Genomic DNA, 54704 nt, shown 5'->3' on the forward strand with positions numbered 1-54704 from the left:
GCGAAGGCCAGCAGCGCCCAGTCCCAGCCTGGCGGCGTGAAGAACAGCACCAGCATGAATGCCACGATCTCGTCCCACACGATACCTTCGTAATCGTCGATCCCCAGCGTCTTGCCAGTAATGTCGCACACCCGCACGCCGACAGCGAATGCAACAACCATCGCCGCAAGGAACAGCCAGCCCGTCAGGCGCGGCTCGAGGTACCAGTACATCGGGAAGGCGACCAGCGTGCCGAATGTCCCGGGCGCCTTGCGCGCCAGCCCGCTGCCGAAGCCGAACGACAGCAGGTGCGCCGGATGGCTCAGCAAAAATTGCCAGCTCGGTTTGACGAACAGTTCACCGGAAGTGGTCATAGCCGCCAGCCTCGACGTTGAGTGGATTGCCTGCCGCATCGTGCAGGGTGCAGTCGCGCCCCGCAACAATTTTTCCGATGCGGGTCAGCGGCAGGTTAAGCCGTTCGGCAAGCTCCGTCAATTCCGCATGTCGCGTTGCGGGAGCGGTGAAGCACAGCTCGTAATCGTCGCCGCCGGCCAGTGCACATTGCCTCGCCAGCGGCCGCGACAGATGGGCATGCAGGGCAGGCGAGAGCGGCAGCGCAGGGAAATAGAGCTGCGCGCCCAGCTGCGAGGCCTCCAGGATATGCCCGAGATCGGCGAGCAGCCCGTCGGAAACATCGATCGCGCTGCTGGCGATGCCGCGCAGCGCCAGCCCCAGCGTCACGCGCGGCTGCGGCCGGTGCAGCGCAGGCGCGCAGGCCGCAAATTCCGCATCGGACAGGGCGATGCGTCCCTGCAGATGCGCCAGGGCCAGCGCCGCATCGCCGAGCGTACCCGAGACCCAGATTTCATCGCCCGCCTGCGCGCCGCTGCGGCGCAACGCGCGTTCCGCCGGCACTTCGCCGAAGATGGTCACGCACAGGTTGAGTGGCCCGCGCGTGGTGTCGCCGCCGACCAGTTCCACGCCGTATTGATCCGCCAGCGCGAAGAAACCCGCGCTGAATTGCGCGAGCCACGCCTCGTCTGCCCCGGGCAGTGCGACGGCCAGCGTCGCCCAGCGCGGCGCGGCGCCCATCGCCGCCAGATCGGACAGGTTCACCGCCAGCGCCTTGTGTCCGAGCAGGAAGGGATCGGCGTCGGGCAGGAAATGCGTGCCGCTCACCAGCATGTCCGTGGACACCGCGAGCACATTGCCCTCATTCACCTGCAGCAATGCAGCGTCGTCGCCCACGCCGAGCAGCGCGCCGGGCGTGGCACGGGTGAAGAAACGCCCGATGAGATCGAACTCGGATATGCTCATCTGCTGCTCCGGAAAAATTCTAATCCGCAGTCTGTAGGTCGGGTTAAGCGCAGTTTTTTGCGCTGTAACCCGACATTCACTGCGCATCGTCGGGTTACGCGGCAAAGCCGCTAACCCGACCTACCCCGCTGAAAACAGGAAACCCTATCTCGCACTGACCTCGACCGCACGCACCTGCGGCGCGAGCTTGTCGAGCACGCCGTTGACGTACTTGTGGCCGTCGGTGCCGCCGAAGGTCTTGGCCAGCTCCACCGCTTCGTTGATGACGACCTTGTAGGGCACTTCGAGGTGCTGCGACAGTTCGAACGCCCCCAGCAGCAGCACGGAAAACTCCACCGGGCTGAGTTCGGCGAGCGGCCGGTCGAGATGCGGCGCGAGCAACGCCTCGAGGCCGGCGTGCTGATCCAGCGTGCCGCACAGCAATCTGGAAAACAATTCCTTGTCGAAACGGCCGAGATTTTTTTCCGCCAGAATTTGCTTTTCGATCTGCGCCTTGTCGCCCGCGGTAACGCGCCACTGATAGACGCCCTGCAGCGCAAGTTCGCGCGCACGGTGGCGCGGGCTCTTGCCCGGCGCCTTCTTCGTCTCCAGACCGGCGGCCGTGCTCATGCCAAGTCACGCAGCAGGTTGGCCATCTCGATGGCGACCAGCGCGGCCTCGCCGCCCTTGACGCGCATGCGCTCGATCGCCTGCTCGTCGTTGTCGGTAGTGAGGATCGCGTTGGCGACCGGCACGCCGCAGGCCAGCTGGACCTCGTTTACGCAGCGCGCCGACTCGTTCGACACCACCTCGAAGTGGTAGGTGTCGCCGCGGATCACCGCGCCCAGCGCGATCAGCGCATCGAACTTTTCGCTCTCCGCCATGTGTAGCAGCACCAGCGCGATCTCCAGCGCACCCGGCACCGTCGCCAGCGTGATATCTGCATCCGCAACCCCCTGCTGCACCAGCTGCGCGCGACATGCGCCCAGCAAACCTTCGCATATCTCGGGATTGAAGCGGCTCTGCACGATGCCGATACGCAGGCCCTTGCCGTCCAGTTTTTTCTCGATTTCCCTCATTTGTTTTCCTTGCCTTTAGACTGACACTGACAATAACTCACCACTTCCAGACCGAAGCCGGTCATGCTCGGCAGCTTGCGCGGCGTGCCCAGCAGGCACATCTTGCCCACGCCGAGGTCGCGCAAAATCTGTGCGCCGATGCCGTAGCTGCGCGGATCCCAGCGCAGCACCGGGTGTGCATCCTGCGTCGCGGCGGCGCGCGCCAGCAGGTCATGCGAAGTCTCTCCGTGGTGCATCAGGATCAACACGCCGCGTGGCGACTGGCTGATTCTGGTCAGCGCATCATGCACGCTGGTGGAATGCGAATGATCGACCTGCTCGAGGAAATCCATCACCGACAGCGGCTCGTGCACGCGCACCAGCGTCTCGGCATCGCGGCGAATCTCGCCCTTGCACAGCGCCAGGTGGGCGCGCTGCGTGGTCTTGTCCAGGTAGGTAACCAGCTCCAGTGTGCCGTAGGCCGTCTGCACGCTGCGCTGCGCGACGCGCTCGACCAGCTTCTCGTTCTGACTGCGGTACTCGATCAGGCTCGCGATCGTGCCGATCTTGAGGCCGTGCTGTTTGGCGAACCCGATCAGGTCAGGCAGCCGCGCCATCTCGCCGTCGTCCTTGAGGATTTCGCAGATCACCGACGCCGGCGTCAGCCCCGCCAGTTGCGCAAGATCGCAGCCCGCCTCGGTGTGCCCGGCGCGCACCAGCACCCCGCCGTTTTGCGCCATCAGCGGGAAGATATGGCCGGGCTGCACGATGTCGGCAGGCTTGGCATTCTTGCTCGCCGCCGCCTCGATGGTGCGCGCACGGTCGGCCGCCGAGATGCCGGTGGTCACGCCGGACGCCGCCTCGATGGACAGGGTGAAATTGGTGCCGAGCGGCGAACCGTTCTTGCGCACCATGAGCGGCAGATCGAGCTGCTTGCAATGCGCCTCGGTCAGCGTCAGGCAGATCAGGCCGCGGCCATGCTTGGCCATGAAGTTGATCTTCTCCGGCGTGACGAATTCGGCGGCGAACACCAGATCGCCCTCGTTCTCGCGATCCTCCTCGTCCACCAGCACGACCATGCGCCCGGCGCGGATTTCGGCGATGATGTCCTGAATTGGTGCTATGTCTGTCATGCGTAACCTCGAAAAACCGGCAGGCCCGCGCAGGAAGCGCAGCTGCCGAAGATGTGCAATTCTACCATTTTCGGCACGGCGACTCGCTTGTTCTACAGGGAGAACGGCAGGAAATGACCCGAAAAACGACACCCCGCAACTGGTCAGCGAAGGTGACCCGCGAGAGCTTCGCACTCGACCTCGAAGAAGGCGTCTTCACCTGGCAGGACCCGAAACGCATCGCCGAATCGCTGAGGCGCTCGGCGGAATCCAGCACACGCCGCAAAGCCCCGCCCTTCCGCTCCGCCATGTCCATGCTGGTGTTCTACGTCAACCGCGCGGGCAAAAATCTCGACGAGAACCAGAAGCGCATCATCGAACAAGCCAAGGATGAGCTGCGCGCGCTGTATGGAAAACGATAAAAATGCATAGATATTTCGGCATATTGTTTTCGGTGCAAAGGTCGGGTAGGGTGCGAACCGAATTCTCTCTACACCGGAACGCCATGTTTGACGCACAGTTTCGTCGTGTTTGATTGAATGACAACGATTTAAACAAACGGGTAAATACTAATGTTCCAGCTTATACGGCAGCCACAGCCAGAATATTCGGCGTTTTTGCCATCTACTTTACGTTGGGAGTAAGCACGGTGCATGCGTCTCGGGGCTTTGTGGAGTTTGTGTCGTTGCTCAGATCTGCGACCACATCATCAGACGTCCGGAACGCGTGGAACGTTTTGGATGCACCGCATGACTCGTTACGAGTAGTCACCGTGCTTTCTGACTATTCAAAAAACGTAACATTTCCAGGGATTGAGATTCGCAATTTGTCCGGCAAGCGAATAGTCACGCCGTATTTCTTAGGAGATTCACTTTATTTCAGCAGCCGAAAGATCATTGCACAAACCATCGTAGACGGCGAAATAAAGATTCCCCTCGATGGTTCAATAATGTTGGACACAAACATTGCGAGCTATATATCGACATATGTTTACCGCCGATCTTTCGGGAATAATCAAGCGGAGATCGTTAATGTCATACATCAACTTCTCGAAAATAATCCGAATTATGACTATCTCTACTACCTCGTGGAGAACTCAAAAAAACTAATTGACAGGTATGACTTCGACGACGCACCCGATGTCGATCAACTATGGTCAGACTTGGATATCGGATTCAAAGATAATCTCATTGCCCTTAGGCTGTTCTTAAGTATTGACAATAAAAGATATCGCGCCTGCAATAATGACAGCCCAACTATATCCACTACGGAAGCAGAAGATGTAGCTAAACGCTTCACTCATGACTTCTATTTTGGGGCAGAAGGCGCGTCAAATTTTGTAGAAATTAAGAAGCGTCTTACGCTAGCCAGAATCCTCCTGTACAAAATTGTTTCCATTCATTTTGGCTCAAATGAAGGCGTGAAGAAAAAGGCAACGAAGCTACTTACGTTCATGATCGACAGGCTGAATACGTACTTCGATCGTGAGATGCAGATTGCTATTAAGTACTTTGAAGAGGGGAAGAAATTTTCGTTCTTCGAAAAGATTGATAAAGGAAAGCATATCTCTGCCAATTCCATCAGAACCAAAATTGGCAATATGGCATGGGACCTAATGATCCCGCGTTTCATCGAGTCATTGTCTGCTGTTGCCGGCAACGGGCGGTTCTTCATTCCTCATTATTTAACGTGGGACGAAGGTCTAAAAATGTCTTTGAACCTATATAAGGCAAAAGCATGCATCTTCGATGATGAAACTGGCCGGGTAGTCACAATATCCGAAGTGGATACAGAGCGCTTACTTCGCGAGACGGTTGGTGATGCTCTTACTGAGATGTATTTCAACGCTGAGACGGCTAGCAAGCGGTACAAAACCCCACCTCTGCCCGATTCCCAGTTAGTGGCAATACTTGCTGAGGTAGAGTCCGAGCTTTACTCAGTTGCTCATGCGTAGCTCACTCCCAACCCATCAATCCACCGGACGCTGCGCGATAAAGCCGCGCAGCGCCGGTGATTTAAAACGTTAGGCAATTACAGTAATGTACACACTAAGAAAAAGACTGATCGCTAATGTTTGCTTAATCGCTAGCCTAGTATTGTTGTTTTCAACATTACGCGGGAAAAGCCAGTTGTTCATAGCCGTAGCACTAGTTATATTTTTCGTGCCTTGCGTAGTGGGCTATGCACTCTATCTGCTATCTCTAAAATGTCCAAAGTGCGGCAACACGTTCGGTGAAACTACGGTTTTTACTGATTTGCCGTTCTTTAAGTCTTTGAAATTTGCACCACTACGGGTACCCCGCCATTGTTACAGTTGTGGGGCGAAAGCAACTTGGAACTAATGGGGTCAGGGAACTAATGGGGTCAGCATCGCATTAAGTGAATACATGGCGAGCGATAGCTCGCCATGTTGCTTTTGGGTTTTGCTTTTCCTCCCCTGTGCGCCGCCGAGTAGCGGAAACTGGTCAGGGGATTTCGGCGAGGACTGTCTGAGCGCGTAGCGCGAGTTCCGCAGCCGCCTGACCAGTTGAGCAACGCAGGGAACCGCGCAGCGGCGGCAAACCGGGGGCGCCTTTTCTTCGGTTACCTTCTTTTGGCGACACAAAAGAAGGTGACTTGCTGCCGGGCAACCCCCGGCGGTTTTGATTTTAACGTGGTCGGGTTAAAACCCGACCTACACCTACTCCGCCGTAATCATCCTCTCGACATACCGCGCGATCAGGTCGATCTCCAGATTCACCTTCGCCCCCGCCTTCAGCTCGTTCAGCGTCGTCGCGTCCAGCGTATGCGGGATCAGGTTCACCTCAAACTCCGTGCCCGCGACATGGTTCACGGTGAGGCTCACGCCGTTGATAGCGATGGAGCCCTTGGTCGCGATGTATTTCGCCAGAGCCTGCGGGGCACGCACCACCAGCCGCCAGCTCTCGCCGATGTCGTTGAACGCGACAACCTCGCCGACGCCATCCACATGGCCGCTCACCAGATGCCCGCCCAGCCGGTCCGACAGGCGCAAGGCCTTTTCCAGGTTGACATGGCCGCCCTGCCGCTCCAGCCCGATGGTGCAGTTCAGCGTCTCGCGCGACACGTCCACGGTGAAGGCGCGGCCGTCGTGCTCCACCACGGTGAGGCACACGCCATTCACCGCGATGCTGTCGCCGATCTGCACGTCCTCCATGCCGAGCGACTCGGTCGCGACACTCAGGCGCAGGCCGCCGTCGCGGTCTTTCACACTGGTGATGAGGCCCACATCGGCAATGATTCCACTAAACATTCGGATACCTCTATAAAATTGTTTTGCGGGCAAATCGCGGCGTCGCGTGCTCGCTCATTCCTCGTCTATCCAACCTGATATGCCTCGTCATTCGCTGTGCGGCTCCTTGCGCTTCCTCCCGCAAAACAACTTTCTAGAGGCATCCTTCCACTCTTGCAGTAATTCGTAAATCATTTCCGACCTGCCGCACATCGCGCCACTTGAGGCCGATGCGCTGTTCGAGGCCGGTCAGTTCGCCGAGTTGCGCCATGCCGCGCGCCGCATCGCCCAGCAATTGCGGCGCGACGTACAGCAGCAATTCATCCACCAGCCCGGCGCGCAGCAAGGCGCCGTTCAGGATGCGGCCCGCCTCCGCCAGCACCTCGTTGCAACCGCGTTGCGCGAGGTCGCGCAGCATGGCCGGCAAATCGACCTGCCCCCTGCCGTCCGGCATCGTTACCACGGTCGCACCCACCTGCTCCAGCGCGGCGCGCTTTTCCGCATCCCGTGCGGCGGTGTAAATCAGCACTCCGCCACCGTGCAGCACGCGCGCTGATAGCGGCATCTGCAACCCGCTGTCCAGCACCACCCGCAACGGCTGGCGTGCAGTTTCCGGTTCGCGCACGTTGAGCCGCGCATCGTCCGCGAGCACCGTGTTGATGCCGGTCAGCACCGCGCAGGAGCGCGCGCGCCAGCGCTGCACGTCCTGCCTCGCCGCCTCGCCGGTGATCCACTGGCTGGTGCCGTTGGCCAGCGCGGTGCGCCCGTCGAGGCTCATCGCGATCTTGCTGCGCAGCCACGGCGTGCCGCGCGTCATGCGCGCGAAGAAGCCGGTATTCAGTTCGCGCGCCTCGCTCTCCATGAGCCCGCATTCGACCGCGATGCCGGCCGCGCGCAGCTTCGCGATGCCCTCGCCCGCCACCCTGTGGTTCGGGTCCTGCACCGCGACCGCCACGCGCGCCACGCCTGCCTCGACCAAGGCGCCGGCGCAGGGCGGCGTGCGGCCGTGGTGGCTGCATGGTTCCAGCGTGACATAGGCCGTCGCTCCGCGCGCCGCTTCGCCCGCTTCGCGCAGCGCATGCACCTCTGCATGCGGTTCGCCGGCGCGCTCGTGCCAGCCTGTGCCGACGATGTCGCCGTCCTTCACCAGCACGCAGCCGACGCGCGGATTCGGGCTGGTGGAATACAGGCCGCGCTCCGCGAGCCGCAGCGCCTGCGCCATCCATGCGCTGTCCTGTGCGGAGAACATGCTAGCCTGTCCGCTTCGCGGCGCGCCCCGTGCCCTTGCGCACCGGCGTCTTGCTCACCGCCTCGACCTCCTCGGCGAAATCGCCGACATCCTGGAAGCTCTTGTACACCGAGGCGAAACGGATATAGGCGACCTTGTCGAGCTTGAGCAATTCCTTCATCACCATCTCGCCGATCTGGCGCGAGCCGACTTCACGCTCGCCCAGGGCGAAAACTTTCTGGATCACGTGATCGATCGCCGCATCCACCAGCTCGGTCGGCACCGGGCGCTTGTGCAGCGCGCGGCTAAAACTGGTGCGCAGCTTCGCCTCGTCGAATTCGCTGCGCATGCCGTTCTGCTTGACCACCTGCGGCATGCGCAGCTCCACCATCTCGTAAGTGGTGAAGCGCTTGTCGCACGACTGGCAACGGCGACGGCGGCGGATGCTGTCGCCCTCCTCGCTCTCGCGGGTGTCCACCACCTGGGTGTTGTCACCTTTGCAGAATGGGCATTTCATGGCGTGAAATGTGAAACGTGAAACGTGAAACGATGCATCCATTCTCCCGGCAGGGAGGATCGCGCCTTAGGTGCGAGGTGGGCATCACCTTTCACTTTTCACCTTTCACGGCTTTAAGCGCCATACACCGGAAACTTTTCGCACAACTGCTTCACCTCGCCTGCCACGCGTGCGATCACCGCGTCGTCGTTCGGCGCTTCGAGCACATCGGCGATCAGGTGCGCGAGCTGCTCCGCTTCCAGTTCCTTGAAGCCGCGTGTGGTCATCGCCGGGCTGCCGATGCGGATGCCGCTGGTCACGAAGGGCTTCTGCGGGTCGTTGGGGATGGAGTTCTTGTTCACCGTGATATGCGCGCGTCCCAGCGCGGCCTCGGCATCCTTGCCGGTGATATTCTTGGGTTGCAGGTCCACGAGGAACAGGTGGCAGTCGGTGCGCCCGGACACGATGCGCAGGCCGCGCTCCTGCAGCACCTTGGCCATTACGCGCGCATTGTCCACCACCTGCTTCTGGTAGGCCTTGAATTCCTTGCCGGCCGCTTCCTTGAACGCCACCGCCTTCGCGGCGATCACGTGCATCAGAGGGCCGCCCTGGATGCCGGGGAAGATCGCCGAGTTCAGCACCTTCTCGAATTCCGCCTTGGCGAGGATCACGCCGCCGCGCGGGCCGCGCAGGGTCTTGTGGGTGGTGGTGGTGACGAAATCCGCGATGCCGACCGGGCTCGGGTACACGCCCGCCGCGATCAGCCCGGCGTAATGCGCCATGTCCACGAACAGGTAGGCGCCGACGCTGTCGGCGATCGCGCGGAAGCGCTTCCAGTCGATCACCAGCGCGTAGGCCGAGGCGCCCGCGACGATCATCTTCGGCTTGTGCGCCAGGGCCAGTTGCTGCACCTGGTCGTAATCGATTTCCTCGTTTGCATCCAGGCCGTACTGGATCGCGTTATACAGCTTGCCGCTGGCATTGACCGATGCGCCATGCGTCAGGTGCCCGCCATGCGCCAGCGACAGGCCGAGGATGGTGTCGCCGGGCTTGAGCACCGACATGTACACCCCCTGGTTCGCCTGCGAGCCGGAATTCGGCTGCACGTTGGCGTATTCCGCGCCGAACAGTTCCTTCACGCGGTCGATGGCCAGCTGCTCGGCGATATCCACGTACTCGCAGCCGCCGTAATAGCGCTTGCCCGGATAGCCCTCGGCATACTTGTTGGTCAGCTGGCTGCCCTGCGCCTCCATCACCGCCGGGCTGGTGTAGTTTTCCGAGGCGATCAGCTCGATGTGATCTTCCTGACGGCGGTTTTCGTTCTGGATCGCGTCCCACAGTTCAGGGTCGAAAGCGGCGATGGTATTTTTTCTGGAGAACATGGCGTTAATTCCTGAAATGATGAAAGCGGGAAAGGCGCGCATTCTACCATGCAGGCAGGGCGCAAACGCACCCTGCAGAGCTTACAGAATGACGAGATAGGTGGATTCCGGGCTATCCATCAGCAACCGGATATCTTCTGCCTTGTTGCGCAGAATCAACTCGATCTGCCTGGTGGTGCAGTTGCCGCGGCGAACCCAGACAACCTTCGGGGGAGAGCCATACAACAGGCTCAACTCATGGAAATCGGAATCCTTGCTGACCAGGATGTAGCGGTGTTTCTTGGCATACTCCCACACCTCCCGATCCGATGCTGCACCCAAGCCGATCCTTGCGACATGTTCGGACTTCGGAAAAATATCCGCCAATCCCAAGACCAAGGAAGGCGCAAGATTTTCGTCGAACAGGAGTTTCAAGCATTCACCGCAAGCTGGTGGTGCTCACGGTCGGCGGCATAGGCCAAGCAGGCCTGTATGTCCTCGGGCGTCAGATAGTCGAATTCGGCAAGAATTTCAGCAGGCGTCATTCCCGACGCAAGATAGTCCAGAACGTCATAAACCGTAATGCGCAGCCCGCGAATGCAAGGCTTCCCGCCACGTTTTCCGGGCTCTATGGTAATGCGCTCCTTGTAATTCATGCCAGCCTCCAGCAAAGTTGAACTGAATTATCCGGTTTTTGGGGAGAAAAAGGCAACCCGGCATTATTTGAGGCAGGATTCACCCTACCGCCCCGCGACGGTCATGCCTTCCACGAGGATAGAGCCGCACTGGCGCGAGCCCTGCACGAGGATGTCGCTGCCGGCGGCAACAATGTTGCGGTACATGTCCTTCAGGTTGCCGGCGATGGTGATTTCCTGCACCGGGTACCGGATCTCGCCGCCCTCCACCCAGAAGCCCGCCGCGCCGCGCGAATAGTCTCCGGTGACATGGTTCACGCCCTGACCGAGCAGTTCGGTGACCAGCAGGCCGCGCCCCACCTTCTTCAGCAGCGCGGCGAAATCCAGCTCGTCCCCGCCCGACGGCTTCAGGATCAGGTTGTGGTTGCCGCCCGCGTTGCCGGTGGTGTGCAAACCGAGCTTGCGCGCCGAATAGCTGCCGAGAAAATAGCCGCGCAGCACGCCGTCTTCGATGATGCGGCGCGCCTGCACCCGCACGCCCTCGTCGTCGAACGGGCTGGAGGCCAGCCCCTTGCGGATGTCCGGGTTGTCTTCGATGTTGATGTGCGGCGCGAAGACCGGCTTGTCCAGATGGTCGAGCAGGAAGGAGGACTTGCGGTACAGGCTGCCGCCGCTCACCGCGCCGACGAAATGCCCCAGCAGGCTGGAGGCGATCGGCGCCTCGAACAGCACCGGCACCTGCATGGTGTCGAGCTGGCGCGCGTTCAGGCGGCGCACCGTGCGCTCGGCCGCGATGCGCCCGACCTGCTCCGCATCCAGCAAATCCGCGGCATCGCGCGCCACGCTGTACCAGTAGTCGCGCTCCATCGCGTCGTCCTTGCCGGCGATCACCGCACAGCTCAGGCTGTGGCGCGAAGTCGGGTAGCCGCCGATGAAGCCAAGACTGTTGGCGTGCACGAACTGCGCCTCATGCACGTTCACCGTCGCGCCTTCCGAGTTGTTGATGCGTTTATCCGCATCCAGCGCGACCCGCTCGCACTGTCTCGCCAGTTCGATCGCATCGTCCACCGGCAAATCCCACGGGTGATACAGATCCAGGTCGGGAAAGTCTCGCGCCAGCAGGTCGGCGTCGGGCAGGCCGGAGCAGTCGTCCTTTGCGGTATAGCGCGCAATCGACAGCGCGGCATCCACCGCGTCGCGCATCGCCTGCGGCGAAAAGTCCGAGGTGCTGGCGTTGCCGCGCTGCTGGCCGATATAGACGGTGACGGACATACCCTTGTCGCGGTTGTATTCGATGGTCTCCACCTCGCCCTGGCGCACCGTGACCGTCTGGCCGAAGCCTTCCGAAACATCCGCGGCCGCAGCCGATGCGCCGCGCTGCCTAGCGTACCCCAGCATGTATTGCGCGATGTTGCGCAGGCTCTCGGCGGAGTTGGAAAACCTGTCCCGGCTGTGGTCGAGGGAACAGTGAGCGGAAGACACGGGTGTGCTCATAACGGAAACGTAACCATGACGAAAGGCGGTATCATAGCAGCATCTCATAACCGCATCGCACACCATGAACCGGCGCCGCCAACACAGCCAGGACGAAGAAGAACTGGACCTACCCCCCAGCAAAACCAAGGTCAAGCAGCAGATGCTTGAATTGCAGGACATCGGGGAGGAACTGGTCGCGCTCGGCAAGGACCAGCTCGCGCAACTCGACCTGCCGGAAACCCTGCGCGACGCAATCCACGAGATGCACCGCATCAACAAGTTCGGTGCGCAGCGCCGCCAGATGCAATACATCGGCCGGCTGATGCGCGACGTGGATCCCGCACCCATCGTCGCAAAACTGGACGCCTGGAAAGGCCGCTCGCAACAGCACACCGCCCACCTGCACCAGCTGGAACGCTGGCGCGACCGCCTGCTGGAAAGCGACGACGCACTGACCGAACTGCTCGCCGACCACCCGCAGGCCGACACGCAACACCTGCGTGCGCTGATCCGCAATGCGCAGAAGGAAAAGGAGGCTGGGAAGCCTCCCAAGAATTACCGCGAAATTTTCCAGGCGCTGAAAGAGATCATTCCCGAACCGGAGTGAAGCGGGGTGCACAGACCGGAGGCTTGCTGGCCCTTCCCGCACCAGAGGGCTACGCCCCACCGTGTCCGTGCCGCCCTCCCAAGAATTACCGCGAAATTTTCCAGGCGCTGAAAGAGATCATTCCCGAACCGGAGCGAGGCTACTTCTCAGTCCGGCTTGAAGTCGTAGGGGTAGGTCGACAGCACCGGCCTCAGCAGCATGTCCTCGTTGAGGACGTGATCCCTTATCCAGTCGCTCAGGAAATGGGAATAATGTTCCGATGCGCCGTCTGACCATATGCCATTTTTGGAGATCAGCTCATCCTTCATGTGCTGAAACTCCCTCAGCACATGCTCATGCTCCGACTTGTTTTGGCCGAAGGGGAAATTGACTGCCTGCGCAATCCTCTCCTCATTGACGAAATGGACATACAGATGGTGCTCGAGCTGCTCAAGCGCCTGCGCCAAGGCGAAACTGTCCCTCGCCCTGATCATGGCCTCCACACCATTGACCATCACGATCAGTTTTTTGTGATCGGCATCAATCGATGCATTCCCGATGCTGAGATCATCTGTCCATGTTTCCATCATGCCATCCCGTGAGGTATCTCCGCCCAAAGCATCGCCGATGCGGACAGGCGCGTCACTGGGGATTCTACCCCACTAATGAATGACGGCATATATGCCCGGCAACCCTGCTAAACTGCGCGCCTCAATCAAGAAGTCCAATTTTCCATGCTGATTACCGAATACCGCCTTGACCTCGCCATCCAGGCCCTGCGCGCCATCCTGCCGCTGGCGCATCCCGCCGACACCACGCTGCGCTATTTTTTCAAGGACGAGCGCATCGGCTCGAATGAACGCGAACTGGTCGCCGAGACCGTGTTCGGCGTGCTGCGCCATCGCCTGCTGCTGGAGCATGCCTGCGGCGATAACCCCACACCGCGCCGCATGGCGCTCGCCTGGCTGATGAAGTTCGGCGGCTACAACCTGCGCGAGATCGAGCCGGTGCTGAAGCACGGCGAGAAGGAATGGCTCGCCACGGTGAAGGGCGTGAAGGCGGGCAGCCTGCCCTTGCCAGTGCAGGCCGAGCTGCCCGAGTGGCTGGTGAAAAAGATGCGCGCGTCCTATTCGGACGAAGACATCCTCGCCATCGGTCAAGCCATGCAGCAGGGCGCGCCGCTGGACATCCGCGTCAACACCCTGCTCGCCAGGCGCGACGAGGTGCTGCAACAACTGCGCGACCAGAAGATCGAAGCCGCTGCCACGCCTTACTCGCCGATCGGCATCCGCCTCAAGGAAAAAATCCCGCTGAACCGCGACGCGCTGTTCACCGAAGGCAAGGTCGAAGTGCAGGACGAGGGCAGCCAGCTGCTCGGCTTCCTGCTCGCGCCTAGGCGCAACGACATGGTGGTGGATTTCTGTGCGGGGGCGGGCGGCAAGACGCTGATGCTGTCCGCGCTGATGAATTCGCAGGGGCGTTTGTATGCGATGGATGTCTCGGAGAAACGCCTTGCCAATCTCAAGCCGCGCCTGAAACGCTCCGGTGCGAGCAACATCCAGCCGACGCTGATCGCGAATGAAAACGACCTCAAGGTAAAGCGCCTCGCGGGCAAGATCGACCGTGTGCTGGTAGACGCGCCATGCAGCGGCTTGGGCACGCTGCGCCGCAACCCCGACCTGAAATTCCGCCAGTCGCCCGGCAGCATAGAGGAACTCACGCAAAAACAGGCCGCCATCCTCACCTCCGCGAGCCGTTTGCTGAAAAAGGGCGGCCGCCTGGTGTACGCGACCTGCAGCATCCTGCCGGAAGAGAACCAGCAGATCGTACAGGCCTTCCTCGCCGCGCATCCCGACTTCGTGCTGAAACCGGCCGGCGAGGTGCTGCAACAGCAGAAGATCGCGCTGGACACGGGTGACTACCTCGAACTGCGCCCGCACTTGCACGGCACGGACGGATTTTTTGCGGCGGTGCTGGAGCGGGTCTAATCCATCTTGCCCTGTAAAGTAAAACGACCGCAGACACGGTCGTTTTGCTTTGTGGAATAAATCTTGTCCCAGTTAGAACGGGATATCGTCGTCGAAATTGTCGAAGCTGTTCTTCGCCGCCGGTGCGGCCTTGGCGGGAGCGGCGCCGGACGAAGCCGTAGCGGGCTTGTTCTCCACCACCTCGAAGCTGCCTGCACCGGAGGACTTGCCACCGAGCATGGTCATTTCGTTGACGATGATCTCGGTGGTGTAGCGGTCCTGTCCTTCCTTGGTCTGCCACTTGCGGGTCTGCAGCTTGCCCTCGACGTAAATCTGCGAGCCCTTCTTCAGGTATTCCCCGGCGATCTCGGCGAGGCGCCGGTAGAACACCAGGTTATGCCACTCAGTCTTTTCCTGCTTCTCGCCGCTCTTGTCCTTCCAGTTCTCGGAGGTCGCGAGCGTGGCGTTGGTCACCGCCTCGCCGTTGGTCATGTAGCGGGTTTCCGGGTCCTTGCCCAGGCGCCCTATCAGAATCACTTTATTCACCGACATGTCATGCTCCCTTCATCACGAGTTGTTCCACCGCCGCTTCGTCGAATCCATGCTTGTCCACCTTGAGGCAGGCCATGCGCTCCGCTGCGATCACCATTACCTCGCGCACCCCGGAGAGTTGCGCGAGACGCTGGCGCAATTCTACCGCAGCGGCATCGTCCAGTTCGGGCAAATGATAAAGTTTGGTGCGCACCGGCGCCGGGGGCTGCATGCCGAAGGCGATGGCCAGCCACAGCAGCAGCAGCACGGCGTCGAACACGAACACGGCATCGCCGCCGACGAACTGCATCAGCGCACCGCCGACCAGCGAACCGAAGAACGCGCCGAGGAACTGCACGCTGCTGTAAACCCCCATCGCCGTGCCCCTCGCGGCCAGCGGCGCGATGATGCTGATCAGCGCGGGCAGCTTGGCTTCCAGCACGTTGAACGCGGTGAAGAAGACTAGCAGCGCCGCCGTCACGCCCCACAGGCTGTGCTGCATGAACAGCAGCATGATGAGGGAAATCGCCGCCAGCGCGATCGCCAGCAGGAATACCTGCTTCACCTTGCCCTGCTTTTCCGAGACGATGATGAGCGGCAGCATCAGCACGAAAGCCGCCAGCATCACCGGCAGATAAACCTTCCAGTGCTGCGACACATCCAGATCATCGGCCTGCAGCAGGAACGGCACGCGCATGAACACCGACATCAGGATCGCGTGCACCGCGAAAATGCCGAAATCGAGGCGCAGCAGATCCCTGTTGCGCAGCACCTCGCCGAATTGTTTCTTGCTCGCCTCGGTGTCGCTGTGGAAGCGTGTGATTGCCGGCTCGGGGATCACGAAACGCACCACCAGCAGGGCCAGCAAGGCCAGCACGCCGGTCAGCTCGAAGATGCCGGGCACGCCGAGCAGGCCATTGAGCACCGGGGACAGGATCAGCGACAGCGAGAACGTGAAGCCGATGGTCATGCCGATCAGCGCCATCGCCCGCGTGCGCACCTCCTCGCGCGTGAGGTCGGCGGTCAGCGCCATCACCGCAGCATTGATCGCGCCCGCGCCCTGGATGGCGCGTCCGGCGATCACCCAATAAATGTTGTCCGCCGACGCGGCGATGAAGCTGCCCAGCGCGAACACCACCAGCCCGCCGTAAATCACCGGCTTGCGCCCGTAGCGGTCGGAAAGCCAGCCGGACGGGAGCTGCAATATCGCCTGGGTCAGCCCGTAAGCGCCAAGCGCGATGCCCATCAGCAAATGGCTCTCGCCGCCGGGCAATTGCTCGGAATACACCGCAAAAATCGGCAGAATAATGAACAAACCCAGCATGCGCAGGCCGTAAATGCTCGCCAAGCCAAAACTGGCGCGGCGCTCGACCGGGGTCATGAAATTTGAGGCAGACATGGATGATTCAGGAAAACGCAAAAGTCGCGCATTTTAACAGGTCGCCGCGCCTGCCGTCAGATATGCGCAAGAGCGGCGTATGGGATGGCAATGGCGCGGATTTGATACCGGCGCAACTGGCGGTTTGAGGAATTAATTGCGCCGCCAAAAGTCTTATAACTTCAGCAGCGGATGATCCTTGGGCAATTGTTTGGAATACCAGATGGCAAGTTTGTGCCGCAAGGATTTTTCGGCGACCTGATCTTCCGGCAAAGGCTGGAGGCTTTGTCATGAACCAGCAGCCGGTAGATGTATAACAGCTTCTCGCTCGCCGAATCAGTCGGTTCAAATTCGACCACACCCCGCCCCTCCGCATACGTCACCCCTGCGAGCAACGCCTCTTTAAACAATGCCGCTTCATTCTTCAGTTTCTTCATGGCGACCTCCGTCATTTGCCTGCCGAAATTGATGTGGCGTGCGCTATGCGCGCGTAATGTTTATTGCTGCGAGCGGTGTTTGAGCTGACCCCGTTAATTCGCGTTAATTCGGTAGAGTTGGGCGAACTAACTCTCTACCAGTTTCCTCAATTCTCCATACAACCATTCCCCATCATCTTTACCGATTTTTATGTCTGGCCGAGCAAAAATCCGGAGTCGCTGCAAGTCATTAATAAAATTCTTATTAACTCCCTCTATAACCGGAGAGATTTTCTCTAATGTTCGAAGATCCATAGGATTTGATGAGGACTGAACTCGCACAAAGATGTCACTGCCGAGCTTTACATTACCAGGCTCAAAGGGTACATCCAGCAAAACGAGTGGCGCCCCATCCGCCTCATGCAAACCAAGCTTCTTGGCTAAAGAATTGGCGAGTTGATTTTCAAATCTTCTCATAGTCTGATAGCTCATTGTATGAGACACAAGCGCCTCAATTACTGGCTTATCTTGCTTAAGCGGCTCAGCATCGCACAATCTAAGGTTTCTGTCGTAGACCTCTCGGTAAAGAACTTTTTCATGCTTAACTACAAAATTTAAAAGTCGCACAGTTGAGGTCAATTTTTTCTGTTCAGCATACTCATAAAAAAACATAAGCATTTCACGCTCATCAACCAAAAGTGCTTGCTCACGAAGTTTGCATTCAAAGTCGCCGCACTCCCTCAAATCCAAAAGCGCGCGACGAATAGCAGCGTTATATGCACGATTAGGCTGATTCCAATATACACGCTGAAAGAGCCAATACCTCATCAGAATAATTTGCTCTGCTACAGTAATTCCTGAAGTCTTCAAACTAACTTGACTAACATTATTTCCACTTACCCCTGGGCTAATAATGAGATGCGGCAGCAAATCATCAATCTCAAAAGAATCTCCACTAGACAACCCAAGGTGTAAAGAATCTCTGCGTACAAAATCAATCACACGCGCATCGAGTGAAGAATTCAATAAAGCATAAAGAATCGTTTCATCGGCCTCCTCCAAATCAGTTGTAGAACCAGCCATGAGTATTCTTTTAAGCTTACTCATATCAATTGCAGGAAAATCCTGGCAAATCAGACCCTCTAACGTAAGACCTTTATGCGATATGAAATTATTCCCAAATATTTCATTGAATAAATCGGCGCGACCGAATGAGGCGAAGATTTTATTTTCACCTGGCGGCAGTCGCTTATTTAATTCATGAATCACATTAGAAAATGGAAATCGTGAAACGTTGTATAACAACCCCGCGACCAATCCAGTTTCAATAGAATTTTTACTCAGCACACCGAGAAATGAGGGTTCATCGATTAGTGAGCTTAACATGCGACGAACATTCTCCATCACACCCAAAGCATGCTCATAACGTGTGTGCGTCCCACCCGGCGAGGCTGACCTGACAATCGTAAGTTGTGGCACTCCTTGAAGACGAATAACCGCAGGATGACGAACTAAGCCGTCTACTCTCTTGGTAAGTGCCAGCGCCTCTATTGGCATCATTCTTTTTCTTGCAACTACGGCACTTGGCTCTAATTCTGGCACCCCACCACGCTCACGATGAACCGGTAGACAGTATTCAATTTGCTCCGCAACTTCTTCTACTGTTTTAAATTGCCCAATGGCGCTAAATGTTTGTGTAGCCTTTAATACCGCAGCGTTAATCCATGGCGCATTTGATAACGTTGATAGGTATTGAAGTAACTCCAATACAGATTTGGAAAAACCATATAAGTCCCACCTCGGAAACCATTTCTTAAGCTCACTTGCATCAACCTTACTGCCAAATTGATTTGATATTTCCTCTGGAGAATATGATCTCGTACCAGCAATGAACACTTTATCACCAACCTCGCCGTCTATTTTTCTGGGCATCCCAACGTCCCCAACAATAGCCCTCAAATGTTGGCCGTCCTCAATGAAAATATTCTTCGGCGCTATGTCGCAGTGAAGAAAATTGCGATAGTGAAGATAAGAAATCCCGCGAGCCATTTGAGAAACAAACTGAATCGCCACCTCCGGATTGTTACGTAATTTTACTCTTACAAATTCCGCATTAGGGCTGTTTTCAATAACCTCTTTAAGGGTGCATCCAGTAATTAGATGTGTAACTAAAAATGGAATTTTTTTAATATTTCCATCTTCCATTTTAAGATCAACTTCACCAGCATCGACAACCTGAACAAGATTTTCATGTGAAAACTGCGAGATATTTTTTATTTCTTCCAAAAAATTTTCTTGGGCAGGCAAAAACGATGTTGACGCATCGCTTTTCAGTAAATCTTCACGCATTACGAACAATTTTAGCGCCCGAGGTACATCAATCTTGCGAGCGCCATCAAGTTCTTGAAAAACTTTATATACAACACTTGATCCTCCCACACCGAGAGGCTGAACCAAATCGCATGTTGCATCAGAACTTTCCGAACGAAGCACGTATCTGCTAATTTTTGATTCTTGCATCAACTTGAGCTTTTTTACTCTAGGGTCAATAGTTGATTTCATCATTTCTTACTTCGTCCAGTTCACGTTAGGTATCAAAATTGACATTCCGCGTACTTCTCTACATGTCGATGTAACTTTCCAATCAAAAAGGAACGAAGAGAGACGGCCTGTAATTGCCGGAATGGCACAAAGAAAATGCAGAGAGGCCTACAGTCATTGTTATTCCCCTAAATAACAAACTTGCTGTGATGATTCCCACAGGCGTGGGAACCCCTTGCGGATGAAAAACTCCACCCGTTCGCGCCAGCCTCCTGTTCTGATTATCCGCCGTGCCCGAGCCGTACTTTGCGGCGTGGTAGTGTTGCGGCGGTTGCGCAAGTGGGCTGCACTCTAAACGAGGCAGTGGGAAGTTGCAACGGCAGGGTGGCTACCCGTTACGCCGCCATCCTTTCGACTTCGCGCTCGATCCTGTCCTTCAATTCCGCTTCGGCGATCTTCAGGTCGTAGTTCAGTTGCAGGTTCAGCCAGGACTGTGCATCCGTGCCGAAGTAGCGCGCAAGCCGCAATGCGGTGTCGGGCGTGATGGAGCGGCGTTCCTTCACGATTTCATGCAGCCGGGTGGCAGGTACGCGCAGTGCCTGCGCCAGCGCATGCACACTCATACCCAAAGGTGCGAGATATTCCTCCCGCAAGATTTCTCCCGGATGTACCGGGCGCATTCCATTCTTCGCCATGTTGCACTCCTCAGTGGTAATCGACGATTTCCACGTCGAATACGTCGCCATTATTGAACTTGAAACAAATACGCCACTGGTCGTTCACCCGGATGCTGTGCTGCCCCTTGCGATCTCCCTTCAACGCTTCCAGCCGGTTGCCCGGCGGTGCGCGAAGGAAGTCCAGCGTGACGGCGGCTTCCAGTTGCGCCAGTTTGCGCTCAGCCACTTCCTGAATTGCGCGGAAGCGGCGCGGACTGCTTCCTTCAAACAGCGCCTTGGTGTCCCTGCAGGAGAACGACCTGATCATAATGCGCACAGTATTACGCTACACGTTATATGTCAACAGCAACGACGGGGATGTTGGAAGGGTGAAACAGGATGACTTGCACCGGATATGCGGCAGGGAACAAGTGGGCGGTTTGGCGGTCTATTCCTGGTCATTGCGCGGGTTGGGAAAGCCTGGGAATTCGCGTATATTGGAAGGTCGTTTTTCACTACGCACTTTGCCGGACGTACTGGGACCTTCGACGGGCTCAGGGCGAACGGGTCTGGAATTTAAAAGCATGGAACAGATACGGATACGCGGCGCACGCACCCATAACCTGAAAAACATCAGCCTCGACTTGCCGCGCCACAAGCTGGTGGTGATCACCGGATTGTCCGGGTCGGGCAAGTCCTCACTCGCCTTCGATACCTTGTATGCCGAGGGGCAGCGGCGCTATGTGGAATCGCTCTCCGCCTACGCGCGGCAGTTCCTGCAGTTGATGGAAAAGCCGGATGTGGACTTGATCGAGGGGCTTTCCCCGGCCATCGCCATCGAGCAGAAGGCCACTTCGCACAACCCGCGCTCCACGGTCGGCACGGTCACCGAGATCCACGACTACCTGCGCCTGCTGTTCGCGCGCGCGGGCGACCCGTATTGCCCGCAGCACGACCTGGTGCTGGCGGCGCAATCGGTCGGCCAGATGGTCGATCACGTGCTGCAACTGCCGGAAGGCACGAAGGTGATGATTCTTTCGCCGCTCATCGTGGAGCGCAAGGGTGAGCAACTGGATTTGTTCGATGAGCTGCGCGCGCAGGGTTTCACGCGGCTGCGCATCAACGGCAAGGTGTACGAGATTGATGCGCTGCCGAAGCTGGAGAAGAACAAGAAGCACACCGTCGAGATCGTGGTGGACCGGCTGAAGGTCAATGTGGAAGCCAAGCAGCGCCTCGCCGAATCGTTCGAGACCGCGTTGCGCCACGCCGACGGGCGCGCGCTGGCGGTGGAGATGGATACCGGGAAGGAGCACCTGTTCTCGGCAAAATTCGCCTGCCCGATCTGCAGCTATTCGCTGCCGGAGTTGGAGCCGCGCCTGTTCTCGTTCAACAACCCGATGGGCGCGTGCCCCAAGTGCGACGGCCTCGGCGTGATCAGCTTCTTCGACCCCAAGCGCATCGTCGCCTTCCCGCAGATGTCGCTGAGTTCCGGCGCGATCAAGGGCTGGGACCGGCGCAACCAGTTCTATCACCAGCTGCTCGCGAGCCTCGCGAAGCATTACAACTTCGATATCGAGCAGTCCTTCGAGAGCCTGCCGGAGAAAATCCAGCAGGTGATTCTGTACGGCAGCGGCAAGACCGAGATCGCCTTCCAGTACCTGAACGAGCGCGGCAAGCCGGTCTTGCGCGAACACGCCTTCGAGGGCATCGTCAACAACCTGGAGCGCCGCTACCATGAGACCGATTCGCCCGCGGTGCGCGAGGAGCTGGCGAAATACCTGAACAGCTGCCCCTGTCCGGAATGCAAGGGCACGCGCCTGCGCCTAGAGGCGCGCCATGTGCGCGTCGCGGACAAGAACCTCTACGAGATCAGCGCGCTGCCGCTGAAGCAGGCGCTGACTTTTTTCCAGGGCCTGAAGCTGCCCGGCCACAGGCAGGCAATTGCGGAAAAGATCGTGCTGGAAATCGCCAGCCGCCTGACCTTCCTCAACAACGTCGGGCTGGATTACCTGTCGCTGGAACGCTCCGCCGAGACGCTGTCCGGCGGCGAGGCGCAGCGCATCCGCCTTGCGTCGCAGATCGGCTCGGGCCTGACCGGCGTGATGTATGTGCTGGACGAGCCTTCCATCGGCCTGCACCAGCGCGACAACGACCGCCTGCTCGCCACGCTGAAGAAGCTGCGCGACATGGGTAACAGCGTGATCGTGGTCGAGCACGACGAGGACGCGATCCGCAATGCCGATTACGTGGTGGACATGGGGCCGGGCGCGGGTGAGCACGGCGGGCTGGTCGTGGCACAGGGCACGCCGCAGGAAATCTGCGCGAGCAAGCAGTCGCTCACCGGCGATTATCTGTCCGGCAAGCGCAGCATTCCCGCGCCGGAAAAATACCGCAAGCCGGATGCGGAACGCATGCTGCAGATCGTCGGCGCTTCCGGCAACAACCTGAAGGGCATCACGCTGAACCTGCCGGTCGGCCTGCTGGTGTGCATCACCGGCGTGTCGGGCTCGGGCAAGTCCACGCTGATCAACGACACGCTGTATCCCGCCGTGGCGCAGCACCTGTACGGCAGCAGCGCCGAGCCCGCACCCCATGCGGAAATCAGCGGGCTGGAGTTTTTCGACAAGGTCATCAACGTCGACCAGAGCCCGATCGGGCGCACGCCGCGCTCCAACCCCGCCACCTACACCGGCCTGTTCACGCCGATTCGTGAGCTGTTTTCCGGGGTGCCGTCGGCGCGCGAGCGCGGCTACGGGCCGGGGCGCTTCTCGTTCAACGTCAAGGGCGGGCGCTGCGAATCCTGCCAGGGCGACGGCGTGATCAAGGTCGAGATGCACTTCCTGCCGGACGTGTATGTGCCGTGCGACGTGTGCCACGGCCAGCGCTACAACCGCGAGACGCTGGAGGTCCAGTACAAGGGCAAGAACATCCACAACGTGCTGCAGATGACCGTCGAGCAGGCATACGAATTCTTCAAGCCGGTACCGGTCGTCGCGCGCAAGCTGCAGACCCTGCTCGACGTGGGCCTCGGCTACATCACGCTGGGGCAGTCCGCGACCACGCTATCCGGCGGCGAGGCGCAGCGCGTCAAGCTGTCGCTGGAGCTGTCCAAGCGCGACACCGGGCGCACGCTGTATATCCTCGACGAGCCGACCACCGGCCTGCATTTCCACGACATCGCGCTGCTGCTCAAGGTGATCCACAAGCTGCGCGATCAGGGCAACACCGTGGTGGTGATCGAGCACAACCTCGACGTGGTCAAGACCGCCGACTGGGTGATCGACCTCGGCCCAGAAGGCGGCGAAGGCGGCGGCCGCATCATCGCCGAAGGCTCGCCGAAGGACATCGCCAGGAGCAAGAACAGCGTGACCGGGAAGTATCTGAAGCCGGCGCTGGGCAAGCAATAGCGCCGCTCGGAGCGAATCGATGTTGAAAATATCCAGACAGATTGCCATCCCCGATGCCGAGATCGAGCTGCATGCGATCCGCGCACAGGGCGCGGGCGGCCAGAACGTCAACAAGGTCTCGACCGCAATTCATCTGCGCTTCAACATCAATGCGTCGTCGTTGCCGGATGACTTCAAGGAAAAGCTCCGTCAACTGACCGACCGGCGCATCTCCGCCGACGGGGTGGTCGTCATCAAGGCGCAGCGCTATCGCAGCCAGGAGAAGAACCGTGAGGATGCGCTCACACGGCTGCAGGCTCTGATCGGCAGCGCGGCTATCGTGCAGAAGAAGCGCACCGCGACCAAGCCGACGAAGGCTTCCAAGACGAGGCGGCTGGAGAGCAAGACCCAGCGCGGGCAGCTGAAGGCGTCGCGCGGCAGGGTCGAGGAATAATTGTGATCTCCAAAGGAAAACTGAATTAGTCCGTTCGCCCTGAGCCTGTCGAAGGGCAAACTATTGATTGCCAATCGTCCTCCGCTCATGGTTCGACAAGCTCACCACGAACGGAGGACTTGCTTAGCGCTTTCCTAATTCCAGCTCACACTCAGCCTGCGTGTATTCGCACCTCGTCTAAACGGCAACACCCTTTTCGTCAAACATCCCCTCGAAGAGGATCGAGCTGAGGTAGCGTTCGCCGGAGTCGGGCAGAATGACGACGATGGTCTTGCCGGCGTTCCCGGGACGCCTGGCCTGGCGCACTGCGGCGGCGACCGCTGCGCCGCAGGAGATGCCGGAGATGATACCCTCTTCATGCGCCAGACGGCGGGCGTACAGCACCGCGTCCTCGTTGCTTACCTGCTCGACCTCGTCCACCAGCGACAGGTCGAGGGTATCCGGCACGAAGCCCGCGCCGAGTCCCTGGATTTTGTGCGGCGCGGGTTTCAAAGGCTCGCCGGCGCGTGCCTGGGTGAGGACCGGACTCGCGGAGGGCTCGACCGCCACCGAGGTGATGGCCTTGCCCTTGGTCTGCTTGATATAGCGCGACACGCCGGTGATCGTCCCACCGGTACCGACGCCGGAGACGAAGATATCGACTTTGCCGTCGGTATCATTCCAGATTTCCGGTCCGGTTGTCTGCTCGTGAATGGCGGGATTGGCCGGGTTCTTGAACTGCTGCAACAGCACGTAGCTGGGATCGGAAGCCGCGATTTCCTCGGCCTTGGCGATCGCGCCGCTCATGCCCTTGGCGCCTTCGGTCAAAACCAGGTTAGCGCCGAACGCGACCAGCAGCTTGCGCCGTTCGATGCTCATGGTTTCCGGCATGGTCAGGGTGAGCGGGATGCCGCGCGCAGCGGCGACAAAGGCCAGCGCAATGCCGGTGTTACCGCTGGTCGGTTCGACGAGCTTCTTGCCGGACCCGAGCAGGCCACGCTTCTCGGCGTCCGCGATCATCGCCGCGCCGATGCGGCATTTGACGGAATAGGCGGGATTGCGCCCCTCGATCTTGGCGAGGATGGTCGCAGGCGCGCCGTCGGTGATGCGGTTGAGGCGCACCAGCGGGGTACGGCCTATGGAAAGGGAATTGTCTGCGTACCAGTTTGCCATGAGTTTCTCCTGTTATCGTTATTGCCCTCTCCTGCAGGCGCGAGAGGGTTGCGGATCAGAAGTTTAAAATGAAAAAGCCGGACAAGTCCGGCTTTTTTTAATGCTGAAACATCCTTCGACAAGCTCAGTATGAACGAATGTGCTCGTTACTCTGCCTCGACGGCCTCGGCTTCTGCCGGGCGATCCATCAGCTCGATCAGCGCCATCGGGGCATTGTCGCCCTGGCGGAAACCGAACTTGAGGATGCGCAGGTAGCCGCCGTTGCGTGCCGCATAGCGCGGGCCGAGCTCGTCGAACAGCTTGACGACCATTTCGCGGTCGCGCAGGCGGGCAAATGCCAGACGGCGATTGGCCAAGCTCGGGTTCTTGCCCAGCGTCAGGATGGGTTCCGCGACGCGGCGCAGTTCCTTGGCCTTCGGCAGGGTGGTCTTGATGACTTCGTGGCGCAACAGTGATACGGTCATGTTGCGGAGCATCGCCAGACGATGGCTGCTGGTGCGGTTGAGTTTTCTTAAGCCTGAACGGTGACGCATGATTTGCCTCTCTTACTTCTGATTTTCTCTAACTTCTATTTTCTATTGCACCGCTTTAAGCGGAAGCCACAGGCCAGTTTTCCAGCTTCATGCCCAGCGACAAATTGTGCTCGGCAAGGACCTGCTTGATTTCGTTGAGTGACTTGCGGCCCAGATTCGGGGTACGCAGCAGGTCGTTCTCGGTGTACTGGATCAGGTCGCCAATGTAGTGGATACTTTGTGCCTTGAGGCAGTTCGAAGAACGCGGAGTCAGCTCCAGATCGTCCACCGGACGCAGCAGGATCGGGTCAACCTTGGGAGCCTGCACCTTCTCGACGACCGGCTCAGTGCCTTCCAGGGCGGCGAACACGGAGAACTGGTCGACCAGGATGCGTGCTGCGTTGCGTATCGCCTGTTCCGGATCGATGGCGCCGTTGGTTTCGATGTTCATCACCAGCTTGTCGAGGTCGGTGCGCTGCTCGACGCGCGCGCTTTCGACTGCGTAGCTGACGCGGCTGACCGGGCTGAACGATGCGTCCAGCGCGATATGCCCGACGGCACGCGATTCGCTCGATACCTGGCGAGCAGTTGCGGAAACATAACCGCGGCCTTGTTCAACCTTGATCTGCATGTCCAGCTTGCCGCCGGCAGTCAGATGCGCGATCACATGATCGGGATTGACCACTTCGACATCGGCGTTGCCGCTGATGTCGGCGGCGGTTACTACACCCGCGCCTTCTTTCTTGATGGTCAGCACGACTTCCGGCACGTTATGCAGGCGCAGCACTACACCCTTGAGGTTCAGCAGGATGTCCACGACATCTTCCTGCACGCCATCGATAGTTGCATATTCGTGCAACACACCGCTCATCTTCACCTCGGTCGGTGCAGCGCCGGGCATGGAAGACAGCAGGATGCGACGCAATGCATTGCCCAATGTGTGGCCGTAGCCGCGCTCAAAAGGCTCCATCACCACCTTGGCCTGGGTGGCGGAAATCTTTTGCACGTCAATGATGCGGGGCTTCAAAAATTCATTCTTAGGCATACGCTACTCCGCGTGGATTACTTGGAATACAACTCAACCACGAGATGCTCGTTGATGGTTGCAGGCAGTTCAGCACGTTGTGGCTTGGCTTTGTATGTTCCCTTGAGCGCTTTGGTGTCCATTTCGATCCATTCCGGGAAACCGCGCTGTTCGGCGGCAGCAAGTGCCGCCTTGATGCGCAGATGCGCCTTGGATTTTTCGGCTACTTCCACCACGTCGCCGGGGCGTACCTGATAGGAAGGGATGTTGACGCGCTTGCCGTTCACCATGACGCCGTTGTGGCGAACCACCTGGCGCGCCTCGGCACGCGATGCGCCGAAGCCCATGCGGTAGGACACGTTGTCCAGTCGCGACTCCAGATTCTGCAGCAGGTTCTCGCCGGTAATGCCGCGCTGGCTTTCAGCTTGCTTGTAGGTCAGGCGGAATTGTTTTTCCAGCACGCCATAGATGCGGCGCACTTTCTGCTTCTCGCGCAGCTGGCCGCCGTACTCGGACAAACGGGTGTTCTTTTTCTGGCCGTGCTGGCCGGGCGGATAGGCCCTGCGTTCAACGGCGCACTTGTCGGTGAAACATTTTTCGCCCTTCAGGAACAGCTTCTCGCCTTCGCGGCGGCACTGACGGCATTTTGCATCAAGATTTCTAGCCAAAATCGACTCCTAAATTAGATACGGCGCTGCAATTAAATACGGCGCTTCTTGGGCGGACGGCAGCCGTTATGCGGCACCGGTGTGATATCGGAAATGCTGGTGATCTTGAAACCGGCAGCATTCAAGGCACGCACTGCGGACTCGCGGCCGGGGCCGGGGCCCTTGATACGCACTTCAAGATTCTTCACGCCGCATTCAACAGCGGACTTGCCCACTGTCTCAGCCGCCACCTGGGCTGCGAAGGGCGTGCTCTTGCGCGAGCCCTTGAAACCCTGCGCACCACTGGTAGACCATGCCAAGGTGTTACCCTGGCGGTCGGTAATGGTGACGATGGTGTTGTTAAAGGAAGCATGAACGTGCGCAATCCCTTCGGCTACGTTCTTTTTGACTTTCTTGCGCACCTTCGTGCTTGGCTTGGCCATAATCTAATCCTCTAATGCGTTATAGCAAACTTACTTCTTGGCGCCGGCAATCGCCTTGCGCGGACCCTTGCGAGTGCGTGCATTGGTGCGGGTGCGCTGGCCACGGCACGGCAAACCGCGACGATGGCGCAAGCCGCGATAGCAGCCCAAGTCCATCAGGCGCTTGATGTTCATCGTCGTCTCGCGGCGCAGGTCACCTTCCACAGTGAACTTCGCGACTTGTTCGCGCAGTTTTTCAACTTCCGCGTCGGTCAAGTCTTTCATCTTGGTGCTGGTATTTACGCCAGCAGCCGCGCAGATATTCTGCGAGCGCGAACGCCCGATACCGTAGATTGCAGTCAAGGCAATCACAGCGTGTTGATGGTTGGGGATATTGACCCCTGCAATACGTGCCATGCAGCTACCCTATCTTTGAAAAGACGAAAATTATATCACCGAGAGCCGATTCTGTTCAATTAGCCCTGACGTTGCTTGTGCCGCGGTTCCGAGCAAATGACGCGAACCACGCGCTTGCGGATAACGATCTTGCAGTTGCGGCAGATCTTCTTTACTGATGCCTGTACTCTCATTTTTCTCTCCTTGCTCGCTCAACTATTTGGCGCGGAACACAATGCGCGCCTTGCTCAAATCATACGGCGTCAACTCCACGGTCACCTTGTCGCCAGGGAGGATGCGTATGTAGTGCATGCGCATTTTCCCCGAGATATGACCCAACACCACATGACCGTTTTCCAGTTTGATCCGGAACGTCGCGTTCGGCAACGATTCCTCGATCTCACCCTGCATCTGAATCACGTCTTCTTTGGCCATTAGCGCGTAAACCCACCCTTGAAATTAGCTTTCTTCAGCAGGTTTTCATACTGATGCGTCATCAGGTATGACTGCACTTGTGCCATAAAATCCATCGTCACCACCACCAGGATCAACAGCGATGTGCCGCCAAAGTAAAACGGCACATTCCACTTCACCACCAGAAATTCCGGCAGCAGACAAACCAGGGTGATATACACCGCGCCGATCAGGGTCAGGCGCAGCATAATCTTTTCAACATAGCGCGCAGTCTGTTCGCCGGGGCGTATACCGGGCAGAAACGCGCCGCTCTTCTTCAAATTGTCCGCCGTTTCTTTCGGGCTGAACACCAGCGCCGTGTAAAAGAAACAGAAAAATATAATCGCTGTCGCATACACCAGCACATAAACCGGCTGACCGGGAGACAGCATGGCGCTGATATCCTTCAGCCAATTCATGCCGCTGCCGCTACCAAACCAGCCCGCGATCGTCGCCGGAAACAGGATAATGCTGGAGGCGAAAATCGGCGGAATTACACCGGCCATATTCAACTTCAGCGGCAGATGGGAGCTTTGCCCGCCATATACCTTGTTGCCCACTTGCCGCTTGGCATAGTTCACCAGAATCTTGCGCTGGCCGCGCTCCACGTACACCACCAGCGCTGTGACCGCAATCGCCCCGAGAAACAGGAACAGCACCAGCGGAATGGAGAAGGCGCCAGTGCGCGTCAACTCCAGCGTGCCTCCAATCGCACTGGGCAAACCCGCCGCAATACCGGCAAAAATAATCAGCGAAATACCGTTCCCCAAGCCGCGTTCGGTGATCTGCTCGCCCAGCCACATCAGGAACATCGTCCCGGTCACCAGGGTAATCACCGAGGTCAACTGGAACATCGTGCCTGGATTCGGCACCAGCCCCGGCTGTGACTGCAATGCCACCGAGATGCCAAACGCCTGGAACAGCGCCAAAACCAATGTACCGTAGCGGGTGTACTGTGTAATCTTGCGGCGACCTGCCTCGCCTTCCTTCTTCAACTGCTCAAGATGCGGAACTGCTATCGCCGCCAGTTGCATGATGATCGACGCGGAGATGTACGGCATGATCCCCAGCGCGAAAATCGTGAAGCGCTCCAGCGCACCGCCCGAGAACATGTTAAACATTCCAAGGATGCCGTCCTTCTGCGACTTGAACAAATCCGCCAGAACCGTCGGGTCGATCCCCGGCACCGGGATATGCGCACCGATGCGGAAGACCACCATTGCGCCCAGCAGGAACCAGAGGCGTTGACCTAAATCACCGTACTTGCTCTTGCTTGCGCCCTTGATCACTGTACTCACTTACAACCTTACTCGGCGATGCTGCCGCCAGCGGCTTCAATCGCTGCGCGCGCACCCTTGGTTACCAGCAGCCCCTGCAGCTTCACCGCGCGGAAAATCTCACCGCACAGGATGATTTTCGCAGTCAGTGCATTGGCATGAACCACACCCGCCTGCTTGAGCGCAAGCAGATCGATACTGTCCACCGGCATTTTCTGGAGGTCGGACAAACGCACTTGTGCGGTGTCATTGCGCGTCAGCGAAACAAAACCGCGCTTCGGCAAACGACGTTGCAGCGGCATCTGGCCGCCCTCGAAACCGACCTTGTGGAAGCCGCCGGAACGGGATTTCTGTCCCTTGTGTCCGCGGCCGGCAGTCTTGCCCAGGCCCGAACCGATACCGCGGCCAACGCGGCGTTTGGCATGTTTGGCGCCTTGTGCAGGCTGAATATTATTGAGTTGCATCTGTTATACCTCGCACTTAACCAGGTAATAAACCTTGTTGATCATGCCGCGCACGCAGGGAGTGTCTTCCAGTTGCACGGTATGGTTGATACGGCGCAGACCCAAGCCGCGAATCGTGTCGCGATGCGACTTCTTCGTGCCGATCAGGCTCTTGATCTGCGTCACTTTGATGGTTTTGGTTTGTGCCATGTCTTACCCCAGAATATCGTCGACACTCTTGCCGCGCTTTGCGGCAATCTCGGAGGGCGAATTGATCGCTCTCAGTCCGTTCAGCGTGGCGCGCACCACGTTGTACGGATTACTGGAGCCGATACACTTGGCCAGCACGTCACGCACGCCGACCGCTTCAAACACTGCGCGCATCGCGCCGCCGGCGATAATGCCAGTACCTTCGGATGCAGGCTGCATCAGCACCTTGGCTGCGCCATGCTTGCCGATTACGGTATGATGCAAGGTGCCGTTCTTCAGGCTGATCTTGACCAGATTGCGGCGCGCCTCGTCCATCGCCTTTTGCACGGCAACCGGAACTTCCTTGGACTTGCCTTTGCCCATCGCGACGCGGCCATCGCCATCGCCAACCACCGTCAGTGCGGCGAAACCCATGATACGACCACCCTTAACCACCTTGGTGACACGGTTCACGGAGATCATTTTTTCGATCAGACCGTCATCACGCTCTTCTTGCTGCTGCATTTTTCCTTGCGGCTTAGCCATCGCTCAACTCCAATTAGAACTGCAGACCATGTTCACGCGCGGCTTCAGCCAACGCCTTGACACGGCCATGATACCGGTTGCCGGAACGGTCGAACGCCACCTGGGTAATGCCAGCCGTCTTCGCCTTTTCAGCGATACGCTTGCCCACCACGACTGCGGCAGCCTTGTTGCCGCCATTCGCCATATCCTTGCGCACATCAGCCTCGATGCTGGACGCACTCGCCAGCACTTTGCTGCCGCAGTCAGAAATTATCTGGGCATAGATATGCAAGTTGGTACGGTGAATAGCCAGACGTACCGTCTTTTTCTCAGCAATGCGAGCACGGGTTTTGCGTGCCCTGCGCTGACGCGCTTCTTTCTTGTTCAACATATCCGCCTCAGTTATTTCTTCTTGGTTTCTTTCAGAACCACCACTTCATCGCTATAGCGCACCCCCTTGCCCTTGTAAGGCTCGGGTTCGCGGAAGGCGCGAATCTCAGCGGCAACTTGTCCGACGCGCTGCTTGTCGGCGCCCTTCAACACGATTTCAGTTTGTGTCGGAGTTTCGACCTTGACACCGGCTGGCATCTTGTATGCGACCGGATGGGAAAAACCCAGGGTCAGGTTCAGCGTATCCCCGGCAGCTTGTGCACGGTAGCCCACGCCAACCAGGTTCAGCTTGCGCTCGAAACCCTTGCTCACGCCCTGCACCATGTTGGCCAGCAACGCACGGACCGTGCCGGACATCGCATTGGCCTGCATGGAGTCGTTTTGCGCCTTGCACAACAGACTATCGCCCTCGCGCACCACGCTTACGTCGCCCGACAAGGCTTGCTTGAGGGTGCCCAACGGGCCCTTCACCGAAACTTCGCCTGCAGCCAGCGTGATTTCCACACCGCTCGGTACTACAACAGGATTCTTGGCAACTCTAGACATGTTTACCTCACTACGCGACTACGCACAGCACTTCACCACCAATTCCATTGGCGCGTGCTTTGCGGTCGGTCATCAAACCCTTGGAAGTCGACACAATGGCGATCCCCAAGCCGTTCATCACCTTGGGAATGTCATTGGAACCCTTGTAAATGCGCAGGCCGGGACGGCTGACACGCTGAATCTTTTCGATTACCGGGCGGCCGCTGTAATACTTCAGGCCGATTTCCAGCGTCGCCTTGCCGCCTTCGCCCTTGATGACGCTAAAACCGTCAACATAGCCTTCATCTTTCAACACCTCGGCAATCGCCACCTTCAACTTGGAGGAAGGCATTACTACCGTGGCTTTTTCCGCAAGCTGCGCATTGCGAATGCGCGTCAGCATGTCGGAGATCGGATCACTCATACTCATTTAATTGCTCCTACCAGCTTGCCTTAACGACACCGGGAATTTCGCCGCGCATCGCGAACTCACGCACCTTGATACGCCCCAAACCAAACTTCCTGAATGTGCCACGCGGACGTCCAGTCAATGCGCAGCGGTTGCGCAGACGCACCGGACTGGCATCGCGCGGTAATGCCTGCAGCTTCAGGCGCGCAGCGGCGCGCTCTTCCTCGCTGAGCTTCATGTTGGAGATCGCTGCCAGCAATTCCGCGCGCTTGGCCGCAAACTTCTTTACGGTGTCGCGGCGTTTTTGTTCGCGGTTAATCAGTGCCATCTTAGCCATTAGTATTCCCTCATTTCTTTAATGGGAGTTTGAATGCCAACAGAAGCGCCTTGGCTTCCTCATCGGTCTTCGCGGAGGTGGTGATCGTAATGTTCATGCCACGCAACGCATCAATTTTTTCGTATTCGATTTCCGGGAAAATGATCTGCTCTTTCACGCCCATGTTGTAGTTGCCGCGGCCGTCAAAGGACTTGCCGGAGATACCGCGAAAATCGCGGATACGCGGAATCGCAACGGAAATCAGACGATCCAGGAACTCATACATGCGCTCCTTGCGCAACGTTACCTTGCAGCCGACCGGATAGCCTTCGCGAATCTTGAAACCGGCAATCGATTTTTTGGAGAGTGTGACCACCGGCTTCTGCCCGGCAATCTTCTGCATATCGCCAACTGCGAACTCCATCACTTTCTTGTCCGCCACCGCCTCGCCCACACCCATATTCAGGGTGATCTTCTCGATGCGCGGCACTTCCATGACGGACTTGTAGCCGAACTGCTTCATCAGGTCCTTGGTGACCTTGTCCTTGTAAAATTCGTACAAACGAGCCATGCTCTTACCCCTTAAGCGTCAATCATTTCGCCGCTGGACTTGAACACGCGCACCTTGCGCCCGTCTTCCAGCGTTTTGATACCGACCCGATCGCCCTTGCTGGCAGCCGCGTTGTAGATCGCCACATTCGATATGTGAATCGGCAATTCCTTCTGCACGATCCCGCCGGTTGAACCCTTCACCGGATTGGGCTTCTCGTGCTTCTTGACCTTGTTGATACCGCTCACCAGCAGGTATTCACCCAGCACGCGCAGCACATTGCCGCGGTTGCCCTTGTCTTTACCGGCGATTACGATAACGTCATCGTTTTTCTTGATCTTGCGCATGATTTTCCTCGACTCGATCCGTTGCCGCTTACAGCACTTCAGGTGCCAGCGAAACGATCTTCATGAACTTTTCGGTGCGCAACTCGCGTGTCACCGGCCCGAAGATACGTGTGCCGATAGGCTCCAGCTTGGCGTTCAGCAGCACTGCCGCATTGCCGTCAAACTTGATCAGGGAACCATCCGTGCGACGCACACCCTTGGCAGTGCGAACCACCACGGCGTTGTACACTTCACCCTTCTTTACACGGCCACGCGGGGCGGCATCCTTGATGCTGACCTTGATGACATCGCCGACGGAAGCGTAACGGCGCTTGGAGCCGCCCAACACCTTGATGCACATAACAGAGCGTGCACCGGTATTGTCAGCCACATCTAAAACAGACTGCATTTGTATCATTATTTAATCTCCAACTTTTTCCGCACACGGCGGCCAGTTTTGGAACCCGTTCGGGTTAGGTCGCCGCAAGCGGCGATGAAACGAAGCCGCGCATTATATGCAAATTCTGAAAAGGTGCAAGCTAAATTATGCTGCAGCAGCCTTTTCAACCAGCTTGGCAACGCGCCAACTCTTTGTTTTTGCCATCGGGCGGCATTCTTCAATGGTTACCACATCTCCGGTATGAAACTCGTTAGCCTCATCGTGGGCATGGTATTTCTTTGAAACGCGGATAATCTTGCCCAGCAACGGGTGTTTTACCTTGCGCTCAACCAGAACGGTTACAGTCTTGTCCATCTTGTCGCTTGTTACAGTACCGGTCAGGGTACGCTTCAGTTTGGATTCGCTCATTGCTTTAGAATCGCTCATTTCTGGGCACCCTTCTCTTTCAATACGGTCTTCACGCGGGCGATATCGCGGCGTACCTTGCGCAATTCGCTGGTATTGGTCATTTGCTGCGTCGCAACCTGCATACGCAGGCCGAATTGCGCTTTGGTCAGCGACAATACTTCCTGTTGCAGATCCGCCTCGGACTTGGTTCTAAATTCACTCGCCTTCATATCATGCACCTACCTGTCTGACCACGAAGGTGGTCGCAATCGGCAACTTCGCGGATGCCAGACGGAACGCTTCGCGCGCCAATGTTTCATCCACGCCGTCCATTTCGTACAGCATCTTGCCAGGTTGAATTTCGGCAACGTAGAACTCTGGATTACCCTTGCCGTTACCCATGCGGACTTCGGCCGGCTTCTTGGAGATCGGCTTGTCCGGGAAAATTCGGATCCAGATACGCCCACCGCGTTTGATATGACGGGTCATCGCACGGCGTGCGGCCTCGATCTGACGCGCCGTCAAGCGGCCGCGCGCAACCGCCTTCAGGCCAAACTCGCCGAAACTCACCTTGTTACCACGGGTGGCTATACCGGTATTACGGCCTTTTTGTTCCTTGCGATATTTTCTTCTAGCTGGCTGTAGCATGCTTTGCTCCCGACTTTCTTACTTTCTTTTCCGGTTCAGCGGCGACCGGTGCAGCAACTTCCTGCCCAGTGGTTTCGCCCTTGAACACCCAAACTTTCACACCGATGATGCCATAGGTGGTCTTCGCTTCCGACGTGCCGTAATCGATATCGGCGCGAAGGGTATGCAACGGCACACGACCTTCGCGATACCATTCGGTGCGGGCGATTTCAATGCCATTCAAACGACCAGAGCTCATGATCTTGATACCTTGGGCACCCAGACGCATCGCGTTCTGCATCGCGCGCTTCATGGCGCGGCGGAACATGATGCGCTTTTCCAGTTGTGCGGTGATGCTGTCGGCGATCAGTTGTGCATCCACTTCCGGCTTGCGCACTTCTTCGATCGCCAGATCAACGGACTGCAGCCCCATGCGCTTGCGCAATTCGGCGCGCAACGCCTCGATGTCCTCGCCCTTCTTGCCGATCACCATGCCGGGGCGCGCGGTGTAAATGGTCACCTTGGCGTTCTTGGCCGGGCGCTCGATAATCACCTTGGATACACCGGCGGAAGCCAGCTTCTTCTTCAAGTATGCGCGGATCTCAATGTCCTTGAGCAGCAAATCGGAGAAATTTCCGCTGTTTGCATACCACTTGGAGTCCCAGTTTTTACGAACGCACAACCGGAAACCGGTTGGATGAATTTTCTGTCCCATAATTTATCCTCAGTTCCCGACGCTGACCGTAATGTGGCAAGTTTGCTTCTCGATGCGTGCGCCACGGCCCTTGGCACGTGCCATGAAACGCTTCAGCGAAGTCGCCTTGTCGACGTAAATGGTTTTCACCTTCAATTCATCGATGTCTGCACCATCGTTATGCTCGGCATTCGCAATCGCGGATTCCAGGGCCTTCTTGATGATGCCTGCACCCTTCTTCGGGCTGAAGTTCAGAATGTTGAGCGCTTGCGCAACCGGCAAACCGCGAATCTGATCGGCAACCAGGCGGCCTTTCTGCGCGGAAAGATGAATGTTCCTTGCAACTGCAATCGTTGTTTTCATCATGCCTCCTATTTCTTGACCGCTGCTTTTTTATCGGCAGCATGGCCCTTGAAGGTGCGTGTCAGTGAAAACTCGCCCAACTTGTGACCTACCATGTTCTCGGATACGTACACCGGGATATGCTGCTTGCCGTTGTGCACCGCAATCGTCAGGCCGACGAATTCAGGCAGCACTGTGGAGCGGCGCGACCAGGTTTTCACCGGGCGCTTATCGTTGGTCGCACGCACGGCTTCAACCTTCTTGAGCAGGTGCGCGTCGACAAATGGGCCTTTTTTAATGGAACGTGCCATGTTTGCTACTCCTTAAACCTGAAAGCGACGGCGCACAATCATGCCGCTGGTGCGCTTGTTGCGGCGCGTACGGAAACCCTTGGCCGGCACGCCCCACGGGCTGACCGGATGACGGCCTGCTGCGGTCTTGCCCTCGCCGCCACCGTGCGGGTGGTCGACCGGGTTCATCGCCACACCGCGCACGGTCGGGCGGATGCCGCGCCAACGCGTTGCACCTGCCTTGCCGATGGAACGCAGGCTGTGCTCGGCATTTCCCACCTCGCCCAGCGTCGCCTTGCAATCGATGTGCACCTTGCGGATTTCACCGGAGCGCAAACGCAACTGTGCGTAGCTGCCTTCGCGCGCCAGTAGTTGCACTGCCGTGCCGGCGGAACGCGCCAGTTGCGCGCCCTTGCCAGGCAGCATTTCCACGCAATGAATGGTCGAGCCGACCGGGATATTGCGCAGCGGCAGGGCATTGCCCGGCTTGATCGGCGCTTCGGAGCCGCTCACCAGCGTGGTGCCGGCAGCAATACCCTTGGGCGCGATGATGTAGCGGCGCTCGCCATCGGCGTAGCACAGCAAAGCCAGGTTGGCACTGCGGTTCGGGTCGTATTCCAGGCGTTCAACCGTGGCTGGAATGCCATCCTTGTTGCGCTTGAAGTCGACCAGGCGATAGTGCTGCTTGTGGCCGCCGCCCATGTGACGGGTGGTGATATGGCCATTGTGGTTACGGCCCGCGGTCTTGCTTTTCTTCTCAAGCAGCGCCGCAACCGGCTTGCCCTTGTGCAGGTCAGGATTGACCACGCGCAATACCGCGCGCTGACCCGGAGTTGTTGGTTTCAGTTTAATCAATGCCATGATGATTACCCCTGCTCGCTTGCAGCAAAATTGATTTCCTGTCCGGCGGCCAGGCAGACATAGGCTTTCTTCCAGTTGTTACGGCGGCCGACAAAACGGCCGGCGCGCTTGACCTTGCCCTTGACGTTGGCCACTTGCACGGTATCCACGCTCACCTTGAACATCAGTTCAACGGCAGCCTTGATTTCCGGTTTGGTCGCATCCGGTGCGACACGGAAGATCACCTGCTCGTTCTTGTCGGCAACATAGGTTGCCTTTTCGGAGATTTGCGGAGCGAGCAACACCCTCATCAGGCGCTCCTGGCTGAATTGTTGCGTACTCATGCGAACATCTCCTCAATTTTTGCCACGGCATTGCGCGTGACGACCACGTTCGGGAAACGCACCAGACTGATCGGGTCGGCCTGATTGGCTTCCAGCACCAACACGTTGGGCAGGTTACGCGAAGACAGATACAGGTTCTCGTCCACATTGTCGGTGATAATCAACAGGCGACCATCCAGCCCCATCCCCTTGATCTTTTGTGCCAGCAACTTGGTCTTGGGGGCCTCAACCGTGAGGCTGTCGACCACCACCAGGCGGTTTTCGCTGACCAGTTTGGACAGGATCGCAGCCAAACCAGCGCGATACATCTTGCGGTTCACTTTTTGCGTGTAATTCTCTTCGCCGGTATTCGGGAATATCTTGCCACCACCACGCCACAACGGGCTGGATGCCATACCGGCGCGCGCACGGCCGGTGCCTTTTTGTGCGAACGGCTTGCGCGTGCTCTTTGCGATCTCGCTGCGGCCCTTCTGCTTGCTGTTGGCGCCGCGCGCATTGGCCATATAGGCAGTAACCAGTTGATGCACCAGATCTTCGTTGTATTCGCGGCCGAACAATTCGTCGGACGCGCTCAGATTGGCAGTCGCCTGGCCTTTATCGTTAATAACCTTGAGTTCCATTATGCACCTGCCTTCACTGCGGGACGCACGATCACGCTGCCATTCTGCGCACCGGGAACGGCGCCCTTGACCAGCAACAACTGGCGTGCCACATCGACGCGCACAACCTGCAGGTTCTGCACGGTCTTCTGCACATCACCGAGATGACCGGTCATGCGCTTGCCGGGGAACACACGGCCCGGATCTTGCGCCATACCGATGGAGCCGGGCACGTTATGCGACTTGGAGTTACCGTGCGAGGCACGGCCAGATTTGAAGTTGTAGCGTTTGATGGTACCGGCGTAACCCTTGCCCTTGGAAATACCCGTCACATCGACGAGTTGACCCACCTGAAAAATTTCCACACTGACCGTAGAGCCCGCCTGCAGGCCCGCCAGTTGTTCAGGGGATACGGTGAATTCCTTAAGTGCGCTCCCGGCTTCGACACCCGCCTTGGCGTAATGCCCGGCAGCAGCCTTGCTGACACGTCCGGGGCGGCGTGTGCCGTGCGCCAATTGCACAGCGGTATAGCCGTCGGTGCCGACGGATTTAACCTGGGCGACACGATTATTGGACACTTCCAGCACAGTTACCGGCAACGAAGAACCGTCTTCGGTAAATACGCGGGTCATGCCAATCTTGCGACCGACAAGTCCTAAGCTCATTTTATTGTCCTCTTGTTAAGGGGTTGACTACAATTGGTCAACCGATTTCCTACTGCAGATACAACACTTACCCGGCAGCGCCGGGGCAAAACAATTACTGCAACTTGATTTCCACGTCCACACCGGCTGGCAAATCCAGCTTCATCAGCGCGTCTACCGTCTTGTCGGTAGGATCGACGATGTCCATCAGGCGCAGATGGGTGCGAATTTCAAACTGATCGCGCGAAGTCTTGTTTACGTGCGGGGAACGCAGCACATCGAAACGCTCGATCTTGGTCGGCAACGGCACCGGGCCGTTCACCACAGCGCCGGTACGTTTGGCAGTCTCAACAATCTGCGCCGCCGACTGGTCGATCAAGCGATAGTCAAACGCCTTGAGGCGAATGCGAATTTTTTGACTTTGCATAATTCTCTCTTGCATTTACGCGGCAATGCCGCTAATTAAAGAACAAATCGCGTGATCCAGACCTTGCAACCCAGACCACGCGAGGGCGCGCATTGTATTCTTACTCGATAATCTTTGCAACCACGCCGGCACCAACGGTGCGGCCGCCTTCGCGGATCGCGAAGCGCAGACCTTCTTCCATCGCGATCGGGTTGATCAGGTTGACAGTGATGCTGACGTTGTCGCCAGGCATGACCATCTCAGTGCCTGCCGGCAGTTCAACCGCACCGGTCACGTCGGTGGTGCGGAAGTAGAACTGCGGGCGATAGCCTTGGAAAAACGGGGTGTGACGGCCGCCTTCATCCTTGCCCAGCACATAGATCTCAGCTGTGAACTTGGTGTGCGGCTTGATCGAGCCTGGCTTGCACAGCACTTGGCCGCGCTCGACTTCTTCACGCTTGGTGCCGCGCAGCAGGACGCCGACGTTGTCGCCTGCCTGGCCCTGGTCGAGCAGTTTGCGGAACATCTCAACGCCGGTGCAGGTGGTCTTCAGGGTGGGCTTGATACCGACGATTTCGAGCTCTTCGCCAACCTTGACCACGCCGCGCTCGACGCGGCCGGTTACGACGGTGCCGCGGCCGGAGATGGAGAATACGTCTTCGACCGGCATCAGGAAGGTACCGTCAATGGCGCGCTCAGGTGTCGGGATGTAGCTGTCGAGTGCGTCGGCCAGACGGAAGATGGCGGGTTCGCCAATGTCGCTCTGGTCGCCTTGCATGGCTTTCAATGCGGAGCCTTTGATGATCGGCACGTCGTCGCCAGGGAAGTCGTATTTGGAGAGCAGTTCGCGCACTTCCATTTCGACGAGCTCGAGCAATTCTTCGTCGTCAACCATGTCGCATTTGTTGAGGAATACGATGATGTACGGTACGCCAACCTGACGGGCCAGCAGGATGTGCTCGCGGGTCTGGGGCATCGGGCCGTCGGCGGCGGATACCACAAGGATCGCGCCGTCCATCTGAGCGGCGCCGGTAATCATGTTCTTGACGTAGTCGGCGTGGCCCGGGCAGTCCACGTGGGCGTAGTGGCGGCTGGACGTTTCGTACTCGACGTGGGCGGTATTGATGGTAATGCCGCGTGCCTTTTCTTCAGGTGCCGCGTCGATCTGGTCGTAGGCCTTGGCTTCGCCGCCAAATTTCTTGGACAGAACGGTCGTGATCGCCGCCGTCAGGGTGGTCTTGCCATGATCCACGTGGCCGATGGTGCCCACGTTCACGTGGGGCTTCGTACGTTCAAATTTGCTCTTTGCCATGATTGAGTTCTCCGACTTTAAGTTATTTCTTGCTGTTCATGATTGCTTCAGCAACGTTCTTGGGTGCTTCAGTGTAGTGCTTGAATTCCATGGTGTAAGTCGCACGCCCCTGTGTCGCAGAACGCAACGCAGTCGAATAACCGAACATCTCGGACAAGGGAACTTCAGCCTTGACAGTCTTGCCGCCACCAACCATATCATCCATGCCCTGCACCATGCCACGGCGTGATGACAAGTCACCCATCACCGTGCCGGTATAGTCTTCCGGAGTTTCCACTTCCACGGACATCATTGGCTCCAACAGCACCGGGCTGGCCTTGCGCATACCATCCTTGAACGCCATCGATGCGGCCATCTTGAACGCGTTCTCGTTTGAGTCAACGTCGTGATAGGAGCCGTCAAACAAGGTAACCTTGACATCAACCACCGGGAAGCCAGCCAGCACGCCGCTTGGCAGCGATTCGCGCAAGCCCTTTTCCACTGCGGGGATAAATTCGCGAGGAACGGTACCACCCTTGATCGCGTCAACGAACTCAAACCCTTTACCAGCCTCGTTTGGCTCCATCTTGATCCACACGTGACCGTACTGACCACGACCACCGGTCTGCTTGGCATACTTACCTTCAACCTCGACCGCTTTACGAATCGCCTCGCGATAAGCCACTTGTGGCGCACCCACGTTAGCTTCCACGCCGAATTCGCGCTTCATACGGTCAACCAGGATTTCCAGATGCAACTCGCCCATGCCAGACATGATGGTCTGACCTGATTCTTCGTCGGTACGCACACGGAATGAAGGATCTTCTGCAGCCAGACGCCCCAGCGCAATGCCCATCTTCTCTTGATCAACCTTGGTCTTTGGTTCAACGGCAACGTGAATCACCGGCTCCGGGAACACCATGCGCTCAAGAATGATTGGCTTATCCGGATCACACAGCGATTCGCCAGTAGTCACATCCTTCAGGCCGATACAGGCAGCGATATCGCCCGCCAGGATCTCATCGACCTCCTGACGCTCGTTCGCGTGCATCTGCACGATACGACCGATACGCTCTTTCTTGCCCCTGACTGAGTTATAGACCGTATCGCCCTTCTTCAATACGCCAGAATAGACGCGCACAAAGGTCAATTGCCCAACGAACGGGTCAGTCATCAGCTTGAATGCCAGCGCGGAGAACTTCTCGCTATCGTCAGCCTTGCGACTGGCCGGCTCACCCGCCTCAGTTTCACCTTTCACATCAGGAATATCGACTGGCGACGGCAAAAACATAATCACCGCATCCAGCATGCGCTGCACACCCTTGTTCTTGAAGGCGCTACCGCACAACATCGGCTGGATTTCACAGGCGATGGTACGGGTGCGGATTCCAAGAATAATTTGCTCTTCGGTCAACCCGCCATTTTCGAGGTATTGATTCATCAAATCCTCGGATGCCTCGGCAGCCGACTCGACCATCTTCTCGCGCCACTCATTGGCGGTCTCCAGCAAATCAGCCGGAATTTCTTTGTATTCGAACTTCATCCCCTGGGACGCTTCGTCCCAGATGACCGCCTTCATCTTGATCAGATCGACAACACCAACGAAACCTTCCTCCGCACCAATAGGAATTACGAGAGGGACAGGATTTGCCTTCAGGCGGGTCTGCATCTGCGTAACCACCTTGAAGAAGTTGGCACCGGTACGGTCCATCTTGTTCACGAACGCCAGGCGCGGCACACGATACTTATTGGCTTGGCGCCACACAGTCTCGGATTGCGGCTGCACACCGCCCACGGCGCAATACACCATGCACGCACCATCCAGCACTCGCATGGAACGCTCGACCTCGATGGTAAAATCCACGTGCCCCGGCGTATCGATAATATTGAAACGATGCTCAGGGTAGGAGTTATCCATACCCCTCCAGAAACAAGTGGTCGCAGCGGAAGTAATGGTGATGCCGCGCTCTTGCTCCTGTTCCATCCAGTCCATCGTGGCCGCACCATCGTGCACTTCACCGATCTTGTGACTCACACCCGTATAGAACAGGATGCGCTCGGTCGTCGTAGTCTTGCCTGCATCGATGTGCGCACTGATGCCGATATTGCGATAGCGTTCGATTGGTGTTTTGCGTGCCACGGTGTACCTAACCTTGTCTTTATACTTTTAGAAACGGAAATGCGAGAACGCCTTGTTAGCCTCGGCCATGCGATGCACCTCTTCGCGCTTCTTGACTGCGCCGCCGCGACCCTCGGATGCATCGATCAGCTCTCCGGCCAGACGCATACCCATGGATTTTTCACCGCGCTTGCGCGCAGCTTCGCGCAACCAGCGCATCGACAACGCCATGCGGCGCGATGGTCGCACCTCAACAGGCACCTGGTAATTCGCGCCACCGACACGGCGACTCTTCACTTCCACCTGCGGCTTGGCATTATTCAACGCCAGATTGAACACCTCGATTGCATCCTTGCCGGTTTTCTTGCCGATTTGCTCCAGCGCGCCGTACAGAATGCGCTCAGCAACCGACTTCTTGCCGGCTGTCATCAACACATTCACGAACTTGGACAAATCCTGATTACCGAATTTCGGATCCGGCAGGACTTCACGTTTAGGGACTTCTCTGCGTCTTGGCATAGCTACCTCAGTTTATTTTTAGCTCGAAATGAATTGCTTGAAAATTACGCCTTCTTGGCGCGTTTCGCACCGTACTTGGAACGGGCCTGCTTACGATCTTTCACACCCGCCGTATCGAGGCTGCCGCGCACCATGTGGTAACGCACACCTGGCAAGTCCTTCACACGACCACCGCGCAACAACACCACCGAGTGTTCCTGCAGGTTATGGCCCTCACCACCGATATAGCTGATCACCTCAAAGCCGTTGGTCAGGCGCACCTTGGCCACTTTGCGCAGCGCGGAGTTAGGCTTCTTCGGAGTGGTGGTGTACACGCGGGTACATACTCCACGCTTCTGCGGAGAACCACCGAGAGCGGGCACCTTGCTCTTTTCTACGATTGCAACGCGCGGCTTGCGGATCAACTGGTTAATGGTTGGCATATCTGTACACCCTAAAAAATTCTGGAATTTTGTTAAAAATCAAATCAATAAAAACATACCGTCGCAGCATGACTTGAAGAATCGTCCGCTGCGACGGAAAAAAGGTTGCGAATTCTATTGAGAAACCCCGGGGGTGTCAAGCAAATCGCCTGACACAACCGTATCTGCTTCCTGCAACTCGCGCCCTTCAGCCACATCAATACCCAAACGCTGCTTACGCCGCGTGTTGTGGTAGGCCAGACCCGTACCCGCCGGAATCAGACGCCCTACGATGACGTTCTCTTTCAAGCCGCGCAGGTCATCCCTCTTGCCCATGATGGCAGCTTCGGTCAACACGCGCGTGGTTTCCTGGAAGGAAGCCGCTGAGATGAACGAATCGGTGGACAACGAAGCCTTGGTGATACCCAGCAGCATGTAATCGAAAGTTGCCGGATTCTTGCCTTCGGCGACCACGCGCTCGTTTTCCTCCAACAAATCGGCACGTTCCACCTGTTCGCCCATGATGAAACGGGTATCGCCCACCTCGTTGATCTGCACGCGGCGCAGCATCTGGCGCACGATCACCTCGATATGCTTGTCGCTGATCTTCACGCCCTGCAGGCGGTACACATCCTGCACTTCGTCGGTGATGTAGCGGGCCAGTTCATCCACGCCCAGCAGGCGCAGGATGTCGTGCGGGTCGGCCGGGCCGTCCACGATCATTTCGCCGCGGTTCACCACCTGTCCGTCATGCGCCAGTACATGCTTTTCCTTGGAGATCAGGAACTCATTGGCAACGCCATCCACATCGGTGATCACCAGGCGCTGCTTGCCCTTGGTGTCCTTGCCGAACGAAACCGTACCAGTCACCTCGGCCAGCATGCCGGCATCCTTCGGCACGCGCGCTTCGAACAGCTCGGCCACGCGCGGCAGACCACCGGTAATGTCGCGCGTCTTGCTGCTTTCCTGCGGAATGCGCGCCAGCACATCGCCGACTCCCACGTGCTGGCCGTCCTCGACGGTGATAATGCAGCCCGTCTGGAATGTCACGCTGACCGGCGCCTCGGTACCGGCCAATTTGACTTCCTGTCCGTTGTCGTCAATCAGGCGCACCAGCGGGCGCACACCCTTGCTTTGTGCGGTAGATCGTTTCGGGTCGATTACCACCAGCGTGGACAGGCCGGTCACCTCGTCGATCTGCTTGGCAACGGTGACACCTTCCTCGACATTCTGGAAGCTTACCCTGCCAGCATACTCGGTGACGATCGGACGGGTATGCGGATCCCAGTTCGCCAGAACTATGCCCGCGCGCACTGCATCGCCCTGCTTGACCGCCAGAGTCGCGCCATAAGGAACCTTGTGGCGTTCACGTTCGCGGCCATGATCATCGACAATGATCACTTCGGCGCTGCGCGCCACCACAATCGCCTCGCCGCGCACGGTGGTCACCGCGCGCATGTTCGGACTGTATTTCAACACGCCGTTGGATTTGCTTTCCACCTGGCTGGCCACAACGGTACGCGATGCCGCGCCGCCGATATGGAAGGTACGCATGGTCAACTGGGTGCCCGGCTCGCCGATAGACTGGGCGGCAATCACACCAACCGCCTCGCCCACGTTGATCATGCCGCCGCGGCCCAGATCGCGGCCATAACACTTGGCGCACAAGCCGAAGCGCGTTTCGCAATTCAGCGGTGTGCGCACGCGCACCTCGTCGATCCCCAGCACCTCGATGCGCTCCACCGCAGCCTCGTCGAGCAGCGTGCCCGCTTCATAAAGCGTTTCGGCAGTCTCAGGATTGACCACATCGGCGCTAACCACGCGGCCGAGAATCCGCTCACGCAAGGCTTCGATGACTTCTCCACCCTCGACGATAGCCTTCATCGCGGTGCCGTTACCGGTACCGCAGTCGTCCTCGATCACCACCAGGTCCTGCGTGACGTCCACCAGGCGGCGCGTCAGGTAGCCGGAGTTCGCTGTCTTCAGCGCAGTATCCGCCAAGCCCTTGCGCGCGCCGTGCGTGGAGATGAAGTACTGCAGCATGTTCAACCCCTCGCGGAAATTCGCGGTAATCGGGGTCTCGATGATCGAACCGTCCGGCTTGGCCATCAGGCCGCGCATTCCTGCCAGCTGGCGGATTTGCGCCGCCGAACCGCGCGCGCCGGAGTCGGCCATCATGTAGATGGAGTTGAACGACTCCTGCATTACCGGCTTGCCCTTTTCCATGCGCGGTTGACCGGTCGCACGGTCGATCACCGGCTCGCTGCCCAGCTGTTCCATCATCGCCTTGGCGACCTGATCGCCGGTGCGGCCCCAGATATCCACCACCTTGTTGTAGCGTTCGCCGTCGGTCACCAGACCGGAGGTGTACTGGGTGTGGATCTCGTGCACTTCCTTTTCTGCCGCGCCGATCAGATCGTTCTTCTTCGGCGGCATCAGCATGTCGTCCACGCAGATCGAAATGCCTGCGCGGGTCGCGTAGCTGAACCCGGTATACATCAGCCGGTCCGCCATGATCACCGTGTCGCGCAGGCCGCATTGGCGGAAGCTGGCGTTGATCAGGCGCGAAATTTCCTTCTTCTTGAGCGCCTTGTTGATCAAGGCGAACGGCAAACCCGCAGGCAGCACTTCGGACAGCAGGGCGCGGCCCACCGTCGTTTCGTAACGCACCCGTTTTTCCACCGGCTGGCCGGCTTCGTCCTTGTGAATTTCCTTGAGACGCACCACTACCTTGGCCTGCAATTCGACTTCACGCGACTCGTAGGCGCGGGATACCTCGGCGATGTTGGCGAACATCGAGCCTTCGCCCAGTGCGCCAATTTTCTCGCGGGTCATGTAATACAGGCCCAGCACGATGTCCTGCGAAGGGACGATGATCGGCTCCCCGTTCGCGGGCGACAACACGTTGTTGGACGCCAGCATCAGGGTGCGCGCCTCCATCTGCGCCTCCAGCGACAGCGGCACATGCACCGCCATCTGGTCGCCGTCGAAGTCGGCGTTGAACGCGGAGCAGACCAGCGGATGCAACTGGATCGCCTTGCCTTCGATGAGCAGCGGCTCGAACGCCTGGATGCCGAGACGGTGCAGGGTCGGCGCGCGGTTCAGCAGCACCGGATGCTCGCGGATCACTTCTTCGAGGATATCCCACACGATCGGCTCTTCGGCCTCGACCATGCGCTTGGACGCCTTGATCGTGGTCGCGAGGCCCATTGCCTCGAGGCGACTGAAGATGAACGGCTTGAACAGTTCCAGCGCCATCTTCTTCGGCAGGCCGCACTGGTGCAGTTTCAGTTGCGGGCCGACCACGATCACCGAGCGGCCGGAGTAGTCCACGCGTTTGCCCAGCAGGTTCTGGCGGAAGCGGCCGCTCTTGCCCTTGATCATGTCGGCCAGGGATTTCAGCTGGCGCTTGTTCGCGCCGGTCATCGCCTTGCCGCGGCGGCCGTTGTCCAGCAGCGAATCCACCGCTTCCTGCAGCATGCGCTTCTCGTTGCGCACGATGATGTCCGGTGCCTTGAGTTCGAGCAGGCGGCGCAGACGGTTGTTGCGGTTGATCACGCGGCGGTACAAATCATTGAGGTCAGAGGTCGCGAAACGGCCACCGTCCAGAGGCACCAACGGGCGCAGTTCCGGCGGTAGCACCGGCAGCACTTCCAGCACCATCCATTGCGGCTTGATGCCGGACGCATTGAATGCTTCCAGCACTTTGAGGCGCTTGGCGTATTTCTTGATCTTGGTTTCCGAACCGGTAGCCGCCAGATCGGCGCGGATGGTTTCGATTTCACTGGTCACATCCAACCCGCTCAGCAGCGCGCGGACACCTTCCGCGCCCATCATCGCGGTGAACTCGTCGCCGTATTCCTCGGTCTTGGCGAGGTAGTCGTCCTCGGACAGCAACTGGCCGCGATTCAGCGGCGTCATGCCGGGTTCCGTGACCACATAGGCTTCGAAATACAGCACGCGCTCGATGTCGCGCAGGGTCATGTCCAGCACCATGCCGAGACGGCTGGGCAGGCTCTTCAGGAACCAGATGTGCGCAACAGGAGAGGCCAGCTCGATATGCCCCATGCGCTCACGGCGCACCTTGGACAGGGTGACTTCCACGCCGCACTTCTCGCAGATCACGCCGCGGTGCTTCAGGCGCTTGTACTTGCCGCACAGGCACTCGTAGTCCTTGACCGGCCCGAAAATCTTGGCGCAGAACAGGCCGTCGCGCTCCGGCTTGAAGGTGCGGTAATTGATGGTTTCCGGCTTCTTGACTTCGCCGTAGGACCATGAACGGATTTTTTCCGGCGAAGCAAGACCAATCTTGATCGCGTCGAATTCTTCCTTTTGTGTAACCTGCTTGAACAAATCCAGCAATGATTTCATGTGTAACTCCTAACTCTGGTTGGTAGGTCGGGCTTTAGCCCGATGCTAACGCCTGGTCGGGCAAAAGCCCGACCTACTCCCTATCTTCAGTGCCGTACCAAATCCATATCAATACCCAAGGAACGGATTTCCTTGATGACCACGTTGAAGGATTCCGGCATGCCGGCATCGATCTTGTGATCGCCCTTGACGATGTTTTCATAAACCTTGGTGCGCCCCGCCACGTCGTCGGACTTGACGGTCAGCATCTCCTGCAGGGTGTAAGCCGCACCGTAAGCTTCCAGTGCCCAGACTTCCATTTCACCGAAACGCTGGCCGCCGAACTGCGCCTTGCCACCCAGCGGCTGCTGCGTCACGAGGCTGTACGGGCCGGTCGAACGCGCATGCATCTTGTCGTCCACCAGGTGGTGCAGCTTCAGCACATGCTTGTAGCCGACCGTCACCGGGCGATCGAAAGCCTCGCCGGTGCGCCCGTCGTGCAGCGTGGTCTGGCCTGACAGCGGCAGGTCAGCCAGCTCCAGCATGTACTTGATTTCTTCTTCGCTGGCACCGTCGAATACTGGCGTCGCAAACGGCACGCCCTTCGTCAGGTTGCGGCACAGCTCGATGACTTCATCGTCGCTGAACGCATCGATATCCACCGTTTGGCCATTGTGATGGTTGTAGATCTTGCCCAGGAACTTGCGCACCTCGGTGATCTTGGCATTGGTCTGCAGCATGTCGTCGATCTTCTTGCCCAGCCCCTTGGCCGCCCAGCCCAGATGCGTCTCGAGAATCTGTCCGATGTTCATCCGCGACGGCACGCCGAGCGGATTCAGCACCACGTCCACCGGTGTACCGTCGGCCATGTACGGCATATCCTCCACCGGCACGATGCGCGACACCACGCCCTTGTTGCCGTGGCGGCCGGCCATCTTGTCGCCGGGTTGCAGGCGGCGCTTCACCGCGACATACACCTTGACCATCTTCTGCACGCCGGCCTGTAGCTCGTCGCCCTGGGTCAGCTTCTTCTTCTTCAGCTCGAAGGCGGCATCAAACTCGATGCGGTTCTGCGCCAGGCCTTCCTTGACCTGCTCCATCTGGGCTGCTACTTCGTCGTCGGCCACGCGGATGTCGAACCATTGATGGTGTTCGATGCTGTGCAGGTATTCCTTGCCGATCTTGCTGCCCTTGGCCAGCTTCTTCGGCCCGCCGTTGGCAACCTTGTTGAGCAGCAGTTTTTCCAGGCGCGCGAACACGTCGGCTTCCACGATGCGCATCTGATCCGCGAGGTCCTTCTTGTAGCGGTTCAGTTCGTCATCGATGATCTGTTGCGCACGCTTGTCGCGTTGCAACCCTTCGCGCGTGAATACCTGCACGTCGATCACCGTTCCCGAGCTGCCGGTCGGCACACGCAGGCTGGTATCTTTCACGTCCGAGGCCTTCTCGCCGAAGATCGCGCGCAGCAGTTTTTCTTCCGGGGTCAGTTGCGTTTCGCCCTTGGGCGTCACCTTGCCGACCAGCACGTCGCCCACTGCGACTTCCGCGCCGATATGCACGATGCCGCATTCGTCCAGGCGTGCGAGTTGCGCCTCCGCCAGATTCGGGATGTCGCGCGTGATTTCCTCCGGACCCAGCTTGGTGTCGCGCGCCGCGACGGTCAGCTCTTCGATGTGAATGGAAGTGAAACGGTCCTGCGCGAGGACGCGTTCGGAGATCAGGATCGAGTCCTCGTAGTTGTAGCCGTTCCACGGCATGAAAGCGACCAGCATGTTCTGGCCGAGAGCCAGTTCGCCCATATCGGTGGAAGCGCCGTCGGCAATCACATCGCCGCGCGCAATCACATCGCCCACCTTGACCAGCGGACGCTGGTTGATGTTGGTGTTCTGGTTGGAGCGGGTGTACTTGATCAGGTTGTAGATGTCCACGCCGACTTCGCCGGCTGTGATTTCATTGTCGTTGGCACGCACCACGATACGGCCGGCGTCGACGTAGTCGATGCGCCCGCCGCGCCATGCCTGCACGGTCGTGCCGGAGTCGACGGCCACGGTACGCTCGATGCCGGTACCCACCAGCGGTTTTTCTGCGCGCAGACAGGGAACGGCCTGGCGTTGCATGTTGGCACCCATCAGCGCGCGGTTCGCGTCGTCATGCTCGAGGAACGGGATCAGCGAGGCTGCGACCGACACCACCTGGGAAGGCGACACGTCCATGTACTCCAGCTTGTCCGGTTCGGCCAGCACGAATTCGTTGTGATGGCGCGCCGACACGATGTCGTTGGTGAAGTGGCCCTTCTTGTCCAACTCGGCATTCGCCTGGGCGATGGTGAACTTGCCTTCCTCGATCGCCGACAGATAATCGACCTCATCGGCCACCTTGCCCTTGCCCACCTTGCGGTACGGCGTCTCGATGAAGCCGTATTCGTTGGTGCGCGCATACAGCGCCAGCGAGTTGATCAGGCCGATGTTCGGGCCTTCCGGCGTTTCGATCGGGCACACGCGGCCATAGTGCGTCGGGTGCACGTCGCGCACTTCGAAGCCGGCGCGTTCGCGCGTCAGGCCGCCCGGACCGAGCGCGGAGATGCGGCGCTTATGGGTAATTTCGGACAGCGGATTGGTCTGGTCCATGAACTGCGACAACTGGCTGGAGCCGAAGAATTCCTTGACCGCGGCCGAGATCGGTTTCGCGTTGATCAGGTCATGCGGCATCAGGTTGTCGGTCTCGGCCTGGCCGAGGCGTTCCTTGACGGCACGCTCCACGCGCGCCAAGCCGGCGCGGAACTGGTTCTCGGCCAGCTCGCCCACGGCGCGCACGCGGCGGTTGCCGAGGTGATCGATATCGTCGATTTCGCCGCGGCCATTGCGCAGTTCGACCAGTATCTTCACCACCTCGACGATGTCCTCGTTGGACAGGATCGATGCGCCGGTCAGTTCTTCGCGACCTATGCGGCGGTTGAACTTCATGCGGCCGACTGCGGACAGATCGTAGCGCTCCTCACTGAAGAACAGCCCGTGGAACAGGCTCTCGACAGCCTCTTCGGTCGGCGGCTCGCCGGGGCGCATCATGCGATAGATCGCTACGCGCGCCGTCCATTGATCGACGGTTTCGTCGGTACGCAGGGTTTGCGAAATGAACGCGCCGTGGTCCAGGTCATTGGTGTACAGCGTCTGGATTTTAGCGACACCTGCGGCTTGCAGCTTGTGCAGCAGCGCTTCGGTAATTTCGTCGTTGGCATTGGCGATGATTTCGCCGCTTTCCTTGTCCACAATGTTGTTTGCAATCACGCGGCCGGTCAGGAACTCTTCGGTAACGGCCAGCTTGTCGATGCCGGCTTCCTGCATTTCGCGGATATGGCGCACGGTGATGCGCTTGTCCTTGGCCACGATGACCTTGCCGGATTTGCCGACGATGTCGAAGCGTGCTACGTCGCCGCGCAGGCGCTCGGCCACCACTTCAAACTGGATGCCCTTCTTGCCCAAGTGGAAGGTGTCGAAGTCGAAGAACATCTTGAGCATGTCTTCGTTGCTGTAGCCGAGTGAACGCAACAGGATAGTGACCGGCATCTTGCGGCGGCGGTCGATACGGAAGTACACGTAGTCCTTCGCGTCGAATTCGAAATCCAGCCAGGAGCCGCGATACGGAATGATACGCGCGGAGAACAGTAGCTTGCCGGACGAATGGGTCTTGCCCCGGTCATGCTCGAAGAACACGCCGGGCGAACGGTGCAGCTGCGACACGATGACGCGCTCGGTGCCGTTGATCACGAACGAGCCGGTGGGCGTCATGAGCGGCATTTCGCCCATATACACTTCCTGCTCCTTGACTTCCTTGACCGTGGGCTTGGACGCTTCCTTGTCCATGATGGTCAGGCGCACACGCGCGCGCAGCGGCGAGGCATAAGTCAGGCCGCGCTGCTGGCATTCCTTGACATCGAACGGCGGCATGCCGAGCTGGTAGCTGACAAAGTCGAGGCGCGCATTTTTGGAATGGCTCTCGATCGGGAAAATGCCGTTGAAAGCGGCCTGCAGGCCTTCATTTTTCCGCTGTTCCGGCGGAGTATAGGCCTGCAGGAATGCGGCAAAAGATTCCAATTGGGTAGACAGCAGGAATGGAACCGGTAACGCGCCGACTCGCTTGGCAAAACTTTTACGAATGCGTTTTTTTTCGGTAAAAGAGTAGCTCATATAATCTCCACGATCGAAGGAAAACGAAGTTTCAGTACAGACTAACCTAGGTTATGCCGGAACTAAAAAGACAGGGGGCAGGAAGTGATTATCGGCTTCCTGGCCGCTGGTTTCTTAAAGCGGCAAAAGGCTGACGGTAAGCCGCCAGCCTTTCTGCCACGCACAACCTTACTTGATTTCAGCAGTTGCGCCAGCTTCGGTCAGCTGCTTGGCGATTGCATCAGCATCAGCCTTGGACACACCTTCCTTGACGGGCTTCGGTGCGCCGTCCACCAGGTCCTTGGCTTCCTTCAGGCCCAGGCCGGTGATGGTACGAACCACCTTGATCGTGTTCACCTTGTTGTCGCCGGCGGACTTCAGGATCACGGTGAATTCGGTTTGCTCGGCGGCAGCAGCACCAGCGGCAGCAGCACCGCCAGCAGCCGGAGCAGCCATCGCAGCAGCGGAAACACCGAACTTCTCTTCAATCGCCTTCACCAACTCGTTGAGTTCCAGCACGGACATGTTGTCCAGTGCAGCCAAAAATGCGTCTTTATCGAATGCCATTTTGTTTTCCTATCTTTAAAAATTAATCGGATCAAGCAGCAGCAGGTTCTTTCTTCGCGGCAACCGCGCCAAGCACGCGGGCCAAGCCAGAAACCGGCGACTGCAGCAAACCGCACAGTTGTGCCAGCAGGACTTCCTTCGACGGCACGGAAGCCAGCGCATTCACGCCCGCAGCATCCAGCACCTTGCCGTTGTACGACCCCGCCTTCACTACCAGCTTGTCGTTCGTCTTGGCGAATTCATGCACCACCTTGGCGGCAGCGACGGCGTCCGCGCTGATGCTGTACACCAGCGGGCCGACCATCTTGTCGCCCAGGGATTCGAACTGGGTACCTTGCACCGCGCGGCGCGCCAGCGTGTTCTTCAACACGTGGAAATACACCCCCGACTTGCGTGCATTGGCACGCAGCCTGGTGATGTCGCCGACCTGGATGCCACGATACTCTGCCAAAACGATGGTCTGGGCCTTTGCAACTTGTGCACTGACTTCCGCGACCACTGCCTGTTTCTCTTGCAGATTGAGACTCAAGTCTTCCTCCATTATTCCGGAATGTATTTGCGCACATTCCATCGGTTACAACAGCGACCTTGAGCCAGGAAAACAACTCCTGCTCGCGGGCCACACCATCTACGTGGGCCGCCGGGTGTCCGATGATCCGAACGCTCCGTCAATTAAGTCTCCGGCCGACAACTCCTTTGACACCTACGGTCTTTGATGCTGCCAGCACGCCAGCAGTCCAAAGATCAGAGGCGACAGGATTTTCATCCTGCCGCCAAATTCAAAACACTATGCCGTCAGGCTAGCCTGCTCGACGCGGATGCCGGCTCCCATGGTGCTGGAGATGGATACCTTTTTCAGGTACACCCCCTTGGATGCCGCGGGCTTGGCCTTGTTCAGCGCGTCGACCAACGCCAGCAGGTTTTCACGCAACGCTTCCGGCGCGAACGAAGCACGGCCGATGGTGCACTGCACGATGCCGTTTTTGTCGGTGCGGTACTGCACCTGTCCGGCCTTGGCATTCTTCACCGCACCCGCCACGTCGGCGGACACCGTACCCACCTTGGGGTTAGGCATCAAACCGCGCGGACCGAGGATCTGGCCCAGTTGACCGACCAGACGCATCGCATCCGGGCTGGCGATCAGCACGTCAAAGTTCAGGTTGCCACCCTTGATGGATTCGGCCAGGTCGTCGAAACCGACGATGTCTGCACCTGCTGCCTTAGCCTCTTCGGCCTTGGCTCCCTGCGCAAATACCGCCACACGCACCACCTTGCCGGTGCCCTTGGGCAGCACCACGGAGCCGCGCACCAACTGATCGGACTTGCGGGCATCGATGCCGAGGTTCACCGCAACGTCGATGGACTCATCAAACTTCGCCACGGCGGTTTCCTTGACCAGATTCAGCGCATCGTTCAGCGGATACAGCTTGTTGCGGTCGACCTTGGCCGCAATTGCCTTATAACGTTTGGACATGTTATACGCCCTCCACAGTAATGCCCATGCTGCGCGCGCTGCCAGCGATGGTGCGCACTGCGGCATCCATATCGGCGGCCGTCAGGTCGGGCATCTTGGTTGTTGCGATTTCTTCCGCTTGCTTGCGGGTCAGCTTGCCCACCTTGTCGGTGTGCGGCGTCTTGCTGCCCTTTTGCACGCCGGCTGCCTTCTTGATCAGAATGGTCGCGGGCGGGGTCTTCATGATGAAGGTGAAGCTCTTGTCCGCGAATGCGGTGATCACCACCGGAATCGGCAGACCGGGTTCCACGCCTTGCGTCTGTGCGTTAAACGCCTTGCAGAACTCCATGATATTCAGGCCACGCTGACCCAATGCCGGGCCAATCGGTGGACTTGGATTTGCCTTGCCGGCAGGCACTTGCAGCTTGATGTAGCCGACTACTTTTTTTGCCATGATATGCTCCTGTCAAACGGGTACCAGCGAAACTTTTCGTTTCTCCCCAACGTAAGAAATGACAAACGGGAAACTGCATCTGCAATCCTTGCAGGCTGCGTTCCCCCTCCGCATTCCTCGCTCTTCAGCCTTTTTCTACCTGGCCGAAATCCAGCTCCACGGGTGTCGAGCGACCGAAAATGGTCACCGCCACGCGTATCTTGTTCTTGTCGTAATTGACATCCTCGACCGTGCCGTTGAAGTCGGTAAACGGGCCTTCCTTGACGCGCACCGCCTCACCCACCTCAAACAGCACCTTGGGCCTGGGTTTTTCGACCCCGGCCTGCATCTGCTGCATGATGTTCTGCACTTCCTTTTCACTGATCGGCGTGGGCTTCATCGCCGAGCCGCCCAGGAAACCGGTTACCTTTGGGGTGCTCTTCACCAGATGCCAAGACTCATCGGTCATTTCC

General features: G+C 58.3%; 65 protein-coding genes and 1 pseudogene (2 of these 66 cut by a window edge). 6 read left to right on the forward strand and 60 right to left on the reverse strand.

The window, feature by feature from the left end:
- The 5 genes from ACRRNM_RS06155 to ribBA all read right to left on the reverse strand — a co-directional run.
- Positions 1-353, reverse strand: partial view of a phosphatidylglycerophosphatase A family protein gene (locus ACRRNM_RS06155; protein ID WP_435627360.1) — the 5' portion only. It extends 151 nt beyond the left edge of the window; only the first 353 of its 504 coding nucleotides appear in the window; it begins with the start codon at positions 351-353; its stop codon lies off the left edge, out of view.
- Positions 337-1296: a thiamine-phosphate kinase gene (gene thiL / locus ACRRNM_RS06160; protein ID WP_435627361.1), complete on the reverse strand. Its 960-nt coding sequence runs from the start codon at positions 1294-1296 to the stop codon at positions 337-339. Before thiL ends, ACRRNM_RS06155 begins: the two co-directional genes overlap by 17 nt.
- 144 nt (positions 1297-1440) lie before the next feature.
- Positions 1441-1905, reverse strand: a complete 465-nt coding sequence (gene nusB, locus ACRRNM_RS06165) for a transcription antitermination factor NusB (RefSeq protein WP_435627362.1) — start codon at positions 1903-1905, stop codon at positions 1441-1443.
- Entirely contained in the window at positions 1902-2354 is a 453-nt protein-coding gene (ribH, locus tag ACRRNM_RS06170) for a 6,7-dimethyl-8-ribityllumazine synthase (RefSeq protein WP_435627363.1), read from the reverse strand. Before ribH ends, nusB begins: the two co-directional genes overlap by 4 nt.
- On the reverse strand, positions 2351-3466 hold the full coding sequence (gene ribBA / locus ACRRNM_RS06175) for a bifunctional 3,4-dihydroxy-2-butanone-4-phosphate synthase/GTP cyclohydrolase II (protein ID WP_435627364.1): 1116 nt from the start codon (positions 3464-3466) through the stop codon (positions 2351-2353). Before ribBA ends, ribH begins: the two co-directional genes overlap by 4 nt.
- Before the next feature lie 113 nt (positions 3467-3579).
- Between ribBA and ACRRNM_RS06180 the strand changes: the two genes are divergently transcribed.
- Positions 3580-3867: a DUF3175 domain-containing protein gene (locus ACRRNM_RS06180; RefSeq protein ID WP_435627365.1), complete on the forward strand. Its 288-nt coding sequence runs from the start codon at positions 3580-3582 to the stop codon at positions 3865-3867.
- Between the two features lie 113 nt (positions 3868-3980).
- The gene (locus ACRRNM_RS06185; RefSeq protein WP_435627366.1) at positions 3981-5399 is read left to right on the forward strand and encodes a hypothetical protein; all 1419 of its coding nucleotides are present in this window, start codon (positions 3981-3983) and stop codon (positions 5397-5399) included.
- Between the two features lie 726 nt (positions 5400-6125).
- On the opposite strand, the gene ACRRNM_RS06190 is transcribed toward ACRRNM_RS06185, so the two are convergent.
- From ACRRNM_RS06190 to pmbA, 7 genes are all read right to left on the reverse strand, one after another.
- Positions 6126-6716 carry a riboflavin synthase gene (locus tag ACRRNM_RS06190; protein WP_435627367.1) on the reverse strand — a complete coding sequence of 197 codons (591 nt, stop codon included), beginning with the start codon at positions 6714-6716 and terminating at the stop codon, positions 6126-6128.
- Between the two features lie 133 nt (positions 6717-6849).
- Positions 6850-7944 (reverse strand): bifunctional diaminohydroxyphosphoribosylaminopyrimidine deaminase/5-amino-6-(5-phosphoribosylamino)uracil reductase RibD, encoded by a 1095-nt coding sequence (ribD, locus tag ACRRNM_RS06195; protein WP_435627368.1) that lies wholly within the window; start codon positions 7942-7944, stop codon positions 6850-6852.
- 1 nt (position 7945) lies between these two features.
- Entirely contained in the window at positions 7946-8440 is a 495-nt protein-coding gene (nrdR, locus tag ACRRNM_RS06200; RefSeq protein ID WP_435627369.1) for a transcriptional regulator NrdR, read from the reverse strand.
- A 113-nt stretch (positions 8441-8553) separates the two neighbouring features.
- Positions 8554-9801, reverse strand: coding sequence for a serine hydroxymethyltransferase (glyA, locus tag ACRRNM_RS06205; protein WP_435627370.1), 1248 nt, complete (start codon positions 9799-9801; stop codon positions 8554-8556).
- An 81-nt stretch (positions 9802-9882) separates the two neighbouring features.
- Positions 9883-10215 carry a DUF5615 family PIN-like protein gene (locus ACRRNM_RS06210; RefSeq protein WP_435627371.1) on the reverse strand — a complete coding sequence of 111 codons (333 nt, stop codon included), beginning with the start codon at positions 10213-10215 and terminating at the stop codon, positions 9883-9885.
- Positions 10212-10436 carry a DUF433 domain-containing protein gene (locus tag ACRRNM_RS06215; RefSeq protein ID WP_435627372.1) on the reverse strand — a complete coding sequence of 75 codons (225 nt, stop codon included), beginning with the start codon at positions 10434-10436 and terminating at the stop codon, positions 10212-10214. The genes ACRRNM_RS06210 and ACRRNM_RS06215 overlap by 4 nt, the downstream gene beginning before the upstream one ends.
- 84 nt (positions 10437-10520) lie before the next feature.
- A complete protein-coding gene (gene pmbA, locus ACRRNM_RS06220) occupies positions 10521-11909 on the reverse strand; it encodes a metalloprotease PmbA (RefSeq protein ID WP_435627373.1) in 1389 nt (462 codons plus the stop codon).
- A 64-nt stretch (positions 11910-11973) separates the two neighbouring features.
- Here pmbA and yjgA point away from each other — a divergent pair, with 64 nt between their 5' ends.
- The gene (yjgA, locus tag ACRRNM_RS06225) at positions 11974-12498 is read left to right on the forward strand and encodes a ribosome biogenesis factor YjgA (protein ID WP_435627374.1); all 525 of its coding nucleotides are present in this window, start codon (positions 11974-11976) and stop codon (positions 12496-12498) included.
- 146 nt (positions 12499-12644) lie between these two features.
- On the opposite strand, the gene ACRRNM_RS06230 is transcribed toward yjgA, so the two are convergent.
- Complete coding sequence (locus tag ACRRNM_RS06230; protein WP_435627375.1) at positions 12645-13067, reverse strand: bacteriohemerythrin; 423 nt, start codon at positions 13065-13067, stop codon at positions 12645-12647.
- A 144-nt stretch (positions 13068-13211) separates the two neighbouring features.
- Between ACRRNM_RS06230 and ACRRNM_RS06235 the strand changes: the two genes are divergently transcribed.
- Positions 13212-14465, forward strand: a complete 1254-nt coding sequence (locus ACRRNM_RS06235; protein ID WP_435627376.1) for an RsmB/NOP family class I SAM-dependent RNA methyltransferase — start codon at positions 13212-13214, stop codon at positions 14463-14465.
- A gap of 72 nt (positions 14466-14537) precedes the next feature.
- Here ACRRNM_RS06235 and ssb read toward each other — a convergent pair whose 3' ends face one another.
- From ssb to ACRRNM_RS06265, 6 genes and pseudogenes are all read right to left on the reverse strand, one after another.
- Positions 14538-14996 carry a single-stranded DNA-binding protein gene (gene ssb, locus ACRRNM_RS06240; RefSeq protein ID WP_435627377.1) on the reverse strand — a complete coding sequence of 153 codons (459 nt, stop codon included), beginning with the start codon at positions 14994-14996 and terminating at the stop codon, positions 14538-14540.
- Between the two features lies 1 nt (position 14997).
- Positions 14998-16374, reverse strand: coding sequence for an MFS transporter (locus ACRRNM_RS06245; RefSeq protein WP_435627378.1), 1377 nt, complete (start codon positions 16372-16374; stop codon positions 14998-15000).
- Between the two features lie 153 nt (positions 16375-16527).
- Positions 16528-16805, reverse strand: a pseudogene (locus tag ACRRNM_RS06250) (DUF5062 family protein).
- A 111-nt stretch (positions 16806-16916) separates the two neighbouring features.
- Positions 16917-19334, reverse strand: coding sequence for a protein kinase domain-containing protein (locus ACRRNM_RS06255; protein ID WP_435627379.1), 2418 nt, complete (start codon positions 19332-19334; stop codon positions 16917-16919).
- 371 nt (positions 19335-19705) lie between these two features.
- Entirely contained in the window at positions 19706-20005 is a 300-nt protein-coding gene (locus ACRRNM_RS06260) for a HigA family addiction module antitoxin (RefSeq protein WP_435627380.1), read from the reverse strand.
- 10 nt (positions 20006-20015) lie between these two features.
- The gene (locus ACRRNM_RS06265; RefSeq protein ID WP_435627381.1) at positions 20016-20294 is read right to left on the reverse strand and encodes a type II toxin-antitoxin system RelE/ParE family toxin; all 279 of its coding nucleotides are present in this window, start codon (positions 20292-20294) and stop codon (positions 20016-20018) included.
- 256 nt (positions 20295-20550) lie between these two features.
- Between ACRRNM_RS06265 and uvrA the strand changes: the two genes are divergently transcribed.
- Positions 20551-23373, forward strand: coding sequence for an excinuclease ABC subunit UvrA (gene uvrA, locus ACRRNM_RS06270; RefSeq protein WP_435627382.1), 2823 nt, complete (start codon positions 20551-20553; stop codon positions 23371-23373).
- A gap of 19 nt (positions 23374-23392) precedes the next feature.
- A complete protein-coding gene (gene arfB / locus ACRRNM_RS06275; protein WP_435627383.1) occupies positions 23393-23806 on the forward strand; it encodes an alternative ribosome rescue aminoacyl-tRNA hydrolase ArfB in 414 nt (137 codons plus the stop codon).
- A gap of 177 nt (positions 23807-23983) precedes the next feature.
- Here arfB and cysK read toward each other — a convergent pair whose 3' ends face one another.
- The 41 genes from cysK to nusG all read right to left on the reverse strand — a co-directional run.
- Complete coding sequence (cysK, locus tag ACRRNM_RS06280; RefSeq protein ID WP_435627384.1) at positions 23984-24958, reverse strand: cysteine synthase A; 975 nt, start codon at positions 24956-24958, stop codon at positions 23984-23986.
- A 146-nt stretch (positions 24959-25104) separates the two neighbouring features.
- On the reverse strand, positions 25105-25491 hold the full coding sequence (gene rplQ / locus ACRRNM_RS06285; RefSeq protein WP_435627385.1) for a 50S ribosomal protein L17: 387 nt from the start codon (positions 25489-25491) through the stop codon (positions 25105-25107).
- Between the two features lie 55 nt (positions 25492-25546).
- Complete coding sequence (locus ACRRNM_RS06290) at positions 25547-26515, reverse strand: DNA-directed RNA polymerase subunit alpha (protein WP_435627386.1); 969 nt, start codon at positions 26513-26515, stop codon at positions 25547-25549.
- A 17-nt stretch (positions 26516-26532) separates the two neighbouring features.
- Positions 26533-27162 carry a 30S ribosomal protein S4 gene (rpsD, locus tag ACRRNM_RS06295; RefSeq protein WP_435627387.1) on the reverse strand — a complete coding sequence of 210 codons (630 nt, stop codon included), beginning with the start codon at positions 27160-27162 and terminating at the stop codon, positions 26533-26535.
- 32 nt (positions 27163-27194) lie between these two features.
- Complete coding sequence (gene rpsK / locus ACRRNM_RS06300; protein WP_435627388.1) at positions 27195-27584, reverse strand: 30S ribosomal protein S11; 390 nt, start codon at positions 27582-27584, stop codon at positions 27195-27197.
- Positions 27585-27614: 30 nt separating this feature from the next.
- Entirely contained in the window at positions 27615-27980 is a 366-nt protein-coding gene (gene rpsM, locus ACRRNM_RS06305) for a 30S ribosomal protein S13 (protein ID WP_435627389.1), read from the reverse strand.
- 59 nt (positions 27981-28039) lie between these two features.
- Entirely contained in the window at positions 28040-28153 is a 114-nt protein-coding gene (rpmJ, locus tag ACRRNM_RS06310; RefSeq protein WP_435627390.1) for a 50S ribosomal protein L36, read from the reverse strand.
- Positions 28154-28175: 22 nt separating this feature from the next.
- Positions 28176-28394, reverse strand: a complete 219-nt coding sequence (gene infA, locus ACRRNM_RS06315) for a translation initiation factor IF-1 (protein WP_212785400.1) — start codon at positions 28392-28394, stop codon at positions 28176-28178.
- Positions 28394-29710, reverse strand: coding sequence for a preprotein translocase subunit SecY (secY, locus tag ACRRNM_RS06320; protein ID WP_435627391.1), 1317 nt, complete (start codon positions 29708-29710; stop codon positions 28394-28396). Before secY ends, infA begins: the two co-directional genes overlap by 1 nt.
- 8 nt (positions 29711-29718) lie before the next feature.
- Positions 29719-30153, reverse strand: a complete 435-nt coding sequence (rplO, locus tag ACRRNM_RS06325) for a 50S ribosomal protein L15 (RefSeq protein ID WP_435627392.1) — start codon at positions 30151-30153, stop codon at positions 29719-29721.
- A 3-nt stretch (positions 30154-30156) separates the two neighbouring features.
- The gene (rpmD, locus tag ACRRNM_RS06330) at positions 30157-30342 is read right to left on the reverse strand and encodes a 50S ribosomal protein L30 (RefSeq protein ID WP_435627393.1); all 186 of its coding nucleotides are present in this window, start codon (positions 30340-30342) and stop codon (positions 30157-30159) included.
- Positions 30343-30345: 3 nt separating this feature from the next.
- The gene (rpsE, locus tag ACRRNM_RS06335; RefSeq protein WP_435628646.1) at positions 30346-30846 is read right to left on the reverse strand and encodes a 30S ribosomal protein S5; all 501 of its coding nucleotides are present in this window, start codon (positions 30844-30846) and stop codon (positions 30346-30348) included.
- Between the two features lie 34 nt (positions 30847-30880).
- Positions 30881-31234 (reverse strand): 50S ribosomal protein L18, encoded by a 354-nt coding sequence (gene rplR / locus ACRRNM_RS06340; RefSeq protein ID WP_435628647.1) that lies wholly within the window; start codon positions 31232-31234, stop codon positions 30881-30883.
- 14 nt (positions 31235-31248) lie between these two features.
- Entirely contained in the window at positions 31249-31782 is a 534-nt protein-coding gene (gene rplF, locus ACRRNM_RS06345) for a 50S ribosomal protein L6 (protein ID WP_435627394.1), read from the reverse strand.
- A gap of 10 nt (positions 31783-31792) precedes the next feature.
- Positions 31793-32191, reverse strand: coding sequence for a 30S ribosomal protein S8 (gene rpsH / locus ACRRNM_RS06350; RefSeq protein ID WP_435627395.1), 399 nt, complete (start codon positions 32189-32191; stop codon positions 31793-31795).
- A gap of 10 nt (positions 32192-32201) precedes the next feature.
- Positions 32202-32507 carry a 30S ribosomal protein S14 gene (rpsN, locus tag ACRRNM_RS06355; RefSeq protein WP_435627396.1) on the reverse strand — a complete coding sequence of 102 codons (306 nt, stop codon included), beginning with the start codon at positions 32505-32507 and terminating at the stop codon, positions 32202-32204.
- 10 nt (positions 32508-32517) lie between these two features.
- Positions 32518-33057 (reverse strand): 50S ribosomal protein L5, encoded by a 540-nt coding sequence (gene rplE, locus ACRRNM_RS06360; protein WP_435627397.1) that lies wholly within the window; start codon positions 33055-33057, stop codon positions 32518-32520.
- An 11-nt stretch (positions 33058-33068) separates the two neighbouring features.
- The gene (gene rplX, locus ACRRNM_RS06365) at positions 33069-33383 is read right to left on the reverse strand and encodes a 50S ribosomal protein L24 (protein WP_435627398.1); all 315 of its coding nucleotides are present in this window, start codon (positions 33381-33383) and stop codon (positions 33069-33071) included.
- 28 nt (positions 33384-33411) lie between these two features.
- The gene (rplN, locus tag ACRRNM_RS06370; RefSeq protein WP_435627399.1) at positions 33412-33780 is read right to left on the reverse strand and encodes a 50S ribosomal protein L14; all 369 of its coding nucleotides are present in this window, start codon (positions 33778-33780) and stop codon (positions 33412-33414) included.
- A 126-nt stretch (positions 33781-33906) separates the two neighbouring features.
- Positions 33907-34170: a 30S ribosomal protein S17 gene (gene rpsQ / locus ACRRNM_RS06375; RefSeq protein WP_435628648.1), complete on the reverse strand. Its 264-nt coding sequence runs from the start codon at positions 34168-34170 to the stop codon at positions 33907-33909.
- A gap of 14 nt (positions 34171-34184) precedes the next feature.
- Complete coding sequence (gene rpmC / locus ACRRNM_RS06380; RefSeq protein ID WP_435627400.1) at positions 34185-34379, reverse strand: 50S ribosomal protein L29; 195 nt, start codon at positions 34377-34379, stop codon at positions 34185-34187.
- 1 nt (position 34380) lies between these two features.
- Entirely contained in the window at positions 34381-34797 is a 417-nt protein-coding gene (gene rplP / locus ACRRNM_RS06385; protein WP_435627401.1) for a 50S ribosomal protein L16, read from the reverse strand.
- On the reverse strand, positions 34781-35491 hold the full coding sequence (gene rpsC / locus ACRRNM_RS06390; RefSeq protein ID WP_435627402.1) for a 30S ribosomal protein S3: 711 nt from the start codon (positions 35489-35491) through the stop codon (positions 34781-34783). Before rpsC ends, rplP begins: the two co-directional genes overlap by 17 nt.
- A gap of 9 nt (positions 35492-35500) precedes the next feature.
- Positions 35501-35833, reverse strand: a complete 333-nt coding sequence (gene rplV, locus ACRRNM_RS06395; protein WP_435627403.1) for a 50S ribosomal protein L22 — start codon at positions 35831-35833, stop codon at positions 35501-35503.
- Positions 35834-35841: 8 nt separating this feature from the next.
- Positions 35842-36123, reverse strand: a complete 282-nt coding sequence (gene rpsS, locus ACRRNM_RS06400; RefSeq protein ID WP_435627404.1) for a 30S ribosomal protein S19 — start codon at positions 36121-36123, stop codon at positions 35842-35844.
- A gap of 12 nt (positions 36124-36135) precedes the next feature.
- Entirely contained in the window at positions 36136-36963 is an 828-nt protein-coding gene (rplB, locus tag ACRRNM_RS06405) for a 50S ribosomal protein L2 (RefSeq protein WP_435627405.1), read from the reverse strand.
- 5 nt (positions 36964-36968) lie between these two features.
- Positions 36969-37286 carry a 50S ribosomal protein L23 gene (gene rplW, locus ACRRNM_RS06410; RefSeq protein ID WP_435627406.1) on the reverse strand — a complete coding sequence of 106 codons (318 nt, stop codon included), beginning with the start codon at positions 37284-37286 and terminating at the stop codon, positions 36969-36971.
- The gene (gene rplD / locus ACRRNM_RS06415; RefSeq protein WP_435627407.1) at positions 37283-37906 is read right to left on the reverse strand and encodes a 50S ribosomal protein L4; all 624 of its coding nucleotides are present in this window, start codon (positions 37904-37906) and stop codon (positions 37283-37285) included. The genes rplW and rplD overlap by 4 nt, the downstream gene beginning before the upstream one ends.
- Positions 37906-38550 (reverse strand): 50S ribosomal protein L3, encoded by a 645-nt coding sequence (rplC, locus tag ACRRNM_RS06420; RefSeq protein ID WP_435627408.1) that lies wholly within the window; start codon positions 38548-38550, stop codon positions 37906-37908. Before rplC ends, rplD begins: the two co-directional genes overlap by 1 nt.
- A gap of 94 nt (positions 38551-38644) precedes the next feature.
- The gene (rpsJ, locus tag ACRRNM_RS06425) at positions 38645-38956 is read right to left on the reverse strand and encodes a 30S ribosomal protein S10 (protein WP_435627409.1); all 312 of its coding nucleotides are present in this window, start codon (positions 38954-38956) and stop codon (positions 38645-38647) included.
- A 100-nt stretch (positions 38957-39056) separates the two neighbouring features.
- A complete protein-coding gene (gene tuf, locus ACRRNM_RS06430) occupies positions 39057-40247 on the reverse strand; it encodes an elongation factor Tu (RefSeq protein WP_435627410.1) in 1191 nt (396 codons plus the stop codon).
- Between the two features lie 22 nt (positions 40248-40269).
- Complete coding sequence (fusA, locus tag ACRRNM_RS06435; protein WP_435627411.1) at positions 40270-42366, reverse strand: elongation factor G; 2097 nt, start codon at positions 42364-42366, stop codon at positions 40270-40272.
- Positions 42367-42393: 27 nt separating this feature from the next.
- Positions 42394-42864, reverse strand: a complete 471-nt coding sequence (rpsG, locus tag ACRRNM_RS06440) for a 30S ribosomal protein S7 (protein WP_435627412.1) — start codon at positions 42862-42864, stop codon at positions 42394-42396.
- A gap of 44 nt (positions 42865-42908) precedes the next feature.
- Positions 42909-43286 carry a 30S ribosomal protein S12 gene (gene rpsL, locus ACRRNM_RS06445; protein ID WP_435627413.1) on the reverse strand — a complete coding sequence of 126 codons (378 nt, stop codon included), beginning with the start codon at positions 43284-43286 and terminating at the stop codon, positions 42909-42911.
- Positions 43287-43400: 114 nt separating this feature from the next.
- The gene (rpoC, locus tag ACRRNM_RS06450) at positions 43401-47636 is read right to left on the reverse strand and encodes a DNA-directed RNA polymerase subunit beta' (protein WP_435627414.1); all 4236 of its coding nucleotides are present in this window, start codon (positions 47634-47636) and stop codon (positions 43401-43403) included.
- An 86-nt stretch (positions 47637-47722) separates the two neighbouring features.
- Positions 47723-51799 (reverse strand): DNA-directed RNA polymerase subunit beta, encoded by a 4077-nt coding sequence (gene rpoB / locus ACRRNM_RS06455; RefSeq protein WP_435627415.1) that lies wholly within the window; start codon positions 51797-51799, stop codon positions 47723-47725.
- Positions 51800-51967: 168 nt separating this feature from the next.
- Positions 51968-52345, reverse strand: coding sequence for a 50S ribosomal protein L7/L12 (gene rplL / locus ACRRNM_RS06460; protein ID WP_435627416.1), 378 nt, complete (start codon positions 52343-52345; stop codon positions 51968-51970).
- A gap of 31 nt (positions 52346-52376) precedes the next feature.
- Positions 52377-52874: a 50S ribosomal protein L10 gene (gene rplJ, locus ACRRNM_RS06465; protein WP_435627417.1), complete on the reverse strand. Its 498-nt coding sequence runs from the start codon at positions 52872-52874 to the stop codon at positions 52377-52379.
- A gap of 258 nt (positions 52875-53132) precedes the next feature.
- Positions 53133-53819 (reverse strand): 50S ribosomal protein L1, encoded by a 687-nt coding sequence (gene rplA / locus ACRRNM_RS06470; protein WP_435627418.1) that lies wholly within the window; start codon positions 53817-53819, stop codon positions 53133-53135.
- 1 nt (position 53820) lies between these two features.
- Positions 53821-54252, reverse strand: coding sequence for a 50S ribosomal protein L11 (rplK, locus tag ACRRNM_RS06475; protein ID WP_435627419.1), 432 nt, complete (start codon positions 54250-54252; stop codon positions 53821-53823).
- Positions 54253-54376: 124 nt separating this feature from the next.
- Positions 54377-54704 carry the 3' portion of a transcription termination/antitermination protein NusG gene (gene nusG, locus ACRRNM_RS06480; protein WP_435627420.1) on the reverse strand. It continues 206 nt past the right edge of the window, so only the last 328 of its 534 coding nucleotides appear in the window; the start codon falls outside the window, past its right edge; its stop codon occupies positions 54377-54379.

The sequence above is a fragment of the Ferrigenium straubiae genome (assembly GCF_051257895.1).
Lineage (GTDB): Bacteria > Pseudomonadota > Gammaproteobacteria > Burkholderiales > Gallionellaceae > Gallionella > Gallionella straubiae.

What these genes read in the sequence shown, in the direction of transcription:
- thiL (WP_435627361.1), bottom strand. Translation starts at nt 1,296, where the DNA reads ATGAGCATATCCGAGTTCGATCTCATCGGGCGTTTCTTCACCCGTGCC.
- nusB (WP_435627362.1), bottom strand. Translation starts at nt 1,905, where the DNA reads ATGAGCACGGCCGCCGGTCTGGAGACGAAGAAGGCGCCGGGCAAGAGC.
- ribH (WP_435627363.1), bottom strand. Translation starts at nt 2,354, where the DNA reads ATGAGGGAAATCGAGAAAAAACTGGACGGCAAGGGCCTGCGTATCGGC.
- ribBA (WP_435627364.1), bottom strand. Translation starts at nt 3,466, where the DNA reads ATGACAGACATAGCACCAATTCAGGACATCATCGCCGAAATCCGCGCC.
- ACRRNM_RS06180 (WP_435627365.1), top strand. Translation starts at nt 3,580, where the DNA reads ATGACCCGAAAAACGACACCCCGCAACTGGTCAGCGAAGGTGACCCGC.
- ACRRNM_RS06190 (WP_435627367.1), bottom strand. Translation starts at nt 6,716, where the DNA reads ATGTTTAGTGGAATCATTGCCGATGTGGGCCTCATCACCAGTGTGAAA.
- ribD (WP_435627368.1), bottom strand. Translation starts at nt 7,944, where the DNA reads ATGTTCTCCGCACAGGACAGCGCATGGATGGCGCAGGCGCTGCGGCTC.
- nrdR (WP_435627369.1), bottom strand. Translation starts at nt 8,440, where the DNA reads ATGAAATGCCCATTCTGCAAAGGTGACAACACCCAGGTGGTGGACACC.
- glyA (WP_435627370.1), bottom strand. Translation starts at nt 9,801, where the DNA reads ATGTTCTCCAGAAAAAATACCATCGCCGCTTTCGACCCTGAACTGTGG.
- ACRRNM_RS06215 (WP_435627372.1), bottom strand. Translation starts at nt 10,436, where the DNA reads ATGAATTACAAGGAGCGCATTACCATAGAGCCCGGAAAACGTGGCGGG.
- pmbA (WP_435627373.1), bottom strand. Translation starts at nt 11,909, where the DNA reads ATGAGCACACCCGTGTCTTCCGCTCACTGTTCCCTCGACCACAGCCGG.
- yjgA (WP_435627374.1), top strand. Translation starts at nt 11,974, where the DNA reads ATGAACCGGCGCCGCCAACACAGCCAGGACGAAGAAGAACTGGACCTA.
- ACRRNM_RS06230 (WP_435627375.1), bottom strand. Translation starts at nt 13,067, where the DNA reads ATGATGGAAACATGGACAGATGATCTCAGCATCGGGAATGCATCGATT.
- ACRRNM_RS06235 (WP_435627376.1), top strand. Translation starts at nt 13,212, where the DNA reads ATGCTGATTACCGAATACCGCCTTGACCTCGCCATCCAGGCCCTGCGC.
- ssb (WP_435627377.1), bottom strand. Translation starts at nt 14,996, where the DNA reads ATGTCGGTGAATAAAGTGATTCTGATAGGGCGCCTGGGCAAGGACCCG.
- ACRRNM_RS06245 (WP_435627378.1), bottom strand. Translation starts at nt 16,374, where the DNA reads ATGTCTGCCTCAAATTTCATGACCCCGGTCGAGCGCCGCGCCAGTTTT.
- ACRRNM_RS06255 (WP_435627379.1), bottom strand. Translation starts at nt 19,334, where the DNA reads ATGATGAAATCAACTATTGACCCTAGAGTAAAAAAGCTCAAGTTGATG.
- ACRRNM_RS06260 (WP_435627380.1), bottom strand. Translation starts at nt 20,005, where the DNA reads ATGGCGAAGAATGGAATGCGCCCGGTACATCCGGGAGAAATCTTGCGG.
- ACRRNM_RS06265 (WP_435627381.1), bottom strand. Translation starts at nt 20,294, where the DNA reads ATGATCAGGTCGTTCTCCTGCAGGGACACCAAGGCGCTGTTTGAAGGA.
- uvrA (WP_435627382.1), top strand. Translation starts at nt 20,551, where the DNA reads ATGGAACAGATACGGATACGCGGCGCACGCACCCATAACCTGAAAAAC.
- arfB (WP_435627383.1), top strand. Translation starts at nt 23,393, where the DNA reads ATGTTGAAAATATCCAGACAGATTGCCATCCCCGATGCCGAGATCGAG.
- cysK (WP_435627384.1), bottom strand. Translation starts at nt 24,958, where the DNA reads ATGGCAAACTGGTACGCAGACAATTCCCTTTCCATAGGCCGTACCCCG.
- rplQ (WP_435627385.1), bottom strand. Translation starts at nt 25,491, where the DNA reads ATGCGTCACCGTTCAGGCTTAAGAAAACTCAACCGCACCAGCAGCCAT.
- ACRRNM_RS06290 (WP_435627386.1), bottom strand. Translation starts at nt 26,515, where the DNA reads ATGCCTAAGAATGAATTTTTGAAGCCCCGCATCATTGACGTGCAAAAG.
- rpsK (WP_435627388.1), bottom strand. Translation starts at nt 27,584, where the DNA reads ATGGCCAAGCCAAGCACGAAGGTGCGCAAGAAAGTCAAAAAGAACGTA.
- rpsM (WP_435627389.1), bottom strand. Translation starts at nt 27,980, where the DNA reads ATGGCACGTATTGCAGGGGTCAATATCCCCAACCATCAACACGCTGTG.
- rpmJ (WP_435627390.1), bottom strand. Translation starts at nt 28,153, where the DNA reads ATGAGAGTACAGGCATCAGTAAAGAAGATCTGCCGCAACTGCAAGATC.
- infA (WP_212785400.1), bottom strand. Translation starts at nt 28,394, where the DNA reads ATGGCCAAAGAAGACGTGATTCAGATGCAGGGTGAGATCGAGGAATCG.
- rplO (WP_435627392.1), bottom strand. Translation starts at nt 30,153, where the DNA reads ATGCAACTCAATAATATTCAGCCTGCACAAGGCGCCAAACATGCCAAA.
- rpmD (WP_435627393.1), bottom strand. Translation starts at nt 30,342, where the DNA reads ATGGCACAAACCAAAACCATCAAAGTGACGCAGATCAAGAGCCTGATC.
- rpsE (WP_435628646.1), bottom strand. Translation starts at nt 30,846, where the DNA reads ATGCAGCAGCAAGAAGAGCGTGATGACGGTCTGATCGAAAAAATGATC.
- rplF (WP_435627394.1), bottom strand. Translation starts at nt 31,782, where the DNA reads ATGTCTAGAGTTGCCAAGAATCCTGTTGTAGTACCGAGCGGTGTGGAA.
- rpsH (WP_435627395.1), bottom strand. Translation starts at nt 32,191, where the DNA reads ATGAGTATGAGTGATCCGATCTCCGACATGCTGACGCGCATTCGCAAT.
- rpsN (WP_435627396.1), bottom strand. Translation starts at nt 32,507, where the DNA reads ATGGCTAAGATGGCACTGATTAACCGCGAACAAAAACGCCGCGACACC.
- rplE (WP_435627397.1), bottom strand. Translation starts at nt 33,057, where the DNA reads ATGGCTCGTTTGTACGAATTTTACAAGGACAAGGTCACCAAGGACCTG.
- rplX (WP_435627398.1), bottom strand. Translation starts at nt 33,383, where the DNA reads ATGCGCAAGATCAAGAAAAACGATGACGTTATCGTAATCGCCGGTAAA.
- rplN (WP_435627399.1), bottom strand. Translation starts at nt 33,780, where the DNA reads ATGATACAAATGCAGTCTGTTTTAGATGTGGCTGACAATACCGGTGCA.
- rpsQ (WP_435628648.1), bottom strand. Translation starts at nt 34,170, where the DNA reads ATGAGCGAATCCAAACTGAAGCGTACCCTGACCGGTACTGTAACAAGC.
- rpmC (WP_435627400.1), bottom strand. Translation starts at nt 34,379, where the DNA reads ATGAAGGCGAGTGAATTTAGAACCAAGTCCGAGGCGGATCTGCAACAG.
- rplP (WP_435627401.1), bottom strand. Translation starts at nt 34,797, where the DNA reads ATGCTACAGCCAGCTAGAAGAAAATATCGCAAGGAACAAAAAGGCCGT.
- rpsC (WP_435627402.1), bottom strand. Translation starts at nt 35,491, where the DNA reads ATGGGACAGAAAATTCATCCAACCGGTTTCCGGTTGTGCGTTCGTAAA.
- rplV (WP_435627403.1), bottom strand. Translation starts at nt 35,833, where the DNA reads ATGAAAACAACGATTGCAGTTGCAAGGAACATTCATCTTTCCGCGCAG.
- rpsS (WP_435627404.1), bottom strand. Translation starts at nt 36,123, where the DNA reads ATGGCACGTTCCATTAAAAAAGGCCCATTTGTCGACGCGCACCTGCTC.
- rplB (WP_435627405.1), bottom strand. Translation starts at nt 36,963, where the DNA reads ATGGCATTGATTAAACTGAAACCAACAACTCCGGGTCAGCGCGCGGTA.
- rplW (WP_435627406.1), bottom strand. Translation starts at nt 37,286, where the DNA reads ATGAGTACGCAACAATTCAGCCAGGAGCGCCTGATGAGGGTGTTGCTC.
- rplD (WP_435627407.1), bottom strand. Translation starts at nt 37,906, where the DNA reads ATGGAACTCAAGGTTATTAACGATAAAGGCCAGGCGACTGCCAATCTG.
- rplC (WP_435627408.1), bottom strand. Translation starts at nt 38,550, where the DNA reads ATGAGCTTAGGACTTGTCGGTCGCAAGATTGGCATGACCCGCGTATTT.
- rpsJ (WP_435627409.1), bottom strand. Translation starts at nt 38,956, where the DNA reads ATGCAAAGTCAAAAAATTCGCATTCGCCTCAAGGCGTTTGACTATCGC.
- tuf (WP_435627410.1), bottom strand. Translation starts at nt 40,247, where the DNA reads ATGGCAAAGAGCAAATTTGAACGTACGAAGCCCCACGTGAACGTGGGC.
- rpsG (WP_435627412.1), bottom strand. Translation starts at nt 42,864, where the DNA reads ATGCCAAGACGCAGAGAAGTCCCTAAACGTGAAGTCCTGCCGGATCCG.
- rpsL (WP_435627413.1), bottom strand. Translation starts at nt 43,286, where the DNA reads ATGCCAACCATTAACCAGTTGATCCGCAAGCCGCGCGTTGCAATCGTA.
- rpoC (WP_435627414.1), bottom strand. Translation starts at nt 47,636, where the DNA reads ATGAAATCATTGCTGGATTTGTTCAAGCAGGTTACACAAAAGGAAGAA.
- rpoB (WP_435627415.1), bottom strand. Translation starts at nt 51,799, where the DNA reads ATGAGCTACTCTTTTACCGAAAAAAAACGCATTCGTAAAAGTTTTGCC.
- rplL (WP_435627416.1), bottom strand. Translation starts at nt 52,345, where the DNA reads ATGGCATTCGATAAAGACGCATTTTTGGCTGCACTGGACAACATGTCC.
- rplA (WP_435627418.1), bottom strand. Translation starts at nt 53,819, where the DNA reads ATGTCCAAACGTTATAAGGCAATTGCGGCCAAGGTCGACCGCAACAAG.
- rplK (WP_435627419.1), bottom strand. Translation starts at nt 54,252, where the DNA reads ATGGCAAAAAAAGTAGTCGGCTACATCAAGCTGCAAGTGCCTGCCGGC.